This is a genomic window from Granulicella aggregans (assembly GCF_014203275.1).
Classification (GTDB): Bacteria; Acidobacteriota; Terriglobia; order Terriglobales; family Acidobacteriaceae; genus Edaphobacter.
Map to the genome: position 1 here is coordinate 286,872 of NZ_JACHIP010000006.1, position 57,671 is coordinate 344,542.

General features: G+C 58.2%; 38 protein-coding genes (2 of these 38 cut by a window edge). 26 read left to right on the forward strand and 12 right to left on the reverse strand.

The features are described 5' to 3' along the window. A protein-coding gene (locus HDF16_RS21140; protein WP_184221323.1) for an NADPH-dependent FMN reductase crosses the window boundary here: on the reverse strand, positions 1 to 292 show its 5' portion. 269 nt of this gene lie to the left of the window's left edge; only the first 292 of its 561 coding nucleotides appear in the window; the start codon lies at positions 290 to 292; the stop codon falls past the left edge of the window. Positions 293 to 598: 306 nt separating this feature from the next. Then, a complete protein-coding gene (locus tag HDF16_RS21145; RefSeq protein ID WP_184221325.1) occupies positions 599 to 3,778 on the reverse strand; it encodes a ligand-binding sensor domain-containing protein in 3,180 nt (1,059 codons plus the stop codon). A 293-nt stretch (positions 3,779 to 4,071) separates the two neighbouring features. Here HDF16_RS21145 and HDF16_RS21150 point away from each other — a divergent pair, with 293 nt between their 5' ends. Both HDF16_RS21150 and HDF16_RS21155 read left to right on the forward strand, forming a co-directional pair. After that, entirely contained in the window at positions 4,072 to 4,920 is an 849-nt protein-coding gene (locus HDF16_RS21150; RefSeq protein WP_184221327.1) for an alpha/beta hydrolase, read from the forward strand. Positions 4,921 to 4,980: 60 nt separating this feature from the next. After that, the gene (locus tag HDF16_RS21155; protein WP_184221329.1) at positions 4,981 to 5,529 is read left to right on the forward strand and encodes a carbonic anhydrase; all 549 of its coding nucleotides are present in this window, start codon (positions 4,981 to 4,983) and stop codon (positions 5,527 to 5,529) included. 862 nt (positions 5,530 to 6,391) lie between these two features. On the opposite strand, the gene HDF16_RS21160 is transcribed toward HDF16_RS21155, so the two are convergent. Then, positions 6,392 to 6,862: a DoxX family protein gene (locus tag HDF16_RS21160; protein ID WP_184221331.1), complete on the reverse strand. Its 471-nt coding sequence runs from the start codon at positions 6,860 to 6,862 to the stop codon at positions 6,392 to 6,394. Between the two features lie 222 nt (positions 6,863 to 7,084). On the opposite strand from HDF16_RS21160, the gene HDF16_RS21165 reads away from it, so the two are divergent. From HDF16_RS21165 to HDF16_RS21185, 5 genes are all read left to right on the forward strand, one after another. Continuing rightward, positions 7,085 to 8,044 (forward strand): hypothetical protein, encoded by a 960-nt coding sequence (locus tag HDF16_RS21165; RefSeq protein ID WP_184221333.1) that lies wholly within the window; start codon positions 7,085 to 7,087, stop codon positions 8,042 to 8,044. A 233-nt stretch (positions 8,045 to 8,277) separates the two neighbouring features. Continuing rightward, positions 8,278 to 8,559 carry a hypothetical protein gene (locus HDF16_RS21170; RefSeq protein WP_184221335.1) on the forward strand — a complete coding sequence of 94 codons (282 nt, stop codon included), beginning with the start codon at positions 8,278 to 8,280 and terminating at the stop codon, positions 8,557 to 8,559. 75 nt (positions 8,560 to 8,634) lie between these two features. Next, complete coding sequence (gene bufB, locus HDF16_RS21175; RefSeq protein ID WP_184221337.1) at positions 8,635 to 9,516, forward strand: MNIO family bufferin maturase; 882 nt, start codon at positions 8,635 to 8,637, stop codon at positions 9,514 to 9,516. Then, the gene (locus HDF16_RS21180) at positions 9,513 to 10,409 is read left to right on the forward strand and encodes an HvfC/BufC N-terminal domain-containing protein (RefSeq protein ID WP_184221339.1); all 897 of its coding nucleotides are present in this window, start codon (positions 9,513 to 9,515) and stop codon (positions 10,407 to 10,409) included. Before bufB ends, HDF16_RS21180 begins: the two co-directional genes overlap by 4 nt. 3 nt (positions 10,410 to 10,412) lie before the next feature. Further along, on the forward strand, positions 10,413 to 12,185 hold the full coding sequence (locus HDF16_RS21185) for a thioredoxin domain-containing protein (RefSeq protein WP_184221341.1): 1,773 nt from the start codon (positions 10,413 to 10,415) through the stop codon (positions 12,183 to 12,185). Positions 12,186 to 12,198: 13 nt separating this feature from the next. Here HDF16_RS21185 and HDF16_RS21190 read toward each other — a convergent pair whose 3' ends face one another. Further along, positions 12,199 to 14,529, reverse strand: coding sequence for a Tex family protein (locus tag HDF16_RS21190; protein ID WP_184221343.1), 2,331 nt, complete (start codon positions 14,527 to 14,529; stop codon positions 12,199 to 12,201). 169 nt (positions 14,530 to 14,698) lie between these two features. On the opposite strand from HDF16_RS21190, the gene HDF16_RS21195 reads away from it, so the two are divergent. The 3 genes from HDF16_RS21195 to HDF16_RS21205 all read left to right on the forward strand — a co-directional run bounded on the left by HDF16_RS21195 (position 14,699) and on the right by HDF16_RS21205 (position 23,087). After that, positions 14,699 to 17,674 (forward strand): sensor histidine kinase, encoded by a 2,976-nt coding sequence (locus tag HDF16_RS21195; protein ID WP_184221345.1) that lies wholly within the window; start codon positions 14,699 to 14,701, stop codon positions 17,672 to 17,674. 17 nt (positions 17,675 to 17,691) lie between these two features. Continuing rightward, the gene (locus tag HDF16_RS31610) at positions 17,692 to 18,333 is read left to right on the forward strand and encodes a response regulator transcription factor (protein WP_348641376.1); all 642 of its coding nucleotides are present in this window, start codon (positions 17,692 to 17,694) and stop codon (positions 18,331 to 18,333) included. Positions 18,334 to 18,584: 251 nt separating this feature from the next. After that, positions 18,585 to 23,087 carry an Ig-like domain repeat protein gene (locus HDF16_RS21205; RefSeq protein ID WP_184221347.1) on the forward strand — a complete coding sequence of 1,501 codons (4,503 nt, stop codon included), beginning with the start codon at positions 18,585 to 18,587 and terminating at the stop codon, positions 23,085 to 23,087. A gap of 305 nt (positions 23,088 to 23,392) precedes the next feature. On the opposite strand, the gene HDF16_RS21210 is transcribed toward HDF16_RS21205, so the two are convergent. Together HDF16_RS21210 and HDF16_RS21215 are read right to left on the reverse strand one after the other, a co-directional pair. Beyond that, the gene (locus HDF16_RS21210; RefSeq protein WP_184221349.1) at positions 23,393 to 24,577 is read right to left on the reverse strand and encodes a glycosyltransferase family 2 protein; all 1,185 of its coding nucleotides are present in this window, start codon (positions 24,575 to 24,577) and stop codon (positions 23,393 to 23,395) included. A gap of 47 nt (positions 24,578 to 24,624) precedes the next feature. Next, positions 24,625 to 26,616, reverse strand: a complete 1,992-nt coding sequence (locus HDF16_RS21215) for a glycosyltransferase family 39 protein (RefSeq protein ID WP_184221351.1) — start codon at positions 26,614 to 26,616, stop codon at positions 24,625 to 24,627. A gap of 119 nt (positions 26,617 to 26,735) precedes the next feature. Here HDF16_RS21215 and HDF16_RS21220 point away from each other — a divergent pair, with 119 nt between their 5' ends. From HDF16_RS21220 to hflX, 3 genes are all read left to right on the forward strand, one after another. Continuing rightward, entirely contained in the window at positions 26,736 to 28,325 is a 1,590-nt protein-coding gene (locus HDF16_RS21220) for a hypothetical protein (RefSeq protein ID WP_184221353.1), read from the forward strand. Between the two features lie 2 nt (positions 28,326 to 28,327). Beyond that, entirely contained in the window at positions 28,328 to 29,179 is an 852-nt protein-coding gene (locus HDF16_RS21225) for an NAD-dependent epimerase/dehydratase family protein (RefSeq protein ID WP_184221355.1), read from the forward strand. A 115-nt stretch (positions 29,180 to 29,294) separates the two neighbouring features. Continuing rightward, positions 29,295 to 30,791 carry a GTPase HflX gene (gene hflX / locus HDF16_RS21230; RefSeq protein WP_184221357.1) on the forward strand — a complete coding sequence of 499 codons (1,497 nt, stop codon included), beginning with the start codon at positions 29,295 to 29,297 and terminating at the stop codon, positions 30,789 to 30,791. Between the two features lie 18 nt (positions 30,792 to 30,809). On the opposite strand, the gene HDF16_RS21235 is transcribed toward hflX, so the two are convergent. Then, a complete protein-coding gene (locus HDF16_RS21235) occupies positions 30,810 to 33,149 on the reverse strand; it encodes a putative bifunctional diguanylate cyclase/phosphodiesterase (protein ID WP_184221359.1) in 2,340 nt (779 codons plus the stop codon). A gap of 413 nt (positions 33,150 to 33,562) precedes the next feature. On the opposite strand from HDF16_RS21235, the gene HDF16_RS21240 reads away from it, so the two are divergent. The 3 genes from HDF16_RS21240 to metH all read left to right on the forward strand — a co-directional run bounded on the left by HDF16_RS21240 (position 33,563) and on the right by metH (position 37,977). Continuing rightward, on the forward strand, positions 33,563 to 33,994 hold the full coding sequence (locus HDF16_RS21240; protein WP_246409530.1) for an MGMT family protein: 432 nt from the start codon (positions 33,563 to 33,565) through the stop codon (positions 33,992 to 33,994). 129 nt (positions 33,995 to 34,123) lie between these two features. Next, positions 34,124 to 35,236 (forward strand): homocysteine S-methyltransferase family protein, encoded by a 1,113-nt coding sequence (locus tag HDF16_RS21245; RefSeq protein ID WP_184221361.1) that lies wholly within the window; start codon positions 34,124 to 34,126, stop codon positions 35,234 to 35,236. A 2-nt stretch (positions 35,237 to 35,238) separates the two neighbouring features. Beyond that, positions 35,239 to 37,977, forward strand: a complete 2,739-nt coding sequence (gene metH, locus HDF16_RS21250) for a methionine synthase (RefSeq protein WP_348641377.1) — start codon at positions 35,239 to 35,241, stop codon at positions 37,975 to 37,977. Here the strand turns inward: metH and HDF16_RS31305 are convergent. From HDF16_RS31305 to HDF16_RS21265, 3 genes are all read right to left on the reverse strand, one after another. Then, on the reverse strand, positions 37,974 to 38,372 hold the full coding sequence (locus HDF16_RS31305; RefSeq protein ID WP_281383529.1) for a type II secretion system protein: 399 nt from the start codon (positions 38,370 to 38,372) through the stop codon (positions 37,974 to 37,976). The two genes, metH and HDF16_RS31305, sit on opposite strands and share 4 nt — an antisense overlap. 85 nt (positions 38,373 to 38,457) lie before the next feature. Continuing rightward, a complete protein-coding gene (locus HDF16_RS21260; RefSeq protein ID WP_184221365.1) occupies positions 38,458 to 39,834 on the reverse strand; it encodes an FAD-containing oxidoreductase in 1,377 nt (458 codons plus the stop codon). Continuing rightward, a complete protein-coding gene (locus tag HDF16_RS21265; protein ID WP_221312982.1) occupies positions 39,835 to 40,248 on the reverse strand; it encodes a DUF4126 domain-containing protein in 414 nt (137 codons plus the stop codon). Positions 40,249 to 40,696: 448 nt separating this feature from the next. Between HDF16_RS21265 and HDF16_RS21270 the strand changes: the two genes are divergently transcribed. The 3 genes from HDF16_RS21270 to HDF16_RS21280 all read left to right on the forward strand — a co-directional run bounded on the left by HDF16_RS21270 (position 40,697) and on the right by HDF16_RS21280 (position 47,173). Continuing rightward, positions 40,697 to 44,311: a TonB-dependent receptor gene (locus HDF16_RS21270; protein WP_184221369.1), complete on the forward strand. Its 3,615-nt coding sequence runs from the start codon at positions 40,697 to 40,699 to the stop codon at positions 44,309 to 44,311. Between the two features lie 228 nt (positions 44,312 to 44,539). Further along, entirely contained in the window at positions 44,540 to 45,709 is a 1,170-nt protein-coding gene (locus HDF16_RS21275) for a phosphoserine transaminase (protein WP_184221372.1), read from the forward strand. A 135-nt stretch (positions 45,710 to 45,844) separates the two neighbouring features. Continuing rightward, positions 45,845 to 47,173 carry a clostripain-related cysteine peptidase gene (locus HDF16_RS21280; RefSeq protein ID WP_184221374.1) on the forward strand — a complete coding sequence of 443 codons (1,329 nt, stop codon included), beginning with the start codon at positions 45,845 to 45,847 and terminating at the stop codon, positions 47,171 to 47,173. Positions 47,174 to 47,206: 33 nt separating this feature from the next. Here the strand turns inward: HDF16_RS21280 and HDF16_RS31615 are convergent, their stop codons facing one another. Both HDF16_RS31615 and HDF16_RS21290 read right to left on the reverse strand, forming a co-directional pair. Beyond that, positions 47,207 to 50,683, reverse strand: coding sequence for a CHAT domain-containing protein (locus HDF16_RS31615; RefSeq protein WP_184221376.1), 3,477 nt, complete (start codon positions 50,681 to 50,683; stop codon positions 47,207 to 47,209). Between the two features lie 231 nt (positions 50,684 to 50,914). Further along, positions 50,915 to 51,607 carry an RNA polymerase sigma factor gene (locus HDF16_RS21290; RefSeq protein WP_221312983.1) on the reverse strand — a complete coding sequence of 231 codons (693 nt, stop codon included), beginning with the start codon at positions 51,605 to 51,607 and terminating at the stop codon, positions 50,915 to 50,917. A gap of 657 nt (positions 51,608 to 52,264) precedes the next feature. Between HDF16_RS21290 and HDF16_RS21295 the strand changes: the two genes are divergently transcribed. The 7 genes from HDF16_RS21295 to HDF16_RS21325 all read left to right on the forward strand — a co-directional run. Next, complete coding sequence (locus HDF16_RS21295) at positions 52,265 to 52,720, forward strand: VOC family protein (RefSeq protein ID WP_184221380.1); 456 nt, start codon at positions 52,265 to 52,267, stop codon at positions 52,718 to 52,720. 364 nt (positions 52,721 to 53,084) lie between these two features. Then, positions 53,085 to 54,008 (forward strand): hypothetical protein, encoded by a 924-nt coding sequence (locus HDF16_RS21300; protein WP_184221382.1) that lies wholly within the window; start codon positions 53,085 to 53,087, stop codon positions 54,006 to 54,008. Further along, positions 54,008 to 54,307, forward strand: coding sequence for a c-type cytochrome (locus HDF16_RS21305; protein ID WP_221312984.1), 300 nt, complete (start codon positions 54,008 to 54,010; stop codon positions 54,305 to 54,307). Before HDF16_RS21300 ends, HDF16_RS21305 begins: the two co-directional genes overlap by 1 nt. Positions 54,308 to 54,333: 26 nt before the next feature. Then, a complete protein-coding gene (locus HDF16_RS21310; protein WP_184221384.1) occupies positions 54,334 to 54,693 on the forward strand; it encodes a cupredoxin domain-containing protein in 360 nt (119 codons plus the stop codon). 3 nt (positions 54,694 to 54,696) lie between these two features. Next, positions 54,697 to 55,188: a c-type cytochrome gene (locus HDF16_RS21315; RefSeq protein WP_246409533.1), complete on the forward strand. Its 492-nt coding sequence runs from the start codon at positions 54,697 to 54,699 to the stop codon at positions 55,186 to 55,188. 30 nt (positions 55,189 to 55,218) lie between these two features. Further along, positions 55,219 to 56,529, forward strand: coding sequence for a nucleotidyltransferase family protein (locus tag HDF16_RS21320; RefSeq protein WP_184221388.1), 1,311 nt, complete (start codon positions 55,219 to 55,221; stop codon positions 56,527 to 56,529). 14 nt (positions 56,530 to 56,543) lie between these two features. Then, positions 56,544 to 57,671, forward strand: the start of a protein-coding gene (locus HDF16_RS21325; protein WP_246409536.1) for an SLBB domain-containing protein. It continues 1,836 nt past the right edge of the window; 1,128 of the gene's 2,964 nt are visible here — the first part of the coding sequence; the start codon lies at positions 56,544 to 56,546; the stop codon falls past the right edge of the window.

The window sequence follows — 57,671 nt, forward strand, 5'->3', positions numbered from 1 at the left end:
CTAGCGCATTTTTGAGAGGGGCTGGGTAACCCCAGTTGTACTGCGGAGTAACGAAGACGAAACCGCAACAATCGGCGATCTTCTCGCTCCACGCTTTTGTATGCGGCTGGATGTAGATTCCATCAACCGGTAGCCCAGGCTCGTCATCCATAGGCAACAGCCAAGATGCCAGGTCGACCACTTCCGTTTTGAGGAGATGTTGGTCGTCTGCTCGCTCTTTGACCCACGCAGCCACCTGTGGCCCAATCCGGATCGCCCTGACACTCCCAATGATGATTGCAACAGGCCGCATCCTTAGATCTCCACATGTTGGTAACGCTTTTGGGTTCGCTTAGATTGAGACGAACGAGGGTTGCGTCATCTTCCAAATCTGAAACATTGGGAGGAGACTCGCGCCGAAGGTCGTTCATGTGTCGGCCGGACCCGCGAAGGTCGGGGCTACAAGCGCAGATATCCGGCGTCTCCGATCACACGGCCGGACGGCCAGAGCGACTTCGCGCCCTTCGTGACTTCGTGGTGTCATCGGACTGACGATAGCTGTTGGAGCCAAGAACCTCTTTGCCGATCATGCTGCGTTTTGGCATTTTGAACTCAGACCCTACCTTGCTACGATGACCCTCTCAGGGACAGTCAAGGTCACTTTTGTGCCTGTAGGCGAAGAAGCTTCTATAGAGAGTTCCGCCTCAATTCGCGCAGCTCTTTCCTTCATGCCTTGCACCCCGTAGTGGCCACTCCGTCCGTCTCTTGCAAGGGCTTCAGTTATGCCTAGACCGTTATCGCGGATGCTGAGCACCACATCGTTCGAAAAGACAAGCCTCACCTCAATACGTGTTCCATGGGAGTGAGTGCAGGCATTTCGAATTGCCTCATGAGCGATCCGATAAACCTCGTCAGTTACGGCGGCATGCAGAGGCTTAGCCTCTCCAGCTTGAGTGAATACGCCCTCTATACCGCTGCCATCTGTAGCGTCTTGCAAAAGCTTATCGATGGTCGTGCTGAGTGACCCAGCCTGATCTGGCGAGGTTCGTAAGGACTCAACTGCTACTCGGCCTTCTCTGGTGGCCTGCCCCAGCCACGCGGAGATACGCTCTACTGCCCTACGCATTTGGAGAGGATCCGAGGTATGCAGTGCGTTGTCTGCGGCCATCTTACTGCCCTGTATTGTCTGTAGCAGAGTGTCGTGCAAGTCTCGCGCGATACGCGTTCTTTCGCCTAGGCGTTCCTCCAGCTTCATCTTGAACTCGGCTTCTTGCGCTTCGAGACGATGCCGATAGGCCCAATACAGCGCTACTGCGAACAAGATGGCGATCATGGTCCTGAAAGGCCAGCTATTCCACCAAGCTGGAGCGATGATGATCTTGAGCGCGGCACCAGGCTCAATCCAGAGACCACGGCTCGCCGCAGTTTCGACTCGGAACGTATAGGTGCCCGCCGGAAGAGTTGTGTAGCTGGCTGTGCGCTTCGTGCCGCTGACTTCGTTCCAATCTCGATCTAGACCGTCTAGTTTGTATCGATACCTCAGTTTGTCGCTGTTTCGATAGTTTAGCCCTGCGAACGTGAAGGAGAAGATCGATTGAGAGTGATTCAACCTCAGTAGGGACGTGTAGTCAATAGCTTGCTCCAGGAATGTGTTTGCAGCCGGTGCGATCGACTTCCCGCTGAGTTGAAAGTCAGTAAGTCTGACGCTCGGACGGGATAAGGTCTCAGATACCGTGCGTGGTTGGAACGCGACTGCGCCGCTGAAGCCTCCAAAGAACATCTCTCCGTCGTCATGTCTTGAACAGGCACCCCAACCTGTAAGATCTTCGCCCGGCAATCCGTCGATCTGTGCATAAACTTTGAGTGTCCTCGCCGTCGGATCGAACCGGGACAGTCCTCTGTTCGTGCTCATCCATAAAGATCCCGCATCGTCGCTTTGAATGCAGCTGATTACATTTCCGGATAGGTCATCGTTCTGGGAAAAATGCTCAAAGCTTTTGCGGTCTTCTTTGAGGCGGTCCAGGCCGTTCTGGGTGCCGACCCAAACGTGCTTGGAAGCGTCGATATAAATCGTGTTTACTCGGTTGTCGCTTAATGAGGCGGCGTCTTCTGAGTGATGAGTTAAGGTCGTGAATTCTTTCGTCAAAGGATCGAAGAAGTCCAACCCTCTATTGCTACCGAGCCACAGCGCTCCGGAGCTGTCTTCAGCGATCGCATAGTAGTTTGTGCTTCCGCGCTCAGGCTTGGATGTATATGATTCAAAAGAGTGATTGTTCGCGTTAAAATGGCTGATGCCATCCCAGGTAGCCGCCCAAAGTGATCCGGAATGGTCGACTAAGATGCGTTCGACGGTGTCGCCAATGATAGCGGACGGATCAGATGGCCTATGACGGTACTGATGCCACCCTGCGGTTTGCGGATCCATACTGAACAGGCCAAAATCCGCTGTTCCAAACCAAAGAGTTCCGCTGCTGTCTTCGATAATGGATAGCACGTCCGTTCCGTCAAACCGGTGAACGCGTCGGTATGAACCAGTTTTGTGATCAATCACCTGAAGAGCGCCGGTCGTGCCGATCCAGATATCTCCGTTGCGATCTTTATAAATTGAGCTGACGAGCGAAGAGACGAGATTGTTGCTCGAGCCCGCCTGCCGGGAGAAGCTTCGGAAGGAAGAACTGTCCAGCACAAAGAAATCGGGCGAATCCTGATGGAGTCCTACCCAGAATCGGTGTCCGGTGTCCTCGAAGACTGTGTTGACTCGATTCGAAGCGAGGCTGTTTGAATCACCGATTTCGTTTTGATAGCGAGTAAAGTAAGTGGCCTTTTTATCGAGGCGAAGTAGGCCGAGTCCCGCAGTGGCGAACCACATCGCTTCCTCGTGGTCCTCCATCATGGAGAAGATCGTGCCCGCTGTTTGGCTTTTGGAGGTTCCGAGATTGGGTTGGATCGGTGTGAGTTTGCCGGAATTTCGATCCAGGAGACCGAGGCTATTTACGGGACCGTAGGTAACCCAGAAGCGTCCCTGAGAATCTTCGTGAAAAGCGGCACTCGCGTATATGACGGGAAGCGGAATGTACTTTTCTACGCGACCGCTCGCCAAGTTGAGCTTGTTCAGGCCATTCCGAGTCGCAACCCAGAAGTCGTTATGCCGGTCCAAGCCTGAGGACTGCACATCATTGCTGCTTATGCTTGAGGGATCTGAGTCCTGATGAACATAGCGATGTACCCGGTGATCAGACTTCGTGATCCCGTACAGGCCAGCCGAAGTGGAAAGCCAGATAGTTCCGCTCAAATCCTGGCTGATTTGAGCGACAGTCGGTTCTGCTACTCCGGACGGCACGGTGTTGCCAAGCCGATAATGAGTGAACCGTTCAGTGACTGGATCGTAGTTGTCGAGCGTCTGATCGCACGCAATCCAGAGGGTGCCATTTGCATCTTTGAAAAGCGCTCTTATGTAAACGCCGCCGAGGCTGTTCGGATTGCTGTTGTCGTGGACGAATACCCGATAGCTATAACCATCAAAGCGGTTGAGGCCATACTGTGTTCCGAACCAGATGAAGCCGTGATCATCCTCAACGATCTGTTCAACTCGCGTTTGCGATAGACCGGCATCGAGCGACAAATGATTGAAGCGAATGTCGGTGCCGCTGCGAAGCGGAAGCTCAATAGCAGGAATGCTAAGTGCTGGTGACGCGAGACAGCGGAATCGTGATCCAAGCACCAGCAAGATCGCCATGACGACCAGTTTCCGGTGAATTAGAACGTACAATTCATTCCCCTCACAGCTTTCGGCAGTCAAACTGAGTCAAGAACAGCGATGCGAGCACGCACGCGCCAAGAGCGGTCGGCTCTCGTTGCAGTTCCCAATGGGCAGAAGCCAAGTCTGGTATGGTCTCGCGTCAAAGTTTGGTGATGAGCCTATTGTCCCACGATGAGAGAGGGAGAGGTGGATCTGAAGAGGGCAACCCTTTCGGCCAAAATGTCGTGTGTTCGGCAAAGAAGGCTTACGTCGAGCCCCTGTAGCGTCGAAGTGTTGCGAGCTTCGGATTCCGGGGCGAACGCGATGTCGAAATTTATATTGAGGTGTTCCGCATGTCTTCAAAGACCCAAGAAACAATCAAGAACGTTGATGGGCAGGCGATTTTCTTTCGCTCGTGGCGTCCGGAACTTGGTGCCCGTGCGACGTTGATCATCATTCCCGGCTTCAACGCTCACAGCGCATACTACGAGTGGGTGGCCGAACGTTTTGTAGCCGATGGCCTGGCAGTCTATGCGATCGACTTGCAGGGTCGCGGTCAGTCTGAGGGGGAACGCTTCTTCGTTGAAACCTTCGAAGACTATGTGGGAGATGTCGAAGCGGTCAAGACGGTTGTCGACGCAAGAGATCCGGGTAATCCAGTGATTTTGCTCGGGCATAGCGCCGGCGGCGTCGTAGCCTGCCTGTATGCGCTCGACCATCCTTCACAACTGACCGGGCTGATCTCTGAAAGTTTCGCTCATGAATTGCCAGCTCCAGATTTTGTTCTGTCTGTGTTCAAAGGATTGAGTCATATCGCGCCCCACACACATCTCCTCCATCTGCCGAATGAGAAATTTTCTCGTGATCCAGCGGCCGTAGAGACGATGAATGAGGATCCCCTGATCGAGAAGGAGACCCAGCCCGTACAGACCATGGCTGCATTGGTTCGAGCGGACGAGCGCCTGAAGAAAGAATTTCCGGAGATCACGCTACCTGTTCTCATCCTTCACGGCACGGCGGACGAAAACACAAGGCCGAGCGGTAGCCAGCATTTTCACGACGCAGTGGGATCGGTTGACAAGACGCTCAAGCTCTACGAAGGCGGCTATCACGATCTCCTTAACGATCTCGACAAAGAAACCGTCCTTAGCGACATCATGTCCTGGATCGATGCTCACTTGCCGACTGTTGTAACGCCATAGGCCCGAGCATGGCTGAAACGTCTGTCGACCGATCGCTCAAGTTTGGATGGCAGGAGAAGAATGACATTCATCGAAACGTTACAGCAACGCAATGATGCTTTCGCCGCGAATGGATTCTCGGCGAATCTGAAGATCATCCCGTCCACGAAGACTCTGATCATCGGGTGTCTGGATCCACGTGTCGATCCGATGGATGTTCTGGGGCTGAAGCCCGGAGAGGCCGCCATCATTCGCAACATCGGGGGAAGGATCAACCCAGCGCTCGTTGAAACGATGATTTTGCTGCCGGTGGTGACGAAGGCGGCTGGTCAAGACATGGGCCCCGGTTGGAACCTGATCATCCTTCACCACACTGACTGTGGGATCAAGGGCTGCTACAAGTTCGCTCCCGATCTTCTTGCGAGCCACTTGGGAGTGAGCCGGGAGGAGCTCGATTTGATGGCGATCACTGATCCCCATAAGGCCGTCGCAATGGACATTGCCGCCTACCGGGCGAACACAGCGATTCCGGGCGGTTACATGGTGTCCGGTCTGGTCTACGACGTTCTAACTGGAAAGATTGAAGTTGTTGTGCAGCCGTGCCTGCTGCGGGAAGCGGTGGAATCCTAAGACATTGGGTACCCCTCTCAAATTTCGGCTTGAGCCCCCGGGGTCCGTACTCAATCAGGTTCCGCTGAGATGACGGCCGCAAAGAGTCAAATGGGCGATATCACTGACGGCAGCTATACCGACTGGCGCGATGCTCATCGTGGGTAGTCGTCTGCTACCAAATCTGCTAAATTTTAGCGGTATCGGATGACATCGAACGATATGCTCCGACACATCAGATAACGCTGATGCTCTCGTCGACATTGACGAATCCTGTTTATGCGACTCATTTAGCGGCACTTACGATAGGGAAGCATTTCGAATTCCGCCTCTCCGCCATAAAGCTTCCAGCCCCATCCCAAGAAATCCCAAAGACGTGTTCACGCCCCAGCCAATGCTGGGGTTTCGTGTCAGTAGCGTCCTACGTCGTCCTTTGGAAGCGCAGCACAGGCGGAGTATCTGTGGGTATATGCAAGTTCTAAGTTTTGAGGCCCGCGGCGCGAAGGGCATTGCGAAGCTCGCCCTCGAAACAACTGGCTAGTCCGGCCGGTGCGCCCTTAGTGCTTTGGCACGTAGGCGTCTGCTACGGGAAAAAGCCCACGAGAAGCAGGTCCACCTCAAGAGAGAAAAGATCTCGCAGGAGAAGCAGACCTATAAGATCATCGTCGGCGAGCTACCCACCCGCGGGCCTTGATCCTTACAACAAGCTCATCGACTGCGTTTCCAGTGATAACAAAATCAATGTAACGAAGCCCTGGCGGTCGCATTTAAATAGCCGGACATGGCCGAATGCGAAGAATGTCGAACAGCAAAAGTCGCTCCAGAGACTAGTCGAAGTCGAGCGCGATCGCGGGATTTTTCTGTGATAAGTCCGCGAGCATGGCTATTCTGGCAACGGCTTTGAACTGCGTCTTTCGATTAGCGCGTCAAGAGAGAAGAGACCGGCTCCGAAGATCAGCACGATCACAGAGGCGAACAAAAACGTGAATGGGTCGGCCACATAAAACTTGCCAGGGTCGGAGAAGATCGCGGTCAGGGCTTCATGGTCGGCGGTCCAATAGGCGACAAACATGTTGATCGCCATCAGAAGACCGACCAGGCGGGTGCCCAGACCAACGATGAGAAGGATGCCCCCGAAAAACTCCAGTCCAGCGACGAAGTGCGCATTGAAGCCTGGGAAAGGGATATTGAGGGAGGCGAAGAACTCGGTGATTTTAGGGATGCCGTGCAGCTTGCCCCAGCCGGTCTGGACGAGCTGCCAGCCCCAGTAGAGCCGAATGACCAGGAGAAAGGGTGACTGCAGCACCGATGCTGCCGCAGCGAAGCGTGAGTACAGATTGACCAGGGCTTTCATTCATCCTCTTTCAATTCTTTTTTTGAGCGCAGTTCGTAGACCGAAACTGACGCACTGACTTCGATTAGAGGTTGGCTTGAATAAAACGTTACACCCGAAGAATTGAAGGCGGCGAATTGCGGGAAGCAGAGGCTATTCGTCTTCTCGTACGTCAATAGCTCAGGAACGTCAGGCATCATCTAATCTTGCAAGGCTGGTCGCATCGCCAAAGGAGAAGCAGACGTGACATCCGTTTCGCGACTCCTGACCTGCGGTCTACTAGTCGCCGCAAGCGTCACAGCCTTCCCCCAACAGGAGAGAAGAACCTCCAGGGTTACGTCGTCCCAGTCGATCCACTGCGGAAAAGCACTTCTTCAGGTCGACTTCGGCGAAGGAAGTTTCGATCTGCCAACCAGCCGGATCGTTCAGCGCGTCCAGGATGTCGCCAATGCCTTGGCAAGGTTTTATGGTGTCTTCCCCGTTGCACGCACTCGGATTCTCATTCTCCCCGTTGCTGGCCGGCATGGTGTTCTGCAGGGAACAACCTGGGGCGACCGCGACGGCTTCTCCGCCTTTCTCCGCATCCGTATTGGCAGTGCGACCACAGCCGAAGAGCTGGTGGATGACTGGATCCTCACGCACGAACTGGTTCATACCGCGCTCGCTTCCCTTCCCGACGACCAAAGCTGGCTCGAAGAGGGGCTGGCGAGCTACATCGAACCATTCATCCGGATGGAGGCTGGGGAGATCACCCCGGAAACGATGTGGGCAGGCATGGTGCGAGGCATGCCGAACGGCGAGCCCGAAGGCGGCGACAAGGGAATGAACAATACTCATACCTGGGGACGGACCTATTGGGGTGGGGCGCTCTTCTGCCTGGAAGCTGACGTGCGAATCCGCCGCGCTACTGGAAATCGAATGGGGCTACCCGATGCGCTCCGAGGTATCGTCGCAGCCGGGGCCACGATCGACCGAGAGATGCCACCGGCGAAGGTTCTCGCGATCGGAGACGCGGCCACGAAGACCAGTGTTCTTGAAGAGATGTACGGTGAGTGGTCGAAGTCGCCGGTGATGGTCGACCTCCCCACCTTGTGGAACGACCTGGGAGTGCAGTTGAGCGGACGCACCGTCGTACTCAGCCCAAAGGCTCCGCTCGCGTCCGTTCGCGTGGCCATGTCCGCTTCTGGACACTTACCGGGGTGAGTTGCTCCATGTCGCTCAAGGGATGAGCCTTAGGAATTTCTTGGAGGACGTTGTAACCAATCTCCGGGTTGCTGCTCCAATGTGAAGTAACGAGCCTCGTGAAAATGTTCCGTTACTTTTTAATCCGCACAGCGAACATTTTCGTTATCTTGGTACCTGCAATTTAGCGAGTCGTTTCCGATCAACGTCCTGCGTACGATGTGCGCGGCCCAACCATAGAAAGGTTCACGTACATGAAGAACTCCACAAAGTCTCTCGCTCTGGCCGCCGCATTCGCTGGCCTCGTTGGTGGTACCGCTGTCCGTGCCCAGGTTCAGCCGACACAGCAGGCGACCTCCTCAGTACATGCCGGCGTTATGGTCGCATCGGCTGCAACCGAGCCAGCAAAGCACGCCTGTAAGGGCAAGAACGATTGCAAGGGCCAGGGCGGCGGCGATGCCAAGCACGCTGGCAAGAACAGCTGCAAGGGCAAGGGTGCTTGCGCCACCGATGGTTCCAAGCCGTCGTTCGTCTAGTCTTACCGTAACCCTGGGGCCTGAAGCCGCTTTCAGGCCCCATCACTACTTAACACCGCTTTAGACAGAGGAACGATGCCGGCCAATCGCTTTAATGGATTCACGGACTACGGCGTGGGTATCGGGCTGCGCGTCCCGCACTACGAACACATCTTTGCCGAAAAGCCAGTGGTGGACTGGTTCGAGATCATCTCGGAAAACTACATGGTCGACGGCGGCCGGGCGCTGAAGGTGCTCGACCAGATTCTTGACCAGTACCGAGTGGTGCAGCACGGCGTCTCGATGTACTTTGGTTCCGCTCAGCCGCTGAATCGCGAGCACCTGAAGCGACTGAAGACTCTGACGAAGCGCACCAAAACTCCGTGGCTCTCCGACCATCTCTGCTGGGGTAGCGTGGACGGCCGCTACACGCACGATCTACTTCCCCTTCCTTACACGTGGGAGGCTGTCGAGACGACCGCACTACGGATCCGCGAGGTGCAGGACTTCCTCGAAATTCCGGTCGCGGTAGAAAACGTCAGCAGCTACGCCGAGTTTCACGAGTCGGAGATGACGGAGTGGGAGTTTCTGAATGAGGTTGTTCATCGCGCTGACTGCGGCATCCTGCTCGACGTGAATAATATCTACGTCTCCTCGCAAAACCACAGCTTCGATCCGATGGTTTATGTCAACGCCGTCCCCGCCGAGCGCGTGGCCCAGATACACGTTGCGGGTCACTCCAAGTTTGAGAAGTACACGCTCGATACGCACGATCATCCCGTGCTCGACCCGGTGTGGAAGATGTATGCGCGCGCGATTGAGCGGGTTGGACCGACGGCGACGCTGCTGGAGTGGGACGACAGTATTCCTTCGTTCGACGAGGTCCACAATGAGGCGCTCAAAGCGAACCGGTATCTCGTTGGTGCCGAAGCGTCCGTTGCGATTGCATCGCAGGAGCTCGAAGAGGTTCACGCATGACGCTGCTGGAGCTGCAACGACGCATGTCCGACGATGTCCGTCGACCGCTCACGCCGGAGATGGCGATGCAGACAGAAGCAGCCGATGGCGCGTCGGTACATACGCTCGCAGAGACCTACATCAAGCCCAATGACCGGCTGACCTCGTTCGATCGGCTCGAGATCTACAACCGGCAGTACTGGTTCCGGGTGATCACGGCGGTGTCGGAAGATTACCCGGCGTTGAATGCGCTGCTCCGCGAGAAGAAGTTCGATGCGTTGGTGCTGGCCTATCTCAAGGAGCACGCTTCGACGTCGTGGACGCTGCGTGATCTCGGTGCGAAGCTGCCGCAATGGCTGGAGGCTCATCCGGAGTTCGGTCCGAAGAAGCACAAGTTGATGGTCGATGTGGCCCGCCTCGAGTGGGCGTATATCGAGTCTTATGATGGCACGGCGCTTCCTCCGCTTGCAGAGGAGGACTTTCGTTATCTCGCGGAGGACTCGACGCTGACGCTTCAGCCTCATCTGCAATTGCTTGCCCTGCGCTATCCCGTGGATGAACTCGTGCTGGCGGTCCACAAGGCGACGCCGGAGACCGACATCGTAAGCAACGCCGTATCCGAGCGTAAGAAGACGAGTGGCATGGCGCTGCCGGAGATGTTGCGCGCGAAGGTCTTCCTCGCTGTGCATCGGTACGACAGCTCCGTGTACTATCGCCGGATCGAGCCCGAGGCGTTCGCTCTGCTGGCGGCATTGAAGGCTCAGCAGACTTTGGGTGAAGCTATTGAGAACACGTTCTCGGGCAGCCGCCTCTCCCCCGAAGAGCAGGCGCAGAAGATTCAGGCGTGCTTCGCACACGCAGCAGAGCTTGGCTGGTTCTGTCGCGAGCAGACTGGTCCAGCCAGCATTCAATAGCCGATGAAAACTTCTCTCTCCATGGCGCGTACCGCGATCTGGGCTGTCGCTCTCTTCGCTGCGCCGCTGGCGCAGGGACAGGCGCCTAAGCCGATCGAATGGCATCCGTGGTCGGACGAAGTGTTTGCGCAAGCCGCTCGCGAGCACAAGTATGTGCTGCTCGATCTTGAAGCCGTGTGGTGTCACTGGTGCCATGTGATGGACCAGACAACCTATCGAGACGCAGCCGTTCGTAAGCTGATGGGCAAGAGCTATATCGCGGTGAAGGTCGATCAGGACTCGCGGCCGGACATCTCCAACCGGTACGAAGACTTCGGATGGCCAGCCACGGTCATCTTCAATCCGAACGGAGGCGAGATCGTGAAGCGGCAGGGCTACTTGCCTCCCATACAGATGGCGTCCATCCTGCAAGCGGTCATCGACGACCCAACGCCAGGACCCTCTGTTGAAGCCGAGAAGACGATCACCTACGCGACGAATCCGTACTTCCCGGCGGCTCTTGTCTCGAAGGTCAACCAGGAGTTTGCGAAGCAGTATGACGTTGAGGGCAAGGGCTGGGCCTTCGGGCATAAGTATCTCGACGCGGATTCGGTGGAGTACGCTAACATCCTTGCGCGCAACGGAGACAAGCTCGAGGCGCAGCGGGTTCGCGACACGCTGGTCGCGGCGAAGAAGCTGCTCGACCCGGTGTGGGGCGGAGCTTATCAGTACTCGACTGGTGGAAATTGGGATGAGCCGCACTACGAGAAGCTGCTCTACATCCAGGCACAGACCATGCGCGCCTACGCGCAATCGTATGCGCAGTGGCACTCGCAGGAGTATCTTGACGCGGCGCAGAACGTACATCGCTATGTACATACATTCTTGACCAGCCCCGAAGGTGCTTTCTATGTCAGCCAGGATGCTGACCTGGTCGAAGGCAAGCATGGCGGAACGTACTTCGCTCTTAGTGATGCGAAGCGCCGAGCGCTCGGCATACCGCGCGTGGACAAGAATTTATATGCGCGAGAGAACGGCTGGATGATCCGCTCACTCTGCGCTCTGTACGCTGCGACCGGAGATTCGAGTGTGTTGCAGGAGGCGGAGAAATCCGCTCATTGGGCGATCGATCACCGCTCGCTTCCAGGGGGTGGTTTTCGGCATGGAGAGCACGATGCGGCGGGGCCGTTTCTGGGCGACTCGCTTGCGATGGGGCAGGCCCTTCTCGCGCTCTACGAGGCGACCGCCGATCGCGATTGGTTGAAGCGTGCCGAGGGTGCGCGACGTTTCATCTCCGCGAACTTCGCGCTTGCATCAAGCCCAGGCTTTGGGACATCGAAGACATCGACAGACCATGCCTACCAGCCGCATCCGGAGCGCGACGAGAATGTGGCCGTCGCGAGGTTCGCGAACCTTCTCTATCAGTACACCGGCGACGCGGGGGACCCGGACACGTCGAAGCGAGCGATGCGCTATCTTGCAACGCCGGAGGTAGCGGTGGGGTGGCTCTCGGCGCCTGTGCTTCTTGCGGAGAGCCAGTTCACCCAGCCTGCGGTCCATATCACGGTCGTTGGGCCGAAGCAGGATGCATCGGCGAAGCTGCTCTTCGCTACTGCGTTGAAGTCGGGGCCACTTTATAAGCGGCTGGAGTGGTGGGACCGATCCGAAGGCGCGCTGCCAAGAAACGATATCGAATATCCCGCGCTGCCGAAGCCGGCTGCGTTTCTCTGCACCGCCTCCGCATGCTCTTCGCCGATCACCGATCCCCAGGTTCTTCAGAAGAAGCTAGGCCTTTGATCCCGTCCTAAGATCAGGACACCTTCCACTTTGTGGACAGCATGGCGAGCTTTTCGCTGAGGCTCACCTCAGGTGGAGGGATGGTCCGAGCAGCCTGTCTCGGAGGCGGGAAGTTCCGATTCTTCTGCGGCGAGACCGCGCCAGCCTTGGCCACCGCAGCGGTTGGCATAGTGACACGCGTGCCTCCCATCAGTGCCTTCATCGATAAAGCGATGCGCTTGGTCTTTACGTCGGCGCTGAGGACTTTGACCTTTACAATTTGTCCCGCTTTGACGGCTTCGGATGGATCTTTGATGTATCGGTTGGAGAGCTCGCTGATGTGAACCAGGCCGTCCTGGTGAACTCCGATATCGACAAATGCGCCGAACTTCGTGACGTTGGTCACAACGCCTTCGAGGATCATCTCTGGCTGAACATCAGCAAATTCGCGAACCTGCTCATTGAAGCTCGGCGCGATGAACTGTTCGCGTGGATCGCGGCCGGGCTTGCGCAACTCTTCGAGAATGTCTTTGACGGTGAAAGTGCCGGCATCGATCTGGCGAGCGTCGACTTTGGTGAGGAGCGCCGGGTTGGCGACCAGCTCGCCGATAGGAGTGCCGAGCGAGCGGGCGATCTGCTCCACCACACGGTAAGACTCAGGGTGAACGGCGGTGCCATCGAGAGGGTCTTCCCCGTTGCGGATACGCAGGAATCCAGCGGCCTGCTCGAAGGTCTTGGCCCCGATACCGGGAACTTTGTTGAGTTGCTTACGGGAGCGGAAACGTCCGTGCTCGTCGCGATAGGCAACGATGTTCAGGGCGACCCGTTCGGTCACTCCGGCAACGTAACGCAGCAGTGTCCAGGAAGAGGTATTGAGGTCGACGCCTACCCGGTTGACGCAGCTCTCGATGGCAGTCTCAAGCGATTGCTGAAGCTGACGCTGATCGACATCGTGCTGGTACTGGCCAACGCCGATCGACTTGGGATCGACCTTGACGAGCTCGGAGAGCGGGTCCTGTAGGCGGCGGGCGATGGAGATCGCCCCGCGCACGGTTAGATCGAGATCCGGAAACTCCTGTCGCGCGATGTCAGATGCGGAGTAGATGCTGGCGCCGGACTCGCTGACTGTGACCGAGAAGATGTTGTCGAGGTGATTGTCGCGGAGCGTGTCGCGAACAAAGGAGTCTGTCTCGCGCGAGGCAGTGCCGTTGCCGATGGCGATGGCGCGGACGTTGTACTTCGCGAGCATGGCGACCAAGCGCTCAGCGGCTCCGGTGGCTGCGCTCTTTGAGCTGCTGAGGTAGAGAACATCGTGCGCGAGAAACTTACCCGTCTCATCGACTACAGCGACCTTGCATCCGGTGCGGAGGCCGGGATCGATGCCCAGGACGGAGATGGGGCCAGCAGGCGCGGCGAGCAGAAGATTCTGCAGGTTGTCGCGGAAGACCTGGATCGCGTCGGCGTCGGATCGCTTCTTTAGTTCGAGGCGGATCTCGCCCTGGACGGATGGGTTGAGGAGACGCTTCCAGCAATCGTCGATCGCAAGTTCAAGCTGTGGGGTCCAATCGCCTTCAGTGCGCAGGATGCGAGAGCGAAGCTGCGCGGTGACACGAAGCGGATCGAGCTCGATGAGGAAGTAGAGGACCGACTCTTCCTCGCCGCGACGAATGGCGAGCATTCGGTGCGAAGGGATGGTTTTCACCGGCTCGCTGTACTCGTAGTACATCTTGAACTTTTCCTGCTCGTCGACGCTGTCGAGGGCTCGGCGGCTCTGGATGATGCCTTCTTCAAACATCAGGTGCCGAGTCAGCTTACGCAAATCCGCGTCTTCGCTGATGCGCTCGGCGATGATATGGCGCGCTCCCTCGAGGGCGTCGGCGACGGTGGCCACTTCCTTCTCCGGGCTGACGAATGTCGCGGCTAAGTCATGCAGGGAGAGCTCTACAGGCTGCTGGTTCCAAAGGTAATCGGCCAACGGTTCAAGCCCTTTGTCGCGAGCGATCGTTGCCTTGGTGCGGCGCTTGGGGCGATAGGGGAGGTAGAGATCTTCCAACTCGGACCGATCAAAGGTGGCTTCGATTCTGGCCTTCAGTTCGTCGGTCAGTTTGCCTTGCTCCAAGATGGAAGCGAGGACGGTCGTGCGCCGGCTGAGAAGATCGCGGAGGTAGGCAAGCTTCTCTTCGATAGCGCGAATCTGTACCTCGTCGAGATTGCCCGTCACCTCTTTGCGGTAGCGCGCAATGAAAGGAACGGTGCCGCCTTCGTCAAGAAGAGCTATGACGGCGACGAGCGAGTGCATGGAGATATTGAGTGAGGTAGTAATTTGCAGCAGAGCTTCGGTGGGGAGTGTCTTCGCGTCAATCATTCTCTTCCATCGTATCGGGATCGCGTCTGGAAAACGCGGCAGTTCGAGACTGCGATCACCGTCGCATCGGGAAGGCCACGATTCGACGATGCGATGATGGAGGTTCCTGATGATCTTTCGAAGGAAAACTCGACAGTCCGAGGTCGGCACTCAACATGAGCGGGCCTGCTTGTCTCGGTTTGGAGCTGCCTTAGCCGCTGCACTCACACTCTTTGCAATCGTTCAACCTGCCTCTTCTGGTGCCGAACTCCGAGACCTGCGGCACAAAGTCTTGACGACATGGACCACGGAGCAAGGCCTTCCGCAGGATTTTGTGACTGCGATCGCACAGACTCCGGATGGATTTCTCTGGGTGGGGACGAATGGCGGACTAGCTCGGTTCGATGGGTTGAAGTTTCGGACGTTTTTGCAGGCTCCCGCGGCACTGCGGCATCGGATTACCAATCTTGGGGTTGATGCCAGAGGGACGCTTTGGATTGGTACCTCTACGGGACTGTTTAAGTATGAGAGTCATACTTTCAGCGCCGTTCCGCTTGAGAAAAAGGCCTCGGCTATAGAGCAGATCTTATGTCGAAGCGACGAACCATTTGCGTGGGTACGGACCAAGTCAGAGCTGTATCGAGCTGGAGTTACGGGTGATGAGTTCGTCAAGGTCCCGGTGCTCCTCGAAAAAGTCAGAAGCTTTACTGTGGATGACAAAGAGGAGCAGTGGCTCGCGGATGGCGAAGCTGTTACGCAGGTGCGAGAGGGACGTGTGGTGCAGGTATATCCGATGCCTGGCGTAAACCTCGTCTACTTTGGGCCGGATAAGCGGCTCTACGCAGCGGATGGACATCACCTTTTTGTCTACGCGAATGGCGGGTTCAGGAAGACGGAGAAAGAAGGGCCGGAGGAGCTGGTGACTGTGATGGTCGATCGCTCGGGGGCCATTTGGATGGCGAGCGGTGGCCTTGAAGGGATCAGCAGATTCGCGGCTGGGAAGCTCGAGATCCTCGGTGCGCGAGATGGCCTGGCGAGCAATGACGCCCGGGAGATCTTTGAAGACAAGAGCGGAGATATCTGGGTGGGAACGATCTCCGGATTGCAGCAACTTCATGATGGGACGTTTGTGAGCTACACCGAACGCGACGGACTGCCATCAGGTCATGTGCAGTACGACGCCATCTTTGAAGACAATGCGAAAGCGATTTGGGTAGGCACGCTCGAGTCAGGCGTGGCGCAACTGACCGGGGATCGTTGGCAGAGTTACGGCATAGCGCAGGGAGTCAGGCGAGGACAGGTTCGCGGCCTGGCCGAGGACGGGGCACACCCAGTGATCGCAATCTCCGACTACGGGCTCTATTGGTATCGAAGCGGGAGGTACCGGAAGATCGGCGGCGTGCCTGAAGGCTATATCTCTTCTCCGATAACGACAGCGGATGGAAGCCTCTGGTTCAGCGTGCTGCGCAAGGGCGTGTACCGACTGCGAGAGGGTGTGCTGACCTCGTTCGGCGCAGCCCAGGGACTCGGTGACACACAGGTGTGGGCGCTGGCTGAAGATGGCCGAGGCGCGCTGTGGGCAGGCGCAAGCAACGGAGCATACCGGTGGGACGGGAACCGATGGAAGCAGGAATATGTGACCGCGAGTGCCGTAGATGGCATTGCCTTCTCGCATGACGGCGGGATCTATCTTGGGACATCGAATGGGTTGGTGTATCACAACGATGCGAAGAGCTGGGTCCTGACGCAGGAAGATGGCTTGCCGGGGGACGCTGTGTTCTCGTTAGTGGAGGACGCGCGGGGAGACCTGTGGCTGGCGACTGCACGAGGCGTGTGCCGGATATCTCGGGCGCAAGTGGATGCGATGCTGGCTGGAACGAAGCAGGTCGCGCCTGAGGTGTTTACGGAAGCAGATGGCCTGCGAAGCCGCGCGACGCTGCCCCTGGGACAAGTGACATCGCTTCGGGCGAAAGATGGCCGACTGTGGTTTGCCACCGCCGCTGGACCTGCGGTTGCAGAACCCGGTACGACGGTGAGTGAGTTGCCTCGGGCGATGCTGGACGACGTTGCAGTCGATGAGGAACACTTCGGGGCCGGGCCTTTGGTCGTGAAGCCGGGGAGACATCGGCTGACGTTTTCCTTTACCGCGCCGGTCTTCGTCGCACCGGAGCAGGTGCATTTTCGTTATCGATTGCTGGGATGGGAGAGCGACTGGGTCAATGGCGGCGATGTGCGCGAGGCCTCCTACGTGGGCATTCCGCCGGGGCAGTATCACTTCGAGGTGCAGGCGCTGAGTCGCGATGGGCAAGCGGGCCCGGTCACCTACACCGTCGGCGTGCGGCTGCAGCCATTCTTCTGGCAGACACGATGGTTTGTGCTTCTCATGATCGCGCTGCTCGTAGCTGTGGTGATTGAAGTGACGAGGAGGAGAACGCTGCGAAGGGCGGAGAGTCTGAACCTGAGATTTCAGGAACGATCGGCGGAGCGTGAACGTTTGGCGTCGCACATCCACGACACGTTTATCCAAGACCTGACGGGAACTGCGCTACAGCTTGAGTTATTGGGTCTGCAGTTGGAAGAAGACCCCGATGTGGCGCGGCGCTCGTTGAGTCATCTTGCGGCACGGATGCGGGAGATGATCGGGCGGAGTCGCGACATCGTTTCGAATCTGCACTCCATGGCAGGAACGCAGTACAGCCTGTTGGAGTTACTAAGCCATGTTGAGACAGAGTTTCGGTTGGGAGAGAGCCCGGCGTTCGTCCTGCAAAGCAAGGAAGAGCCGCGCGAGCTTCATCCATTTTTGCGTGATGAGGTTTACAGCATCTGTCGGGAAGCGGTGGCGAACGCCTTTCGTCACGCGGGGGCGAGTGTGATTGAAGTCAAAATCGTCTATCAAGCAAATAAGCTGCTGGTGCAGATCCAGGACGACGGAGTCGGCATGAGCGACGAGATGCGAGTGAAGGGACGCCCGGGGCACTTCGGGTTGCCCGGGATGCAAGCCCATGCGCAGCGCATCGACGCGGTACTCGCGGTCGAAAGCAAGGTCGGCGTGGGAACGAAGATCACTCTCGAAACTGCGCTGCGCCCTCTTGAGGCACGGTGGTGGAGCTTACCTTGGCGGCGCAACTCGCAACGCGAGCGATCGTTCGACCAGCACACGCAGTAGGGGAAATGTGATGGAGCGTGATACTTTCTGAAGCTGTGCATACGGCAACGCTCAAGGTACTTATCGTCGATGATCACCCCATGGTCCGGGAAGGGCTTGCCGGCATCTTCGCGCGGTACAACATCAGCGTCACTGGCCTCGCGTCCAATGGACAGTCGGCCATCGAGATGTTTCGGGCCGAGAGGCCGGATGTAGTGCTGCTGGACCTGCGACTCCCAGACCAGAGTGGGATCGAAGTATTGCGGGCGTTATTGGCAATAGATCCGCAGACGCGCGTGGTCATGTTGACGTCTGCCCAAGGCGATGCGTCGGTGTATGAAGCGATCAGCGCGGGAGCTTGTGGATACCTACTGAAGGGTATCGAGGGCGGAGCGCTAGCAGAGCAGCTAAGACGCGTCGCGGCAGGCGGAAAGGCGCTTCCAGCCGAGACGACCGAGAAGCTGGCGACCTACATCGGATCGCGAAAGCTGAGCGAGCGCGAGGTTGAGGTGCTCACATTGATTTCGCGTGGGAAGAGCAACAAAGAGGCCGCACAGTTGTTGTTCATCACGGAAGACACGGTAAAGATGCACGTGAAGAACATTCTGCAGAAGCTGCAGGCGAGCGATCGTACGCAGGCGGTCGTTATAGCTTTGCAACGCGGCTTCCTGAACCTGTAAAGAGCGACACCTACTCTTTCGGGTAGGTCGAAATCTACTCTTAGCAGAAATTTTTCTTTGAGCTTTGTTTGCTAGGCTCAACGCAAGCACCAATCGACAAGAGATTTTCATTTCCAGTTCATTCAAGGTTCACCTTCGAAGGCTGCGGATCCTCTGCGCCTTTTCGAGAGCTGACCCGTTGAGTGGGCGTTTCGACGCGCTCCTGGAGCGACTACTTCTTGCAACGACGACCGAGCTTTCTGGAGACCAGCATGATGAACAAGACACTTCGCGGCATGTTCCGTTTCGCAGTTGCACTTACTGGTTTGAGCGCGATGGGCGCGATAGCACAAAGCAATACGACGATTGCGCCGCAGATCACGCAGGCGATCGACCCAGCGGTCCGGCATACGTTGACGCATAGCGTTCCGGCGCGCGTGCGAGCGGCTGCCGACCAGGGAAGAGCTTCCGCGTCGCTGCCGATGAAGGACATCCTTCTGCGTTTGAAGCCGAGCGGGGCTCAGACGAAAGCGCTGACACAGTTTATGGCGGATGTGCAGAATCCGCAGTCGGCGAGCTATCACAAGTGGGTGACGCCGGCGGAGTTCGGCGCGAAGTTCGGTGTCTCCGATGCTGATGTGAAGACGGTGAGCAATTGGCTCACTACGAACGACTTCACGATCAGCGAGGTCGCGCATAGCAAGGGCTGGATCCGCTTCTCGGGAAGCTCCGCGCAGGTCGAGCGCGCATTCGGCACGGAGATTCACAGCTATACCCTGGCGGGCGCAAAGCAATATTCGAATGCGACGGAGCTCTCGATTCCAAGTGCGCTGGCCCCTGCTGTCGAAGGCCTGGTGAGTTTGAACAGCTTCACCAAAGCTCCTCAGCATACGAAATTGACGCAGTTGAATCGCGATGCAAATGGCAAGATGCTGCGGACGGATGCGAAGGTGACCGCCGCGCAGATTGCGGCAGGAGCTTCTGCCGGAACGAATGGCAAACTGCTGGTGCATCCCAACTTCACATCGCAAGGACTTCCGGAAGAGACGTTTCTTGCACCCGGTGATTTCGCAAAGATCTACAACACAACGCCGTTGATTGCTGCGGGGACAGATGGAACGGGAGTTGCGATCGCGATCGTCGGACGCTCGGACATCAGCCTGTCGGATGTCGAAGCGTTCCGCACGGTGTTCAACCTGCCTTATAACGATCCAACCTTCATCCACGCGAATGACGACCCGGGAGTGGTGGTTGGCGATGACGAAGAGGCGGTGCTCGATGTGGAATGGTCAGGCGCGGTAGCTCCAAAGGCAAAGATCAACTACGTGATTGGCGGCAGCACGTACTCGACCGATGGCGTGGACATCTCGGCTTCGTACATCGTCGATAACGTCGTTGCGCCGATCATGTCGGTAAGCTTCGGCGAATGCGAGCAGGCGATTCCGCAACCGGAACTGGACTTCTATCGTGACCTCTGGCAGCAGGCTTCAGCCGAAGGAATCTCCGTATTGATCTCCTCAGGGGATGCGGGGTCAAGCACCTGCGATGTGCCGAACGAGTATCTCGCGACGCCGTATGGGCTGGGAGTGAACGGCCTTGCGTCGACGCCCTACGACACGGCTGTCGGCGGAACCGAGTTTGCGGATGCGGACCCGAATGCCTACTGGAACCAGACCATCAATGCTGATCAGTCATCGGTGAAGGGCTACGTTCCGGAAGCGGTATGGAACGAAGCCTGCAATCCAAACATTCCGGTCACGTCGAGCAACTGCTTTTACAGCACGATCAATGAAGGGACCTATGCGACTGGAGGAGGAGCGAGCAACTGCTCGGTTCATCCGGCCGACGATACAACACGCAACCTCTTGACGGGCCTGTTTGATTGCGAGAGCGGGTACTTGAAGCCTTCGTGGCAGACCGGACCTGGCGTTCCGCAGGATGGCGCGCGTGACGTGCCGGACGTGGCGCTGGCAGCGGCAGCAGCGCATGACGGCTATATGTTCTGCTATGACGGATCGTGCCAATGGACAGCGAACAGCGACGGAAGCATCTCGCTACAATCCGCGTCGATCATCGGAGGAACATCGGCGGCGTCACCTTCGATGGCTGGCGTGATGGCACTCGTCGAACAGAAGAACGGGACGTTCCAGGGGCTTGCAAACTATCAGCTGTACAAGCTTGCGGCACAGCAGACAACAGGCTCGTGCGATTCTTCGACACAGACTGACCCAACGCAATCGAATAGCTGCGTGTTCCATGACGTGACGGCGGGCAGTAATGCGTTGAGTTGCGGATTAGGTAACACGGATTGCACGGTCGCGATCGATGGCAACTCGGACTTTGGGTATCTGACAGGCTATTCCGCTGGTGCGGGCTATGATCCTGCGAGCGGACTTGGGTCGGTGAATGCGGCGAACCTGGTCGCGGCCTGGGGATCGACGGCAACGCTTCCGACCGGAACCACGTTGACGGTTTCGAAGACCACGTTTGCACACGGAACTCCGATCGACGTGACCTCGGTGGTTAGCCCCCCGACTGGCACGGGCGTACCTTCGGGCGACATCGTACTGAAGGCTACTGGAACGAATGTGACGACGGCACCGATCGTTGCCGGGACGCTCAGTGCCGGGCAGTATGCAGCTTCGCTGACCAGCCTGCCGGGCGGGACCTATAACCTCACCTCGACATACGGTGGTGATGGAACGTACGGCAGCAGCACCTCCGCACCCGTTGCCCTGACCGTCACGCCGGAAGACAGCGTACTGACACCGGGCACCTTTGTGAAGAGCCGCTTCTTCATTCTTGGGCGGCAGCCGATCGTATCCGGAGCCACCACCGCGCTCGGAAACAACTTCTTTGTGCAGGTCGCGGTCGCAGGTAACTCGCAGGGCGGCATTCCGACTGGAACGGTGGCGCTGAGCACAGGAGCGACTGCCTTCGGCACCTATAAGCTCGATCAGACTGGCTCGATCTATATTCCGTGCGGGCCGGGAACGGACTGTGACCTGGGACTTGGCGACTATATGTTTACGGCGACGTACTCGGGCGACAGCAGCTTCAACAAGTCGACGGTGACGTTCCCCTTCAGTGTCACGAAGGGCAAGATAAAATACGCCATCGGACTTAGCTCGTCCACGCCTCCGGCAGGTTCCACGGTGATTGCAACCGTCTACTTTGACTATGATCCGGCGGCAATACCGACCGGAACCGTGACCATCACACGCGACGATACCGGGGCCGCGCTCGCAACCGGAACGATCGGCGGCGATGGCACTGCATCAATTCCTTTCATCGCGTCAGCGGGCGACTACAACGTAATCCCAACCTGGGCGGGCGATAGCAATTACTCGCCGGGAATTCTTGAGTCGTATCAGGAACTAATTACGACCGGAAATGGACTTATCTCGACGACGACGACGATGGTTACGAGTTCGACCGCCAGCGTCGGAACCAGGACCCAGTTCAACGTCACGGTAACTCCATCGAAGACCACATCGACTGCACAGATCGCTTCAGGAACGGTAACGTTGCATACATCCGACGGCGGCCAGACCGCTCCGGTGACTCTGGTTGCGGGACATGGGGTCGCCTATATCCCCTGGAACGGCGCGGGCGTCGAAAAGATCTATGCGACGTACGACGGCGATGCGAACTTCAACGGCAGCAACAGCGCGCTGGCAACGATCACGATCAGCCAGGCCACGCCTACGCTTCAGTTGTCGACGACGTCCGCCTATGTAGCGGCCGGAGGACAGATCAGCGTGACGGCTGCGGTGGTAAGCGCGTTCTCGGCCTCGCAGGCCTTGACGCCAACCGGGACCGTGCAGTTCTATGACTCAGTGGGAGGCGCGGCGGCAGTGGCAATCGGTGCGGCGCAGCCGCTGAATACGGGCAATGGGGGCAGCACGATCGCGGTGCTTGCACCCGTGTTAACGGCAGGAATGCACAGCATCACGGCGAAGTACTCCGGCGATGCGAACTGGACGGTGGCGACATCGGGAGCGGTAGCGATCGATGCAACGACACCGGACTTCAACGTAACAGCGACACCGAATTCACTGATTCTGAGTGCGGGCCAGACGACCTCAGTCTCGATCACGAGCCAGAGCATTCTGGGTTATGACGCTTCGATCACGGTAAGCTGCGGAACGCTGCCAGTTGGTGTCAGCTGCAACTCTGCGCAGATAGCATCTGGAGCCACGGGGTCGATCACGCTGAGTTCTACAGCTCCCGGAACTACAACCGCGACCGCCGCGCTTGACTCGCCGAAGGCGTTCACAACGTATGCGTCGATCTCGGTGGCGGGGCTTCTTCTGCTGATGCTGCCGAAGCGACGCAGGCCTATCCAGTTGCTCTCAACATTCCTGATTGCGGGAATCGTAGGTAGCCTGATGGGATGCGGTGGCTCTTCGGCACCCACGTCGACGAACCTGAGCCTGACCTCTTCAGCGACGAAGGTGGCATCGGGGTCGAGCGTGACGTTGCAGGCGACCGCAAGCTCAGAAAAGAAGCTGACCGGAAGCGTGACGTTCTACGCAGACGGCTCGGCGCTGGGAGAATCGGCACTCATCAACGGGGTAGCGACACTGAGCTCTACGTCCATGGCTGTAGGCACTCATGCGATTACAGCGAAGTACTCGGGCGATGACAGCAACTCTCCTAGCACGAGCGCTGACACCATCGAACAGACCATCACCGGTGCCTTTACGCTCACATTGAATGCAACCTCTGGCTCGCTGAATCACTCGACTTCGGTGCCTGCAACGCTGCAGTAAGGTACTCCCAACTCGCTCTACCTGATGGCCGCATCTGTATCTCAGATGCGGCCATCAGTGCGTTACTTCCCTGCCCCGGGCCATCGATAGGTCACAGGATGATCCACACGTATCTGTTTCTCCTCTAGATCGCAGTCGCAATCTTCCCGGGTTGGCGTTCCACCTTGTAACCAGGCGTCGACGCACACCGCCGTTCCGCCGCATCGGCGCGAACTCCCACCTCGTACGAGTCCAGGCATTGCCTATTGTCAATTGCAGAACTATCATGCACGCCGGAACAGAGGTAGACGCGGCGTGCGGTGGTGCTATCGCCGCCGAAGTCCCATCATGCTGAGAAAGAAGCTGGCGAAGCAGGTCTCCATACCGAAGACCATGCCTGTTGCCGAGGGCAGGGTGATGCGAAGCATCTGTTCCACACGGAGTGGCCCGTAGCCAGAATGCTCCCAATAGGCGACGGACCATACGGCAGCGAGCAAGCTGACTATGAAAGTCAGACCGCCGACGATGAGGCCTGTCTCGAGTTTGATAAGACGGAACCAGCGCGAGAATGATGGGTTGTTCGGAAGCAGGCCCGTGGTCACGGCAAAGACCTTCGCGCTTACCGCGAAGAAGACGGTGTGATATCCGAGTAGGAGGCAAGCGGTTGCGTAGACGAGGGTGTTGACGTCGAAACGTACCTCTCCCACCATTCGCGCATGGGGCAGCAACCAGATGGTTCCTGCGAGTCCGAGAAACGTAAGCACCAAGCCGGGATAGAGAAAGAGCCAGCGCGGGCTATACATCATCAGGAAGCGGAGATGCCTCCAGCCGTCGGGCCACGTACGCAGATGAGGCGCGCGGCTTCGGCCATCGGGCTTCAGCGTCGTCGGAACTTCAGCGATCGGTATGCCGAGCAGTGATGCCTTGACGACCATCTCGCTGGCAAACTCCATGCCTGTCGTGTGGAGGTCCATCTGCTCAAAGGCGTCCTTTGAGAAGGCACGAATGCCGCAGTGGAAGTCACGTGCAGGCGAAGGAAAGAAGACCCTTCCAATGAGACTTAGGACTGGATTCCCAAGATACTTATGGAGGAAAGGCATGGCACCGGGCTCGATACCACCACGGAAGCGGTTCCCCATTACCAGGCCCGCTCCATTTTGCAACTCAGCGAGAAAGCGCGGAGCGTGACTGAAGTTGTAACTGTCGTCCGCATCGATCATCAAAATGTAGGGAGTAGTGGCGGCTTTAATTCCCGCCATCAAGGCGGCACCATAGCCCCTTACGGGAACAGGAACGACGCGCGCGCCATTCTCGACGGCGATAGTCTGCGAGCCGTCCGTACTGCCGTTGTCGGCCACGATCACCTCGCCGGGAATGCCGTTTTCACGAAGCGCAAGCAACGACTTCTGCACACAGATAGCGAGCGTCTCTGCTTCGTTCAGACATGGCATGACGATGGTGAGCACACCGCCGGTTGTGTTGTGGGATGAAGCTTCGGAGTTTGGGGTCATTGCCTCTTCGCCTGGCAGAGTACCGAGAATGTTAGTACAGCCTGTGGCTAAAACGGCTGCGCCTTTTGCGTTACAGGAAGGTTTAAAGCAACTGCGCTCATGGCGGTGGAAACGGGGTCGCTGAAGACCAGAATATCGCCGAAGGTCTCCATGGTTTTAAATTGCTTCCGATATTGTTCTTCCTCCGGCTTGAGGGCACAGCTTAGGCAGACCACCGTGCAAGGGGCAACCCGGCCGTGGCGCTCGTAGGCGATCGTCGAATTGTGAACGCCCACGTAGCTTATGGTTCGCAGGTGTCCATCGCGGTTGAGTAGCGCCATCAAGGGGTACTCGAAGTGATTCTCGTTGGCATCGATGCCAATCGATTCGCAGGTCTTTCCGCTGGCGGCTTTGGCTGCCTGAATGAACGAGTCTGCCGAGTCCCAGTGATGGTCAAAAAAATAGGTTCGCTCCCGGGGAGAAGTAATCACGCTGTACTGGCGATCGATCAGTGGGCGGGAAGAGTTTTTGATAGACAGAGCGAGTCCGAGGAGCAATACACATGCCGCCACCGCAGATGTCCACCGAGGGGTGATGCGCACCAGAACGATGGCGGAGAATGCGGCTCCGAGGACGAAGACGGGAAGCTGGTATCTCGCGTTCCATGGCGACCATCGCAGCAGGGTTGCGTAGAGCACGAAGCTGCCGGCAATGCCGAAGGCAAAGAGAAGTGTCTCCCTGCTGAACTCCTTGCGCTTCCAGAGACAAAGAACTCCCGTTGCGATCAGCAGGATGAAGTGCAGTTGATTGCCAGCCTGGGTCTCGCTGAACGGCCTGAAGTCGATATTGAACGGGGGAAGGTAGCCCGCCTGTGAAAGAACCAGCTGCGAGGGGTCACTGGGGTCCACGCCAAGTGCATGGATAGCTGCGGAGAACGCTTTTGTCGTGAGGCCGTTGACTTTGCCGACCGGAACCGCGAGGTTCAAGGCGACATTTCGGAGAACGTTTGCAGCCGAACGGGTAAGCGTGATGTGTCGATTGCCGTACATCCTGCCTTCGTCCGGGCCGGCTCCGTCGAAGTACGGTAGACCGAGGATTGATCCGCTGAACTCGTGGTTTCGAGCCCATAGAGGTCCGCTGACCATAACGCAGACCAACGCGAGAATCGGAAGACGAAGCAGGAAGGTCTTCTGAGCCTTCGCGTTCCACATGAAGAAACAGAAGACTACGAGTGGAGGCAGGAAGGCATAGCCAGTGCCCTTGCAGAAGACCGAAAGCGAAAGTGCCGAGGCGATGGCGAGAGTCAGCGCCCAACCTTGCTGCTTTTTCCATTGCAGAAGTAGAAACACAGAGGTCGCAACCCAATAGGTGAGGGTGTAGTCGTTCTTCGTTCCTGAAGCACCGAGAATGCCCGTCTCGATCGTGCCGCTGATGACCGCAGCCAGGATTTGAGCTCTCCTGTCTCCTCCGAGTTCGCGCGCGATCAGCGAAACCGCCAGCATGCAGCCGACATAAGCAAACCATTGCACCATGTTGGCAAGCCGGTCCGATCCAAAGAGGAGTTGCAGGTGCAGGATCGCGTATTCGGAGAAGGGAGGCATCGACAACTGCTGATGGTCTATGGTGGGATACAACTGGACACCGCGATTGCTGATCCACTCCACCACACGGGGCATGTGGTACTCCATCGCGTCCCAGGTGTTCGGCGCACTGAGCAAAGCGGTCAGGCCAACTAGTCCGGCGATCAGGGTGAGCGAGGCCAGCATCCAGCGCTCGGATTTATCGAGATCATGCCAGAGATTCAAGGATACAAGAGGCGCAGACGGGTTTGCGCGCGGACCTCGGGAGAACAGGAATCCGGTTACCGCGAAGACGACCCAGATCAGGGCAATCCACATCCTTGTCAGGGCATGGAAGACGCTAAGCGCCTCGGTTGAAAAGGCGATGAAGATGGAGATGGGAATGCTTGAGTAGACTAATGCCTGTCGAAGTCCTGAACCACGGCGCATAAAACCTAACGCGAGAAACACGCATGCAAGAACAACAAGGATAGCGGACACACTTCCTCCGGCGCTGCAAGCTTCAAAATGACAGTGATTAATGTACGGATGAGCATAGCATGGGCCTATTGGCGGAGGCTCTTCAGCTAGAGCTACCGGTATGATCTAGAATCACTGGCATGCAACCTCTGCATCTGGTCGTCGGCTCTGGGCCGACAGGCGTTTCCTGCGCGATGGCGCTCCTTGCCCGTGGGTGCCGGGTTGAGATGATCGATGCCGGAGTTGATCTGGAGCAGGCAGCTGCGGAGAAGGTGAGCGGGCTTCAGGCCATAGCTCCAGTGTCCTGGACCGATGAAAAGACTTCCTTCCTGAGAGCGAAGATGGATGCTGGTGTCGATGGCATCCCGCTGAAGCTGGCCTATGGCTCGGACTACCCCTACCGGCTTTCGCATGGGGCGACTGCAGTCGAATGTCACGGCGCAGATAGTAAGCCATCCTGCGCGAAGGGCGGCCTGAGCAATGTCTGGGGATCGGCGGTGATGCCCTATCGCCAGGCTGATATGGACGACTGGCCAGCGGTCACTCGTGACTTATCGGAACACTATCGAGCGGTGACAAAGTTCATGCCGGTTGCAGCGTCTTATGACAATTTGGCGCAAGAGTTTCCAACATATACAGACTATGAGCGGCCGATGCCTGCAAGTCCGCAGGCGGCGGCGCTGGCGACTGACTGGGGTAGACGGTCGGACAAGCTCAAGGCGGCCGGGGTCACCTTCGGGAGATCGCGGCTCGCGGTCAATACGACAGGCATCGAAAAGCCCGGACCTTGCGTGAAGTGCGGTCTGTGCATGTATGGGTGTCCCTATCGTCTTATCTGGTCCAGCGCTGACGCGGTCGATCAGCTTCGGAACCACCCGGGATTTGCCTATCGTCCGGGTCTGACCGTGACTGCAGTAAGCGAGACTGCCAGCGAGGTTCAGGTAAAGGCGCAGACGGAGGCCGGCGAGTGCGTATCGATCTCTGGGGCGCGGGTGTATCTTGCCGCCGGGGTGATGGCGACGACGGCGATCCTGCTGCGCTCGCTCGACCGATACGACCAGCCGGTGCAGATGAAGGACTCTCAGTATTTCCTTTTACCCATGCTGAGAAAGCGCGGGATCAGCCGATTCAATCGGAAGGATCTGCACACGTTGGCCCAGCTGTTTGTCGAGATCATGGACATCGGGGTCAGTCCCTATACGATCCATCTACAGGGCTACACCTACAACGAACTCTTCGAGCAGCCCGTCGCCAAGATGCTAGGCCCGCTTAGGGCGGTATTTCCCAGTGACGCGTTTTTCTCGCGTCTCTTCCTCTTCCAGGGATATCTGCATTCCCGACACTCCCAGACCGTCAGCCTGGCACTGCAAAAGTCAGCCGATGGCGAAACGCTGCGCGTGACCGGGGAGGACTCTCCGGAGGTGAAGGCGATCCTGCGGAAGGTTGTCCGCAAACTTGTGGGCCTGCATGGTCCGCTTGGCGCGGTACCCCTGGCGCCGCTGATGCGACCGGGATTTCCGGGACGCGGATTCCACAGTGGTGGCGTATTTCCGATGAGCGACAATCCCTCGCAGAACGAGAGCGATATCTACGGGCGTCCGGCGGGTCTCCGCCGCATCCATGCAGTGGACTCGACGGTGATGTCGAGTATTGCCGCGACCACGGTCACTTTTACTGCCATGGCAAACGCACATCGCATTGGAACCCTGGCACCGGGACTGGAGAACTAAGCATGGCCTGTGCGGTTACGGGAGCGTCGGGATATGTAGGCTCGCGGCTCGCTTCGGCGATCCAACGTGACATGGAAGTCATTCCTCTCTCGCGCCGGGATGCCGCCGGCTCAATTCACTGGGAGATGGAGCATCCCATAGACATCTCCGGGGAACTGCGCAGTCGCGGCGTCAAATTCTTGGTGCATGTCGCGTGGGATTTTTCCCATCCGAACCCCAAAGAGAATGACCACGTCAACGTGGAGGGATCCCGCCAGCTCTTCGACTGTGCGGACCGGGCGGGGATCGAACGGATCATCTTCGTCTCATCGATCAGCGCGTTTGCCGGTGCCCGGTCGGCTTACGGTCGAAGTAAGCTGCGCGTGGAGCAGATGGTGCTGGAGAGGCCGGGTGGGGTCGTCATTCGGCCAGGTCTGGTATGGGGAGCGGGTCCCGGCGGCATGTTTGGCGCTCTCACGAAACAAGTTGATTCGGGGTCGGTCATCCCAATGATCGGGTCCGGCAGATATCCGCAGTATCTGGTGCATGAGGAAGACCTGGGCGACGCGATCAGAAGATCGGTCGCGGGGCAGCTACATGCAGGCGCGCCTATAACGGTGGCGCACGAGGTGCCGTGGCAGCTCCGGGATTTGATCAAAGACATTGCAAGAAAACAGGGAAAGCAAGTCACGCTGTTGCCCGTTCCGTGGCCAGCGGTGTATGCCGGCTTGAAGACTGCGGAGTTGCTTGGCGCAAAGCTAAACTTTCGCAGTGATAGCGTGCTCAGTCTCGTCTTCCAGGACTCCTCGCCGGATTTCACACTGGCGAACCAGTTCGGACTGGCAAGACGGAGCTATCCTGGCACCCCCGCCTAGCTCCGCGGTGAAACGAAGCTTTCATTGACGTACGATGCGCTGCGCATATAGGCTGTCGCCGTTCGGTATCATGAAGGCAGTTGCAGCTAGGGCGTGGCCCTGAATTGAGAAGAATTTGACGAGTAAGAAAGCCTCACCCGAGGCCGTAGAAGAGACGGTGCAGTCGCGACGCGGTCGCGGGAAGACCGTCCGTCGCAGTCTAGTCGAAGCCAGTGAAGCGCAGGACGCGGCGCTCCTTGCCCGCGAGCTGCGAACCTCGCAGACTCAGCAGGAGCTTGCTGTGCTGGTCGTGGTCGAATTCACGGGCGAACTCCGCAAGCGCAAGCAGATCACAACGGCCGCTCGACTTGCGCGGACCGCTGCAGCGGTAGTTGCCGGAGATGAAGAGCTATCAGAACCCGAAGGGTCGACGGTCGATCTCGACGCCAGCCGCTCGGAGTTTGAGGAGCTGGCGCGCTCCGCCGGGGCGACGATCGCCGCTACAATCGTGCAGCGCCGCCAGAAGCCCGATCCCTCCAGCCTGGTTGGCCAGGGCAAGCTCGACGAGATTGTTGAGGTCGTGACCTCGACCAACGCCTCGCTGGTTCTCTTCGACCACGACTTGTCGCCATCACAGCTTCGCAACATCGAAGCGCGACTGCCGTGCCACGTCATCGACCGCTCGCAGCTTATCCTCGACATCTTCGCCCGGCACGCCAAGACCAGCGAGGGTCAGCTGCAGGTTGAGCTTGCCCAGCTCGAGTACCAGCTACCTCGCTTGGCCGGACGCGGCCGCGCCATGTCGCAGCTTGGCGGCGGCATCGGTACCCGCGGCCCGGGTGAGACGCAGCTCGAGACAGACCGCCGAAAGATCAACCTGCGCCTCGACCACATCAAGAGCCAGCTCGAAGCAGTACGCCGAATTCGCCACCAGCAACGGCAGCGCCGCGAATCGGTTCCCGTTCCGGTAGTCGCCCTGGTTGGCTATACCAACGCCGGCAAGAGCACGTTGTTCAACGCGCTTACCGAGGCTGGCGTGCTGGAATCGTCGCGCATGTTCGCCACGCTCGACCCCAAGCTGCGACAGCTTCAGCTCCCTTCGCGCCGCAAGATTCTGCTCTCGGACACGGTCGGGTTCATCCGCAACCTGCCGCACACGCTGGTCACAAGCTTCCGGGCGACACTTGAAGAGGTAGAGCGCGCCGAGATTCTTCTTCACGTCCAGGACGCCTCGAGCCCCATGCGCGACGAGCAGAAGTTACAGGTGGAGAAAGTCCTCGTCGATCTGGGAGTTTCAACCAAACCAGTAATTCAGGTGTTGAACAAGGTCGATCTGGTTGCACCGCAGGAGCTCTCCCATCTGTCGAACGATCGCGACTCAGTTCTTGTCTCTTCGTTGCGTAAGACCGGCCTGGACGAACTGCTAACTGCGATTGATGCTGCGCTCGTCGTCGACCCACTGGTCGAATCAACCTTCCGCCTGCCCCAGTCCGAAGGAGCAATCATCGCCTCGCTCGAGGGCGGAGCCATCATCGAGGAAAAGCGCTTCGAGGGGAATCTGGTCTACCTGCGAGCCCGCGGACCGGCATCGCTGCTTGGCCGGTATCGGCGCTTTCGTGACCGCTCCGCCTGAACTGAGGCTCACTGCCTGTCAAGACGCCGCGCTTATCTCCGATCCCAGGTAGCTGTCTTCGGGTGAGGATGGCGATGAACGCATTGTCACAATCTTCCTTTGGGACTGGAGCAGCGTTGTGGCCGCTTCCGGCGAGAGTGGCCTAGATAGGAGATAGCCCTGGGCGAGTTCGCAACCGAATTGGCGGAGGCACTCCATCTCCTCTGGCCGCTCAATTCCCTCTGCCACCGTATGCTTCTTTAGACCGCGAGCGAGCGAGACGAGGGTGCGAACAACATCCGCACGGCTCGGGTCTTCATCGAGATGACGCACGAAGCTCTGGTCGATCTTCACCACGTCGAAGGGATAGTTGAGCAGGTAGCTCAGCGACGAGTATCCCGTTCCAAAGTCATCCAGGCAGATCTGCATGCCAAGCTTCCGTGCCTCCGCAAGCACCTCTTCCACATGCGAGTAGCCACTGATCAGGACGGACTCGGTGATCTCCAGCTTCAGGAATTTTGCCTCCAGCCCGGTCTCGAAGAGGGTGTGTACGATCTGTTCAAGAATCTTTGGGCTGGCGAACTGGTGCGCCGAAACGTTTACATTCATCGTCCAGTTTGCTCCGAACCGCTGATTCCACTCGCGGCACTGCCTGCAGGCCTTGAACATGATCTGATTTCCGAGATCGATGATCATCCCGGTGTCTTCGGCGACCGGGATAAAGTCCGCCGGGGAGACAAATCCTCGCTCCGGATGATGCCACCGAGCGAGAGCTTCGAAGCCTTCAATCTCTCCCGTCTCCACCGAAAAGATTGGCTGATAGTGAACGCCGATCTGGTCCTCCGCGAGGGCCCTGCGAAGGTCCGTCTCGATCCCAAGCCGAAACTGCGGCCCCCGCAGCATCTCCGGTTCGAAGACCTGGGCCCGATCCTTGCCGGACTTTTTGGCGTGGTGCATGGCGAAGTGCGCTTCCTGCAGCATGGCCGAGGCATTGGTGTCGGGCGTGCTCATCGCGAACCCGATACTGGCTGAGAGGTATAGGAGTCGCCCCTCAAGATGGAGCGGGCTTCGCATCAATGCGAGAATTCTCTCCGCGAAGGCCTCCGCCTCCTTCGCGCTTGTCGCGCTCAGCAGAATAACAAACTCATCTCCGCCGTAACGAGCAACGAGATCCTGCTTGCGGATACTGGCCGAGAGGAGATCAGCAACCCGTTGCAGCAGAAGATCGCCGAAGATATGACCCAGGCAGTCGTTCAGGGTCTTGAATCGGTCCAGTCCGACGAAGAGGACCGCTGTCATTCCAGACGCCGTCGAAGGCCGTGACAGCCGCTGAGTGATCTCTGTGTCCAGCAACGTACGGTTCGCCACGGAGGTAAGCGGATCGCGCAGTACGGAGCGCTTCAACTGCGAATGAACAGACTGAAGTTGCCACTCCCTGGCGCTGGTTCGAGCCGCGAACAGGAGAAACGCCACTGCCAGTGCGATGGCGCCGGGTATCGGGCGATGGTAGGCAAGGATAGCCGCACCTGCCATGGACATAACGGCGAGCCCAAGCGCAGTCGCTCCCTGGATGTAGCCCGCCTGCGCTAGCCGCGCCGCCCAGAACGTCTCATCTTCCACCCTCCCCGAAAGGTCCGTGCAAAGAGAGATCACAGAGAAGAACGTGAATGGAAGGCTCCAGCAAAGTTCGGCTACCGAACCGATCGCAAAGCCATGGGTCGTCAGAAAATAGTAGAGAACGCACAAGACGAGATAAACCATCATGTAGATGGTGAGATTGCGGAAGAACGCACGGTCGCGCCCAGGCTCCGCGATGCAATATCGAAGGATCAGGACGAGTAACAGCGCAATGCCTTGAACGTCGTCCGAGTTCGCCTGCGAGATGATTCCCGGTGCCGGAAAGAAAAGGGCGAAGAGAATGCAGAAGAAGACGAAGGCCTGCGCTGCGTCGAGCCATCCTGCCGGATCTCTTCGCGAGGACCGGGGCGTATAGGAGGTTACAAGCAAGATAGGGAACGCATAGATCAGCCATAGCAGGTCGCTGAAGGTCGACTCGGTAACTCCAGGCTGCCGCGCCGCAAATGCGAAATAGATCTCGGCGCCTGCCCAGATGAAGAAGGCGATACCTAGTTCAAGCCACAGATGGCGGCTCTGCCGGTCTTGGCGCACCTTGTAGAAACAGACCGCGGTACTCATCGAGGCTGCGAGGAACTCCGTCAAGTCCGACGGGAAGGCCGGATGCGGCGCGAAGATATGGATTCCGAGTTGGACTGCCTGAACCGCGAGCGCCGCGAAGAGCAGAACTCGCGCGGAGCGGCCGGTCGGCAGGCGCAGAACGGGGGTCGCTATCGCTGAAAGCTCGGCTGCCTCTGGTTCCATGATGTGACGCACCTGGTTTCGCCTTGTTCGGATGCGGTATCGAACTCCCGTCTGAAATTGTGGTGATGCACTGCATTCGGTCCAGTTCGCCTGGATCAAAACAACCAATTTACTGCGTGGGGCGGAGTGGCTTCAGCATTCCCTGGAATTGCTTACTGCGAGAGGAACGCGAAAAGGACCCCTTTCAACTGTTTCACTGCGGAATATATCGTCGAGATGGATGGCATTAGTGAGAGTAGGGTGACCGAGACGCTCTGAAAATCCCCGTAAAGTGCAATGATGGGGAGACGAATGTAACAAATACGCGCTTAAATCGAGACTTCGCGATCCGAAGGGCGCAACCCGGAAGGAATTCGTCTCGTTCCATCCTCCGCAATGTCTTCGAGTCGATCGCTATGGATTTGGAGAGGTTCATGAAAGAGAAGGAACGGGGCAAGCCGGCCAAGGGCTCGCGCATTCTGGTTACGACGATTCACATGCGCGGAGAGAGACCGCGACGCACCCTTTACCGGGAAGGCGCTCCTGCCGAAGGGGACCGCGACCGCGCGTTTCGCAGGGTCATCCTCTCCATTCCGCCCGGCAAAGTCAGCACCTACGGCAAAGTAGCGGCCGCCGCCGGCTACCCTCTTTACCACCGGGCAGTTGCACGACTATTGCGCATCGACCCTCCCGATCTTCTTCCCTGGCATCGTGTTCTGGGCGCGGGCGGCGAGATCAAGTTGCCGGGAACAGCGGCGAAAGAGCAGAAAGCCAGGCTACGACTCGAAGGTGTCCAATTCCGAGGCAATCGGGTCGACATGGACGTCCACGAACATGCCCTGCGGGTATGGGAGATTCCTGACTGAGGCCGGCCGAAGTGCCCACCCGAGGTACGGCTACTCTTCGTTAGCGCCTCTCCTTCGATATGATGGAGAGATGGCCTTTTGGGATCGGTACCCGTTGGAAACGACGGGTCGCCCTGAGGAGGAGGAAGAATGAACAGAGTCCAGCAGCATCCTCTTCAGAAGGTGCTTGAAGAACGAATCGCCATTATCGATGGCGCGATGGGCACGACGATTCGCACCTACGGCATGGCCGAAGCCGACATTCGCGGAGAGCGCTTCCGCGACTCGACCAAGGACATGCTGAACAACGGCGACCTCTTTTCGCTCACCCAGCCGGGGATGATCTGCGATATCCACCGCCGTTTTCTCGAGGCGGGCGCGGACATCATTGAGACCAACACCTTTGGCGCGACGAGCATTACCCAGAGCGAGTTCTTCGTCGATGACCCCCGTGAGCACGGTGGACGCAAGAATCCCGAGTTTTACCAGAAGATCATTGACGATCCCATGCTGAGCGCCTTGGCTTATGAGATCAATGAGACCTCCGCCCGGCAGTGCCGGGAGTGGGCGGACCGTGTCGGCAACGCGACGGGACGCCAGCGGTTCGTTGCAGGCGCGATTGGACCGCTCACCGTCTCGCTCTCGAACTCTCCCGATGCCGATGATGCCGGTTTCCGTGTCGTGACCTTCGATCAGGTAAAAATCGCCTACATGGAGCAGGTGCGGGCCCTGATCGCGGGAGGCTCGGATCTTCTGCTGGTCGAGACGATCTTCGATTCCCTGAACGCCAAGGCGGCACTTGTAGCGATTCGCGATGTCTTCGACGCGGACGGCAAAGAGTTGCCGGTGATGATCTCGGCGGCAGTGGGCCGGGGCGGCGAGACGCTCATATCGGCGCAGACGACAGAGGCGTTCTGGAATGCGGTGAAGCATGTTAAGCCGCTCTCCGTCGGCCTGAACTGCTCGCTTGGACCTGACCTGATGTATCCCTTCCTGAGCGAACTCTCCGCGAAGGCGGGTGTGGCGATCTCCTGCTATCCGAATGCAGGTCTGCCAAATCCGCTCTCGGAGACGGGCTTCGATCTCGGGCCGCCCGACATGGCGAGGTACCTGGGCGAGTTCGCGCAGGCTGGCTTGATCAATATCGCCGGTGGATGCTGTGGCAACACGCCAGACCATATTGCGGCCATCGCAAATGCGCTGGTTGATAAAGAACCGCGCCGCTTGAAAGCTGCCGCGTTCGATCGCGAGCGTGCGGCGTGAGCGTGGGTGATAGTGCAGTCGACACCATAGAGTTCAAGCCGCTTCGCCTCTCAGGCTCGCAGCCGTTCACGCAACAGCAGGGCGTGTACATCATGCTGGGTGAGCGCACTAACGTCGCGGGATCGCCGAAGTTCGCCAAGCTCATCAAAGAGGGCAATTACGAAGAGGCCGTCAACGTCGCGCGCCAGCAGGTGGAGAACGGCGCCAACGTCATCGACATCTGCATGGACGAGGGCATGATCGACGGCGTCGCCGCGATGACGCGTTACCTGCAGCTGCTGGCCAGCGAGCCCGAAGTCGCAAAGGTACCCTTCATGGTGGACTCCTCAAAGTGGGAGGTCATCGAAGCGGGTCTGAAGTGCCTGCAGGGCAAGGGAATCGTGAACTCCATATCGCTGAAGGAAGGCGAGGAGAAGTTCCGCAAGAACGCCGCCATGGTGTCGAAGTATGGTGCCGCGGTCGTCGTGATGGCGTTCGACGAGCAAGGCCAAGCCGCCACCTACGACGAGAAGATCCGCATCTGCGAGCGCGCCTATAACATCCTCGTCGACGAGGTCGGATTTCCGCCCGAAGACATCATCTTCGATCCGAACATCCTGACCGTCGCGACCGGCATGGAGGAGCACAACAACTATGCGGTCGACTTTATCAACGCCACGCGTTGGATCAAAGAGAACCTGCCCCATGCCAAGGTGAGTGGCGGCGTCTCGAACATCTCGTTCAGCTTTCGCGGCAACAATAAGGTCCGCGAGGCGATGCACTCGGCCTTCCTCTACCACGCGATCGCGGCCGGCATGGATATGGGCATCGTCAACGCCGGCATGCTCGAAGTCTATGAAGAGATCGAGCCGAAGCTGAAGGTACTGGTCGAAGATGTGTTGCTGAACCGCAGGCCCGACGCAACCGAACGGCTGGTGGAGTACGGCGAGACGCTGCGCGGCGCAAGCAGCGGTGCGTCAACGGAGAAGAAGACGGAAGAGTGGCGGAGCGGCTCGGTCGAGGAGCGTCTGTCACATGCCCTGGTGCGCGGCATCGATTCCTACATCGAGATCGACGCAGAGGAAGCACGCGTGAAGCTGGGGCGTCCTCTGCTGGTGATCGAAGGTCCACTGATGGCGGGCATGAGCGTGGTCGGCGATCTCTTCGGATCGGGCAAGATGTTCCTGCCCCAAGTCGTCAAGTCGGCACGCGTTATGAAAAAGGCTGTGGCGCATCTCACGCCTTTTATGGAGGCTGAGAAGGAAGCGATGATCGCCTCCGGCCAGGAGGTAAAGGCGCAGGGCAAGATTCTTCTCGCGACTGTGAAGGGCGACGTCCACGACATTGGCAAAAACATTGTCGGCGTCGTGCTGGCGTGCAATAACTACGAGGTCATCGACATGGGCGTGATGGTCTCGTCGGAGAAGATTCTGGCGCGCGCGAAGGAAGAGAAGGTCGACCTGATCGGGCTAAGCGGCCTGATCACGCCGTCGCTCGACGAGATGGTGCATGTCGCCAGCGAGATGGAGCGCCAGGGGTTCAAGCTGCCGCTGTTAATTGGCGGCGCCACAACAAGTCGCGCACACACAGCCGTGAAGATCGCGCCGCACTACAGTGAGCCGGTCGTCCATGTGCTCGACGCAAGCCGTGCCGTGCCAGTCACGACAAGCCTGTTGAGCGAGGGCGGAAAGGCAGCGTTTGTCGAGCAGCACCGCGCGGACTACGAGGCGTTGCGAAGGAACCATGCCGCGCCGAAGCTGAAGGCCATCTCGCTTGCTACTGCACGCGCAAGACGGTCGCCGATCGAGTGGTGCGCCGACGACCTTCCCGTGCCCGCCTTCACCGGCGTCCGCGTTCTCGAATCGGTTCCGCTGAAGACGCTGCGCGAGTATATCGACTGGTCCCCGTTCTTTCACACCTGGGGTATGAAGGGGATCTATCCGCGCATCCTCGACGATGAGCGCACGGGAGTAGAGGCGCGCAAGATCTTCACCGATGCCAACGTACTGTTGGACAAGATCATCGACAAGAAGCTGCTGACGGCGCGCGGAGTCTTCGGCCTATTCCCTGCGAACGCTGTGGGCGACGATGTAGAGCTATACGCGAATGAGACTGGTGACGAGGTGATCTCGAAGTTTCACTTCCTGCGCCAGCAGGTGAATCGTGAGGGCAGCGAGCCCTGCCGTTCGCTCGCTGACTTCATCGCGCCGAAGGAGACTGGGCTTACCGATTCCATCGGAGCCTTTGCCGTAACGACGGGCATCGGCCTGAAGGCATTGGTAGATGGCTTCCGCGCCGGGAACGACGACTACAACGCAATCATGGCAGAGGCCATCGCCGACCGGCTCGCCGAAGCTTTTGCGGAGTGGCTGCACAAGCAGGTGCGCGACGCATGGGGCTATGGACTGACGGAAGATCTCAAGCCGTCGCAGATGGTCGAAGAGACTTATCGCGGCATTCGACCCGCGCCCGGATATCCCGGCTGCCCAGATCATACGGAAAAAGGCACGATCTGGGAGTTGCTGGACGTAGAAGCGAACACAGGAATCCGCATCACCGAATCGTTCGCCATGTGGCCCGGGTCCAGCGTCAGCGGCCTTTACTTTGGCCATCCGAAGTCACGCTACTTCAGCCTGGGCAAGATCGACAAGGACCAGGTGCTCGACTACGCCGAGCGCAAGAGATTTACTGTCGCTGAGGTTGAGAGATGGCTGGGGCAGAATCTCAACTATGACCCTGTAACCAGATCATCCGCTGCCTAGCAATCGATCTTCAAAGTCTGATCGATGGTGCAGGTCTTCACACCGGTCTTGCCCGGCGTAATCGGAGTCGATTGTGCCAAAAAAGCTTCTTGCGTCGCGGACCGGATGGTGAACACATGGCCATCCGCTTCACCGCCTGAGAGCTGTTCGGGCAGTGTGGTCAGTGCGGTTAGAGAACTTGTGTAAGAGCCCGTTGTGCTGTGATAGGCGATCTCGGCCTTGCCGATGAGCATCAGGTCGTTGGACGCGGCGTTGTCCGCAGCAGCGGCCCTGACCTTCTGGACCGCCGGAAGAAGCAATGCGATCAGCACAGCGATGATCGCAATCACTACCAGCAGCTCGATCAACGTAAAGCCCTTGCTTGCCTTCGACCTCATCTTGTCTGCGATACGCATGCGCTCCTCCTTCAACTCATGGAATAGTGACCTATCAGGAAATTCGTTTCGACCATGTGCCCGTCGCAGACGTGTTCGCTGCCTGCTAGGTCAGGGGCTTCAGCTCCTGGAGCATGGTGGGAATCAACTCCGAGACGGTCGGATGTATGTGCACAGAGCGTGCAATCAGATCGATCGGCTGTTTCGAGTACATGCAGGTCAGCAGGCAATGAATTGCCTCATCTCCGCCAACACCGAGGATCGTTGCGCCGAGAATCTGACGTGTCTCTGCGTCAACCAGTACCTTCATGAACCCCTGCGACTCGCCCTTTTCGACAGCGCGACCCACGCGCGTCATAGGTCGCTTGCCGATCAAAGCCGCGCGACCAGCCTTTCGGACTTCGGCCTCAGTCATACCGATGTGCGCCATCGGCGGATCGATGTAGAGAGCATAAACCGGGAAACGATCCTTCGTTGATCGTGTGCCGTAGTCGAGAAGGTTGTCGGCGACGATCTCGTAGTCGTTCCATGAGGTGTGAGTAAAGGCCCCTCGACCGTTGACGTCACCCATCGCGAAGATCCCGTCGACGTTAGTGCGAAGATGTTCGTCGGTGACGATGTAGCCGTGCTCATCCACCACGATCCCTGCGGCAGCAAGGTTCAGATCATCGGTGTTCGGCTTCCGTCCGATGGCTAGCAGGATGTGGCTGCCTTCGATCTCCAGAGCGCCATGACTGCAGTCCAGTCCGACACCCACATTTCCGGCAGATCCTGTTAGCTTGAGACACTTTGCTTCCAGACGAATCTGGATGCCCTCCGCCTCGAGGATCTCTCGTATTCCAGCAGAAACGTCTTCGTCTTCATGCGGCAGCAGCCGGGCGCTTCTTTCGACGACGGTCACCTCGCTTCCGAACCGGCGAAACATCTGAGCGAACTCCAAACCGATATAGCTGCCGCCAATGACGACCAGGTGATCGGGAAGTTCGTCGAGGTCCAGTATGGTGCTGCTTGTGAGATACGGGACGGAATCCGCACCGTCGATCGAGGTGACAGGGCGTGCGCCGACATTCAGAAAGATCTGCTTAGCTTCCAGTACCTGATCGCCGACACTAACACTCGCCGCGGACTCAAAGCCCGCATGTCCGTGGTAGACGGTGCAGTTGTCGAGGCCCGCCATCCATTTCTCCAGACCCGCGCGCGAGTTGGCGACGATCTGATTCTTGCGCTCGATCACCTTCTGCAAGTTCACACTGACCTCGGCCGCCGCAATGACTCCAAACTCACCGGCACGCCGTGCGACGTGCGCTGTGTGTGCGGATGCAACCATAGCCTTCGTAGGTGTGCATCCCACGTTCACGCAGGTGCCACCAAGCAGCTTCCTCTCGACAAGAGCTACCTTCTTTCCGGCAGCGGAGAGACGGGCAGTCAAAGCCGGCCCAGCCTGGCCTGCGCCGATGACGATTGCGTCATAGGTGATGGGCATTTAGAACCTCACAGCAATGATCGCAAGAATGATCGCGATTGAATCTTCAATCAGCGCTGCTATAAGGGGATTTCCAGTGACCTCTGAAAGATGGCTGCGGAGAAATGAGCCCCCATAGATCCCGGCGACTGCGCCCACCAAGCCGGCAACGATGCCGAGAATGAGCTGTCCGCTGCCGATCCCAATCGTGGCACCGGCAAGTCCTCCCGTCACCAATCTTGTGACGAACTGCGGTGGGACTTTGCGGCTTGGAGTCTTCGGGAGCTTATCGTTCACCAGTTCGCCGATCGCGAAGAGGGTGAAGATGTAAGGCGTGATGTGCGCACCCATGAAAGCCAGGGGTGTGCCCGCGACTTTCACCATCCCCAGGTAGGCAGCCCAACTCACTGCGGCGGGAGCGGTCATCGCGCGCATGCCCGCGACGACTCCTATTAGAAGCGCAAATAGCAAAACCACAGCTTGCTCCCTCGATCTTCTGGAAAGATCAACTCACCTTGAGTTTGTTCTGTTAGTGAGATAACCGTAAACCTCCAGTTGAATCGGGGCAACTTGCTGGCCCGAAGCAGCAATCGGGCAACACGATTAAATGGCTTGATAATCGGCGAATTCACGGTACGATAACGTCGAACCCCTAATCTCAGAACATCCGAAAACTTGCCGAACGGGCCCTGCTGTCGCTACAAAGCGGGTTTGCAATCAAGCTGGTCGATGAGCCGCATACCAGTTGCGAATTTTACGGAAGATCTATTCCAACGATTGAAATCAGCGCTTTTGGAGAGTAGCTCCTCCTTCGATCGGCCTGCATGAAGGCGCTTCCGTCTCGTGCATCAACCCAAATCAACCTTTTTTGGAGGTACGTGTCTTGTCCATCTCACATCTAAAATTCTCCGGGAGTTGGCTCAAAAGATCGTTCGCGTCCATCGCGTTCGTTCTTCTTGCGCTGCCCACTTGCCACAGTGTGCTCGCTCAATCGATTCAAGGCAGCATCATCGGCACAGTGAAGGACACCGCTGGAGCGGTCGTGCCCGGCGCGAGCGTCGTGCTCACCAGCCTTGACCAGGGCACCGTCCGTACCACTACATCGAACGACTCCGGCGACTTCCAGTTCGGAGACTCGAAAGCCGGGAAGTACAGCATCGAAGTGACTCTCGCTGGATTCGAGAAGTGGTCGACCTCAGGGCTCGTTCTGTCCGCCCGCCAGCAGCTCCGCGTAGACCCGTCGCTGGCTGTCGGCAACGTGCAGCAGGAAGTCACGGTCTCCGCCGAAGCGATCGGAGCGATCAACACAGACAATGCGACCGTCAGCGCGGTCTACTCTGCGATCGAAGCTTCGAATCTTCCCGTCAACACGCGCGCCAGCGCGACCGGGACCAGCGCCTACAACATCATCGGAACCCTGCCCGGCGTTCAGGCTGATCACAAGCAATTTTCACTGCAGGGCGGTCTTCCTTTTCAGGCTGATGTAACTGTCGATGGCATCACCGTGAAGAGCGCTGGCGGCGGCGATACTCCGATCGCGGACGCATTTCCATCGACCGAGGCGATCTCTGAAATCCGCACCGATGGCGCGCAGAACAACGCCGAGTTCGGTTCCCCCGGTGAAGTGACCATCACCACCAAGGGCGGCAGCAACACCATCCATGGTTCAGCATTCTGGTACCACCAGAACGCGGCCTTCAATGCGATCAACTACACCTACAACACCACGACGACCAAGCCCAAGCTCGTCGCCAACACCTATGGTGGCAGCTTCAGCGGCCCGGTCGTCATTCCACACCTTTACAACGGGCACAACAAGACGTTCATCTTCGGCGACTACGAAGGCTGGCGTCATCCCGCACAAGAGACTGACTTCTACAAAGTGCCCAGCACGCTGATGAAACAGGGCGACTTCTCCAAGTACACGTCAGCCGGATTCACCGGCCTGAAGAACCCGTTCACCGGCGGAAGCTACGGGACCAAGCTGCCTTCAGTCAACGCCGCCGCGGCCAAGCTGCTCTCGTTCTACCCCGACCCCAATATTGGCGACCCTAGCGCCTATAGCGACGACGACACATCGAACTACCAGGTCAACAAGGATATCAGCGCTCACTCTGACCAGTTCGACATCCGTGGCGATCAGTACATTGGAGCGAATCAGAAGTTCCTTCTGTGGGGACGCTACAGCTATAAGAACTACCCCCAAAACTCGGCCGTGACTCTCGGAGTTCCTTCCGCACAAAACACCAACATCAACCACGTGCTGAAAATCAGCGCTAACTACACCATCACCCCTAAGATCATCAACGAGTTCAGCTTCGGCTTTGTCCGGTCAAACAGCGGCAAGAGCAATAGCTTCGACGGCAAGGCATTTACAGAGGGACTTGGCCTGAACGGTCTGCAGAACCTCTTCTATAACGGTATTCCGGAACTCGACTTCCACAACATAACTAACCTCGACGCAGACCGTCTCAGCTCGGTCGGCAGCTCCAAGACGTACGTCTACACGGACTCACTCAGCTGGAACAAGGGTCACCACGACCTCCGCTTCGGCTTTGAGATCCGCACGCTGGAGTCGGTCTCCGCGCTCGGCTTCAATGGCTCCGATAACTACGGCACCTTCCAGTACAACACCCAGGCCAGCGCCGGCCTCTTCACCGGCGTCGACTTCGCGGACTTCCTCTCAGGACTTCCCTACCAGACGTTCTACGACGTCGTAAGCCAGGACAACGACGGTAAATCCAATCACTACGACTTCTTCGCGCAGGACCAGTGGAAGCTTACCAACCGACTCACTCTGAGCTACGGCCTGCGGTACGAACTGCATCCCGGCTACTACGATGTTCATGGTGACATTGGAAACTTCGACCCGACAGTGGCTGGATCCGGCGCCTCTATCTATCCCGATGGGCATGCTGATCTGTTGAACAACGATTTCCTCCTGAGCGCGAATGCCTGCAGCCCCTATGGCAGCAAGAGCGGCGGAGCAACGATCAACGGCGCGCCCTGCATGCCTGTACTCGCTGCAAGCCAGTCAGGCTATCCTTCGGGCCTGAAGAAATACCCGCACCTCCGCTTCATGCCGCGCTTTGGCTTTGCCTACAAGCCGTTCGACAACGACAGAACCTCTATCCGCGGCGGTTACGGTATCTACAACAACAACCTGCTAGGATCCAGCTTCTACTCGCTTACCGGAACGCTGCAGGCAGGCACCACGCAGTACACCAACACGCTGACCAACGGAACTCCTGGCTACCAGTGGCCGAACATCTTTGCTGGCGCGGGTAATGGCGGCGGTGCGACCAACTACGGTCAGGACTACTTCGGTACCGCAAACAGCATCGACTGGAAGGACCCTTACACCCACCAGTGGTCGCTCAGTGTGGACCACTCCATCGGCTCGGGCTACGCGGCGCGCGTCTCGTACATCGGTTCAGAGACGATTCACCTCGTCTTTGCACCGGATGAGAACACGCTTCCATTTTCAACCACTCTCTCCGCCAACAACGCGCCGTTGAGTGCTCGCCGCTTCCCAAACTGGGGCCGCATCAACACTCGCGACACCAGCGCAACCGCCAGCTATCACTCGCTCCAGGCCGAACTGTCGCACCGCTTCCAGCGTGGCTTCCAGTTCGACTCCTCCTACACCTATGCCAAGGCCCTTGCAGATAACGAAGGTCCTGGAAACAACATCGGATTTGCGGGTGAGAACGGTGGAAGCCGCGCCACCTCGATCCTCGACAAGCGCGCTGATTATGGCGATGTCTTCGGCACCCGCCGCAATCGCTGGAATACGACAATGGTCTATGAGCTTCCCTTCGGCCGCGGCAAGCAGTTCGGCTCCAACATCTCCCGTGTCGCGGACCTCGCGTTCGGCGGATGGCGGATCTCGAACATCTTCCTCTGGCAGTCGGGGGCGTTCGAGACGCCTTACTACGGAAGCGGACAGGGCGACCCGTCCGGCACCGGAGCAGGCCTCAACGGCACGCAGACCGGTTTCGATGGCGGCCATCGCAGCCAATATCCTGACCGCGTAGCGGGCGTTTCCATCAATCCCAGCAACCGTAGCCGCAACGGCTGGGTCAACACCGCTGCATTCACCTGCCCGGGCATGGCCGGGTATGTCGTCAATACTGGCGAGGCCTGCACCACGGGTCTCGGCGATGTGACGAACTCCGATGGAACGGTAACCCACTACGGAGCTCCAATTGGCCGCTTTGGCAACGCACGCCAGGGATCGATCATTGGCCCCGGAACCGTGAACCTCTCTTCCGGCATCAGCAAGGTCTTCGCGATCACCGAGCGCGTGAACCTGCGGGCTGAGGGAACCTTCACCAACGTCCTCAACCACACAAACTTGGGCGATCCGAACCTAGACATCAGTTCGAAGACCTTCGGACGCATCAATGGAGTCATCGGATCGAGCAGCAGCGGAACCCCGGGATCAGATCCTGCGGGAGCACGAAGTGGCCAGGTCTCGATGCGGTTGGACTTCTAACCCGGCTGCCACAACAGCAATGAAAAGTGAGGGGAGGCCATAGGCCCCCCCTCACTTTTTGCATCCACCGACGGCTACTTCACGACTATCTGCGAGGCCACGCCGTAAAATGGTTGCTGTGGCGATCAAGTCCAGCCATAGACCAAGTCACGTGCCTGTCGCGCGTGAGGCACACTCTCGCAAGACATCGGCAGCGCAACCATCTGCCCATCACCGGAAGGAAGACCATTGTCCGAACTGCCAAACAAGCCTGCAAATAAGCCAGCCAACCCCCACTTCTCCTCCGGCCCATGCGCCAAGCGGCCCGGCTGGAGCTCGGCCTCGCTGGCCGATGCGCTGGTCGGAAGATCGCACCGTTCGAAGCCCGGAAAGCAGAAGCTCCAGGAAGTCATCGAGCTGAGCCGCGAGATCCTCGGCATTCCGGCCGACTACCGCGTCGGAATCGTTCCAGGGTCGGATACGGGTGCCGTCGAGCTGGCACTTTGGACGATGCTGGGAGCGCGCGGCGTCGACGTTCTTGCCTGGGAGAGCTTCGGGAAGGAGTGGGTCACAGACATCACGAAGCAGCTCAAGCTGACCGACCTGAACCTTTACGAGGCCGACTACGGAGATCTTCCGGACCTGACGAAGATCGACTCGGCGCGTGACGTCGTCTTCACCTGGAACGGAACTACCTCAGGCGTCCGCGTGCCGCACAGCGACTGGATCTCCGACACGCGTGAAGGCCTTACGATCTGCGACGCGACGTCGGCGGCGTTTGCCATGGATCTTCCGTGGAAGAAGCTCGATGTGACAACGTGGTCGTGGCAGAAGGTGTTGGGTGGCGAAGGCGCACACGGCATGATCGTACTGAGTCCGCGTGCGGTGGAACGGCTTGAGACATTCAACTCCGGCCGCCCGTTGCCGAAGATCTTCCGCCTGGTCAAGAGCGGAAAGATCATCGAAGGCATCTTCCAGGGCGAGACGATTAACACGCCTTCGATGCTGGCGGTAGAAGATGCGCTTGACGGCTTGCGATGGGCGAAGTCTATCGGTGGCCTACCGGAGCTCATTCGACGCTCTGAGAGCAATCTCAAGGCAATCGTCGACTGGAAGGGTCAAAGCACCTGGGTCGACTTTCTGGCAACGCAGCCGGAGACTCGGTCCTGCACTTCGATCTGCTTGAGGATCGTTCATTCGGAGTTTGTAGCCTGGGAGCCAGCGAAGCAAGCATCATTCCTGAAGTCCGCGATCGGGTTGCTGGAACAGGAAGGCGTTGCCTTCGATATCGCCTCGTATCGCGATGCGCCGCAGGGCCTGCGTATCTGGGGTGGAGCGACGGTGGAGACAAGCGATATCGAGGCCCTGCTTGCATGGCTTGACTTCGCCTTCGAAGAGATAAAAGCCAAACTAGCCTAGTCCTTTGACCAGCAAAGGAAAGCCCGCAGACACAGGTTGGAGGTGTCGGCGGGCTTTCCTGTTGCAGGCTCTGATGAACGCCGACGATCGCCTACATGCAAAAGAGATTTCTTCCATGCAGCCGTTTAGTTGGGCATGAGCGAGCCCTGGAAGATCCTGATGTACATCGCGGCGGATAACAGCTTGTTCGACCACGCGTTGGTCAGCCTTCGTCAGACAATCGAGGCGAGTCGGCTTGGCACCTCGGAGATCCTGGTTCAATTCGACGGTCCCGATCAGGACTCCGCAGCTCGCTTCCGTGTCGCTGGAGGCCGCAAGGCGGTCGAGTGGGAGGCACCTGCAGGTTACACAGCTGATCGCGCGAAGCGACTCGAACACTTCCTCGACTGGGCGGCCGAAGACGATAAAAAGAGTGCCGGCAAGAGTCCCATCTTTCTCGTTCTGTGGGGGCATGGAGCCGGCCTCGACCACGTCTATGTGTACGCGACGGCCTCAGCGCCGACCGACGCTCTGCCTCCCAAGGCGGGGGTGAAGGACTTCTTTGACGCGGGTGACGCCAACATCTACGTCAAGGACATCGCTCTGGCTCGAGTCTTCAGGGACTTCACGAAGAAGATCGGTCGAAAGATCGATGTTCTTGGACTTGACGCATGCCTGATGGGACTCGCAGAAATTGCTCACGAGGTCCGCGAATCGGTGGAGATCATGGTCTCGTCGGATGAAGATATTCCCGACGCAAGCTTCCCCTATCGCGAGATTGTCGGCGCAATGGAGACCAATTCCAGCCTGGACGGTAAGACGCTTGCGCAGCTCATCGTAGACAAGTACGTCGCCACCTACAACCCGGCCAAAGACACAACCGCGGTCTCGCTGAGTGCACTGGAATTGTCGACCTGCGACGCATTCGCGGCCGAGTTCAAGAGCCTGGTGAAGGCCTTACTCGCGGGGCTAACAGAAGAGACTTCAGAGAATCGTATCGTTCGTGCCCGTGAGTTTTCGAGAACTCAATCCGAGCCCACGTACATTGATCTCTTCGTCTTCCTCACCGAGCTGACGGAGTCATTCGACAGATCCTCAGATATCTATCGGCACGCGGGGAACTCGCTGCACCATCTGTATATTCTGCATCACCGTGCTGCTCCCAAAGACGAGATGATCAACAGCCACGGGCTCGCGATCTACTTCCCCAAAAACCTTGATCCTGAGCAGGTTGCCGCGGCGTCGCCAACTATATTTCCGGTCCAGCCGGCCGCAAGCGAAACATTGCCAGCGCCCCAGGGCGGCGGCGTGAAGACGCCTCCGCACATTCCGGACAAGAGCGTGCTTCTGCCCGGAGGGGCCACGCTGCCCATCAAGAGCTACCAGATCCTGTGGAGCGAATACATCAAGCTGGAGTTCAACCGGACGACGGGCTGGTCGACGCTGGTTCGCTTCTTCCTTCCTGAGATCCCCAAGGGTCTGTAGTCGCCGGAGCAGGAGGCTATACAGCTGAGGCGCCTAGCTTCCGAACGATGTAAATGCGGCCCAATAGTAAGGGTGCGCGGTACTGGGGTTGGAGCGAATTGCGCGTTCGGAGGCTGCCAGGGCAGCAGGTGCATGTTCACCCTGCAGCAGCCGAGTATAGAAGTTCCCCATTGTTTCGGCGCTTGCACGGGAGTCCACTCGCCATTTGCTGGCAATGACCCGAGGCACTCCGGAACGAAGGAAGATCCGGACGAGGCTGCCGGGATCTACCATCCCCTGATCCGCCATCGCTGTCTCGCACCCTGAGAGCACAGCGAGTTGAAGATTGTGAAGGTCCTGCGAAGAGAGATCACGCTGCCCGGATAAGATTGAGGGCTGCATCTCGCCAGGTCCGGATGCCAGCAGCAGCCCCGGCTCAGGGCCACGCATCACGGCATGGCCGGCGAAGTGAAACACCTGTACGCGAGGCAGCAACTTCACGACGCCTGCAAGGGTAGCGCGACTGCCCTGCAGCAGAAAGTGTTGATCGAATCGTGCGGCGACATCATCGGCCTCGCGGTCCGCATCGGGCAGACGCTGTAGTCGATTGACCCGAACCAGTTCGCCGGGCGACGGATCGCCGATGGAAAGGGCGACCGACTTTTGCGTAATCCGCCCATCAGGACGCGCTATCTGGGAATAGAGGAGGCCGATAGACTCGGAGATCGCGAAGCGGTCTCCCAGATAACTCCCACCCGGGCCTTCGAGCGCGGCAAACGGGATGCCACGGAGCGGAACGTCAGGTTCAATAGTCAGAGCGCCCGACTGCGGCAGACGATCAGCAACCGGAGCGATCAGCCATGCGTAGAGTTGGTTGGCATCGCGATGAAGTGCTTTCAGGTCGGAGTTAGGATCGGCGCACAGGCGGGCGAATCGGGTCGAGGTGGCCTGCAGTTGCGGTGCTCCCACGTTGACCTGAACGCGATGGACGCCGCTGCGGTCCAGTTCCCAGATGACGAGTTCGGAAGGGAAAGATGCCCACACAAGTATCGGCGAAGTGGGTGCGGCGTCGGCGAGACGCTTCGCCAGGACCACCTCCCCCGCTGCTGGAATCGCCTCCTGCTCCAGTGGGTCATACGCGAGGGTCCGGGTTGCATGCGGAGTCACCCGAAGTGGTTCCGCCTGATACCACTCCAAGAACGCAAGCGAGCGGGCTTCGGCCTCGGGGCGGGTGCTGTAGATCTCGAGCAACAGCCGGTAGGTCTGCGCCTTATCGAGCTGCCAGGTAAGAAACTCAGTCTCTGAAGACAGCGAGTTCTTGCCCTTCTCGATCAAGCGGATTGCCTGCAAAAGCTGTTCTTCCGCCAGGTCGGGTTTGCCAGAACGGAGATAGAGTTCGCCGAGCGTCTCGTGGTAGAGCGTCTCCGTCGACTGGTCGCCGACCGCTGGAAGTGTGTTTCGCACATCTTCCAGGCGCTTTCGCGCTTTTTCAAGCCAGCCTTGCCGAAGTTCAAACGAGGCTCGTTCAATCTCAAGCGTCGCGTGTGCCACCTGCGAGTCTTTGCCTAGAGCGGCAAACATCTCCGCCGCCCTTCCGAACTCTACGTCGGCCAGCCTTGCATCTCCAGCGGCCAGCGCTGCCTGAGCTACGCTAGCGTGCCCGGATGCCTTCACGACACGGTCCCGGCCCTCGGAGTTCTTCAGGAGAGCTTCCTGATCAACGACCTCGGCAAAGTTCCAGAGATGCTCGGTCTTGGCCGCGAAGCCCATATCCGCGAAGAACTCTCCTGCGCAAAATGCAGGATATTCAGAGTTCCAGTAGTCGTGCAGGCCCGCGCGCATACGATTCCAGGAGTCCGACTCCGCCACCGCGCGAGAGGAGACACCGTCGAGAAATAATCTCCCGACCAGCTCAAGTACGGGGTAGCCTGCAGCCTGGGCCGAGGCCTCGCCGTGCCGGGCAAACCGCTCTGCGGCTGCGGGATTCCCTCGTAACGACGAGCATGTTGAAAGCTCGTAGAAGATGCGTGTTTCGACCCACGGATAGCGATGCGTTCGAATGGATCGAAGGCCCTCCATAGCAGCTGGAAGGCACTGATCTCCCATCTGCGAGTGGTCTAAGGCGCGGGCAAGCTGAAACGCGGCGGCCGCGCTTCCTGCATCACTTTTTTCCTTAAGAAAGTCATCGAGAGATCGCCGGGCATGGAGGACGCCTTGCGCGAGATCGCCCTCCTCATTCAGTCGAACCGTAACGGAGAGTTCGCGAACTCCCTCCGCCCAGCGAGGAGTATGAGGCGACGCCAGAAGATCAGAGAGCCAGACATCTCCATGCTTCTGGCTCAGTTCGTCAGAAAGAGCAAGCAGGGCACCATCGTTCTCCTGCTCTTCGTGACCATGCTGGTAATTGGACGAGGAGACGGCAGGGAGCCAATGCTCCAACGCGAGATTCATGTAGGCTTCGTCCCGCGTACCGGGCCAGTCTGTCTCTCCTCTGCGGCCGGTATGTGCTCTCAGAGCTTGGGACAGTTGCGGAAGGTCTTCCGCCGGGACGGCATCGGATCGGCCCGATCTCTTCATCAGGAGCAGCAGGGCGTCGTTCTGCCGCCTCCCTTCCGCGAGCCATGCCGGGTCGCGCTCCACCTGCAGAAAGTGCTTCCAATCGTCCGCGGAGCGATCGTAGAGGTACGCACGTTGTTCGCTAACGGCACGGTTATAGAGAACCACCGGGTTGTCAGGAGACTTCGTCAGCACCCGGCTTTGATATTCGATGGCGAGGGCATAGTCGTGCTCGTCGCCGTTGTTCTGCTCCGCCCGAAGGAAGTACGCTGTGCTCAGGTCGAGCAAAGCAGCGGCAGATTCCGGTTCGGTTTCGAGCGCCCGCTGCGCGATCTCGATAGCGTGTTCGAAGTTGCCATCGAGCAGATCTGCCTGTGCCTCAGCGTCGAGCAAGGCAACGTCACTGGGCCGCTCGCGCAGTCCATCCGCGATGGCCGACTCTGCGCGGAGCAGCGATCCGGGACGTTCAAGATTCGAAGTGTCGCCTCCGCGCCTGGCTCGGGTCGGAGCATAGTCTGCGCCAGGGATGCGAAGTTCGATCGTCCGGTTCTCGGAGTATGCCTGTGCGATCAGCGAGCCGGGGGAAGGCTTCTGCCAATAGTGCCGGGTTGCCACAAGGCCCACCCCGAAGAGGACAACTGCGGCTGCCGGCAGAGCGAACTTGAGTTCCGGTCTCGCGCCGAACCAGGATTGGCTCGTCCATCCGGCGTGTCCGGCTGGCGGCAGCGAAGACACCCGGAGACTATCCGCGATCATGCTCTGGCCTGCCAGTGTACTGCTCGGCAATGACCGGAGCATCTCCTCCTCCTCCGGTGTGAGTTCGTCGGCGAAGTCTTCAACTGCGGCTTTCAGGAGAGGTCCGCAGTGCGAACAACGAGCCGCGTGCTCGAGGACAGTGGCTGCATCCGCAGGATTCAGCGATCCCGCCGCTACCGCCGTCCAATCGGTACCGGCAGGACAAGAGGGGGTGGGCACCGACTGCCCTCCTTCCCCCAACCCCTGGAGCAGCTCCCGAGCTTCTTCAAACATATGCACCCTTTGCAGACACTCCTTGCAGGTCTCGAGATGATCTTCCGTCCCGCTTCGCGGAGACTCCAAAGATCGCGAAGGATCTGGCAGGCAGGATTCCGATGCCGACACCAGGGCTACAATTTCCGCGTCATCGAGATGTTGATCCGATGGCCTCTTCACGAGCACTTCTCCTGTCTAGTACGACTCCGCGCGTCCGAATCCTTTTGCAGTGGAACCTGACGGGCTCCCCGGCTGGCCCTTTCTGGCGGTCATTCGGACTCGAACCTCGCGCGTAAGCCGGAAGATGGCACTCTCCACACCCTTTGTTGTAAGTCCCACAACAGGTAGCGCGGCGATCGCGGTGGCGGTCATGCCCTGCTGGTAGTGGAGCCAGAAGATGAGCCGGTCGCGCGCCTGGGCTGTGCCTTCGGTACACTCGGCCAGGCAGTCGTCGATTTCGCGCATCAACACGGCAGCACGGATCGACTCTGTCCCGCCCGAACTCTCACTTCTGGCTTCCGGTTCAACGTGATCGGAGAACTGACCTACCTCGCCATTGCCGCGCTTCTGGGTCCTCTGGGACTTGATGTAGTCATGAGTCACATTTGTGGCCACGGTCTTGACATACCCGTTGACGGCGTCCGGATGATCGATAGCGAAGCGCAACAGCTTCCTGCATCGGTCGTGGCAGAGTTTTAGATACGTCTCTTGGACGAGGTCCTCAACGATATCGGGCGCGGAGATCCCCCACCGGCGCAGGGTGCGAAGAACGGAAAGACTGATTGGGCGTTGAAATTGAAGGACCAAAGCCTGCCAGGGCATGGCATGGTCGGATTCGGCACACGCCTTGATAAGCTCCGTCGTCTTCATCTCCTTGTATGGAATCAACGGGGCCCTCGGGATGGTCAGTTTACATGATAACGATGAATTTTCAGAAGGTCGCCCCGGGGGGGAAAGGGAAACCTTCCGTTCTCGCGTCTCTTCGAAGATAGACATAAAGTTCGACTGAGGATCGCGGCGAAACGTCTTCACCCTGCCTATTCCGTGCCAGGGTAGAGGCTAGAAGCCAAAAATCGCCTACAGCCGACAGAACGGGAAGACCATGCGCGAACGAACAAGTCGAATCTTCACGCGCCTCTCTCAAGGCAGCACACCGTTTTTTCTTCCACAGAAGAGGAGAACCAGGAAAGGTCGGCAAGCCTCGGGCATCGTGGACAACTGTGTCCTTTCTGCGCCTCTCCTGGAGTGGCCGGCAGACGATCCCAACCGCCCATTCGGCGTGACGGCAATCTGCTTCGATCACCACGAACTGAGGGAACGCGGAAGGCCTGCCGCGGAGCGACTTGCGAACCTGCGGCATCTGATCGAAATGGTTTTGACAAGCAAACGGCGCCGCATCAAGGCGCGAAGCAAGATGAGATCCTGAAGGAATCTTCTACCGGTTGCAATCGCCGGGGATGCAGTGAGTCCCAGATCCATTGGATCTCGGAAACCGTGGCCTGATCGACTTGTCGAATATGGCTTTCGGTTTGCTATGATGCCGCCATGAATAACCTCGCGCCATTCCTATGGTTCAATGACAACGCAGAAGAAGCCGCCGAGTTTTACCTGAGCGTCTTCCCGCACGCGCGCAAGCTCAGTGAGGTGCGCTCCAAGGGTGTCGGACCGTGGCCCGCAGGCAAGATTGCCACGATCAGCATCGAGCTTGAAGGACAGGAGATGGTCTTCCTCAATGGAGGTCCAGCGCAACAACTCACCGCCGCATTTTCGTTCTTCATCCGTTGTGATTCCCAGGCAGAGATTGACAGCTATTGGGACAAGTTGATCGAAGGCGGAAAACCAATGGCCTGCGGCTGGCTCACGGATCGCTTTGGTCTCTGCTGGCAGGTGGTGCCACGCAACATCGGCGAGTTGATCAGTCACCCCAAAGCCATGCAGGCCATGATGAGCATGATCAAGATGGACCTGCTCAGGCTTGAAGCTGCCGCGCGAGAGAGCTGAAAGCTCGATCTGGCATAGCAGCGTAAGTCTTTAGCTCCATAGAATATTTCCGGCCGCGCGACTTCGCGCTTGCGCTGAATTTGAACGCTTCGTCTTGCGTCCAAGGACCTCCTTCTGGACTTACAAAGCAAAGACGAAAGCGTGACACACTGCTGACACATCCAGTTGGCGACGTCGTTAGCGTAAGGGCTGTAGTCACGCGCCGCCTATGCCCATACCCTTCAGACAGTCACAGTGCAGAAACAAAGACAGACGACGCCTTCAACTTATCGCCGCGATACTGTCTCTATTCGCTTTTGCGACCGGACCCCATTCTTCGCAGGCTAAAGCTCAAAACGTTCCCATCATCAGTGGGTCGGTCGGGATGCTCAGCGAGACCAATGCTGGCGTCAACTTCTTTCAGCCAGTCGTCGCTCCGGTCTTCGCCGCCCCGCTAGGCCCTCACCTACTGGCCGAAGGACGCTTCAACTTCGACGGCTTCTTTATCCAGAACAACCGCACCGGCCCATACCATGGGCAACTCTTCAAATCGACGCAGATCCTGCAGTTCGACTACATCGTCAACTCCCGGTTGACCATCGTGGCTGGACAATCACTCACCCCCTTCAACACCTACAACGAACGTCTCTCACAGCTATGGCAGCAAAACTTTCAGGATGCCCCGCTTATCTCCGCGGTCGGCACCAGGGATACCGGCACATCCTTCGGCATGCAAGCCCGCGGAAATGCAGCCGGAAATGAGCACGTTCAGCTGAACTATGTCGGGTGGTTCTCCAAGCGACAAGATCGATTCTCATTGAACGGAACGCGAGCCATCGGAGACCGCCTTGAAGTCTTCTTTCCTAACAAGAGAATCGAGATAGGAACTTCGTTCACGCGACGGCTGCAGGACACCCGTTATAACTCCGTTGGCGTTCACTTCTACTGGCTTCCTTTGAGTTCGCCGTTCCAGGTAAGAGCGGAATACGCGCACGATCCGCATTCGCAAGGCTACTGGATAGAGAACTCTTACCGCCTCTCACAATGGCGCGGCCCTGACAGCTTGATCGGTCGCGTGGAACCTCTCTTTCGTCTCCAGCAGACCTTTCGAAATAGCCCATCATCGACCGATGGCCTTCCAGGCGTCGACACCACTCTCGCGGACTTTGGCCTCGATTATCACTTTCCTCACGATATTCGGTTCAACTCCAGCTATTCGAGAAAATTCGCAGCAAATGGCAACGGGAATATCTGGGGACTTTCACTCAATTATCGCTTTCTATTTCCCGCATGGCCTGGGAGGAAGTAATGAAGAAGTTAATCTATCCGATCCTTCTTGGCTTATTCGGCATCTCCTGTGCTCTCGCTTCGTCTGCAAGCCAGACAGCGAAGTCGTCCGCCCCTAACTCCGCGCCTCCTTCTACCCAGAAAAGCGCATCCCCTGATGATCAGGGCGAACGCGCATTCAGGGCCAACTGCTCGCGCTGCCACTATGCTCCCGACACATTGAACCCGCGCATCACCGGAACCGTGATCCGCCACATGAGGGTGCGCGCCAATCTCAGCGCGGCCGACGAGCGCGCCATCCTTCACTACCTCAATCCATAAACCTTCGCAGTTCTCAGGAGAGATCAATGCTGTTAAAACGCATATCAGGCTATGTACTCCTTGCCCTCATACTTTGCGGGATCGTCCCGCGTCGTGCAGCCGCGCAGGCAGGCAAGAAGATCGAGATTGTCGCCAAACGTTATGACTTCACCCCTGGCGACATCACGGTCAAGAAGGGTGAACCCGTCACCATCGTTCTCACCAGCAAGGACGTCGATCACGGCTTGAAGTTCAAGGACTTCAATGTGTCGGTAAGTGCTAAGAAGGGCGAGACGAAGGAAGTTACCTTCACTCCGGACAAGACGGGAACCTTCGTTGGTCAGTGTTCCGTCTTCTGCGGTTCCGGTCACGGGTCGATGAAGCTAAGTCTCCACGTCACCGACTAATCTATGCGCCGACCAAATCCAACTCGCCCGGCGATGAGGCTGCACCTGCTGCTCGCAGTCACCGCGCTCCTAGGTGGATGCAAGGTGAGCCCAGCCGGGAAGGTAGAGAGCGGAACCGTGAACTTCATCAAGCACCACATCACGGTGGGGAATAAGAAGCTCAAGAACCCTTTCGAATCGAATTCCGATAATCTGGCGACCGGTAAAGAGGCCTTCGGTCATTACTGCGTCGCCTGCCATGGAATCGATGGTCAAAACACCGGCGTGCCCTTCGCGGAGAAGATGTCGCCTCCCCTGCCACTACTCACTTCATCGGGCGTTCAGAGCTATACCGATGGACAACTCAAATGGATCATCGACAACGGAATCGCGCCTTCGGGAATGCCCGCTTCCAAAGGGACTCTAAGCGAAGACGAGATCTGGACGATCGTTGTCTACCTCCGGCATCTCCCGCCAGCGGGAAGTGTTGGAGAGCCCGAGATGTATAGCCATTGAATTTCGCGCCGCGGAGAAAGGAGGAGAACGATGAAGTGGAGCCAGCAAGCAGATCAAGACGTTGTGCAAGTCGTAGTCATGGCGTTCAGGAATGATGTCGAATACTTGCGCGATGCGCTCATGCATATCTCTACAAAGAAGTGGGAACGAAGCTTCTACTGGCTCGACGCAAGCGGGATGGCTCTCTATCTTCTGCGCCGTCTTGAAGAACTCGGGGTTGCCGATCTCCTTCCGCCACGGGTCCGTGCACGTCTCGTTCAGAATCTCGCCGACAACGCCGAACGCTCCGTATCCATGCTCCATGAATTCAAGCTACTGAATCGCGCCTTTCAGGACGCGGGGGTCGAATACTGCAATCTCAAGGGGTTTACGCTCTCTCCAAATTCCTGCCCACATCCCTCGCTGCGAACTCAACTCGACTTCGACTTCCTTTTAAACGGCGCCGACTTGAAGCGTTGCTGCGAAGTCCTCTCGACCTTTGGCTATGCTCTTCACGCTTCGACGGACACGGTGTTCGAGTTCAAGACCTATAGCGACCAGTTAGCCGACATCTCCAATCTCTATAAACCTCGTGAGCAGCGATCCGTCGAACTACACTTTCCCTGCGCCGACGGGTCAGACCACCAACCGCGTCGCGACCCGCGGCTTCAAAATCTGCACTCGATGAACTTCGAAGGATTTGAAATTCCCACGCTCTCATCCGCAGATCAACTTATCGGTCAAGCGACCCATATCCTCTCGCATCTATGCGGACCTTCCACTCGCCTGGCATGGCTCCTGGAATTTCGAAATCACCTGACCTTCCACTCAAGTGATCGAGCCTTCCTTGATGAGGTACTACGGCGACTAGATCGTGACGGAAGGGCGGAGATCGCGATGGGAGCTGTCTGCCTGCTCACAAGAATCCTCTTCGACTGCCCGATTCCGGCGGCCTTCGAATGCGGCCCAGTCCAAAACCTGCCGCCCCCCATCAAGCTTTGGATCAATCGCTATGGAAGCAGCTCGGTACTCGCTGACTTCCCCGGAACCAAGCTTCATTTGCTGCTGCGCGAGCAGCTTGAATCGGACACCCGCACATGGGAGAGAGAGAGAAGCAGGGCTCTTCTGCCCCTCAGCCGTCCCCCGCGCATCTTTCCCGTGAAGTCCGATGCGAGCCTCGGGAAGCGCATAAAGAGCGAGTTCTACCAGCTTCGCTACGAGGCCTTCCGTCTTCGCTTCCATATCTTCCAAGGCCTTGCCTATCTCGCCGAGTCTCGCCGCTGGCGCCGGCTTCTAAAGGAACACGCCGCGCTGCCCGCGACTTCCGCGAGTCTCCGCTCTGAGACGGTGCCAACACGATGAATTTTGCTAGCTCCATGAGTTCTTTGCACCGGGCGATTCTCATCGCGGTGTCTCTCACTTCGATCAATCTGGTCTTCGCGCAGCAACAACAACAGCAGCAGCAAAGCCCGGGCGATCTACAGCAAGGGGAGATCCCCGCCACGAATTCCGGTATATCGAGCTCACAGACCGGAAGACCCCCAGCGACGCGACGCGACTCTTTGAGCGCCGTACAGATCGACTCGATCCTGCAGCAGCATCCCGACTTGATCGTAGAACTGAAGTCATTGCTTGCAGACCAACTGCAGCAGACCGGCATCAACGCGCTCGCAGACTCGATTACCGACGAACAGCTATACGATCAGATCGCCCTCAGCGCGAGTCTTCGCAGCACCATCACCGATTGGCTGCGTGCTCGCGGCTACGTCGTCCAATCTGATCTTCAGCGCTCCGCATCGGATCAGGATGTGCACGATCCACGCAGTTTGGACGAGCTGCGGGGAGGGGATGATCTGCCTCGGATGGCAACCGATCCCGACCTCGATCAGCTCTCTCCGCAGCTAAGCAACATAGCACCTCCACAACACAGCCCGGAGGACTCCTCTTCTCTTCTTCCAATCGGCAGAAGAGAGTCCGACCGTCAGGCCCAGTTAGAGAGTCAAAATCCGCAGACCACTAGGAAGAGCTCTGTATCATCAGATTCGCAGCGCCCGGATCAGAAGGACACGCCAGCTCCCGAGCTCATCCACCGACCTACGCCGTACAACCTGCTCTCGCTGCGCGATCTATATACGCAGATCCCGCAGGACACGACCAAGCTGAAGCGTTTCGGCTCGGAGGTCTTCCTTCGCCGGGACGGCGGCCAACTCTCGCAATCGGAGAGCGCCACCACTCATCAAGCTCCTCTCGATGTCCCGATCGGCCCGGACTACATACTCGGCTCCGGAGACAGCATCGTCATCAATCTCTCGGGCGGAGTATCGCAGACTCTGAACCGCACCATCGATCGCGAAGGCAAGATCGCTTTGCCCGAAGCCGGATCGCTGGTAGTTGCAGGACTTTCGCTCGACCGCGCCCAGGTGGTCATCGAAGCAGCTTTGAAGCAGCAGTTCCGCACCGCGCACGCTGATGTGACGATCGCGCGGTTACGCACCGTTCGAGTC

Bases quoted from the DNA above. Each gene is read 5' to 3' on its own strand.
- HDF16_RS21305 (WP_221312984.1), top strand. From the start codon at position 54,008: ATGAAGAAGTTAATCTATCCGATCCTTCTTGGCTTATTCGGCATCTCC.
- HDF16_RS21155 (WP_184221329.1), top strand. From the start codon at position 4,981: ATGACATTCATCGAAACGTTACAGCAACGCAATGATGCTTTCGCCGCG.
- HDF16_RS21295 (WP_184221380.1), top strand. From the start codon at position 52,265: ATGAATAACCTCGCGCCATTCCTATGGTTCAATGACAACGCAGAAGAA.
- HDF16_RS21185 (WP_184221341.1), top strand. From the start codon at position 10,413: ATGAAAACTTCTCTCTCCATGGCGCGTACCGCGATCTGGGCTGTCGCT.
- HDF16_RS21320 (WP_184221388.1), top strand. From the start codon at position 55,219: ATGAAGTGGAGCCAGCAAGCAGATCAAGACGTTGTGCAAGTCGTAGTC.
- HDF16_RS21315 (WP_246409533.1), top strand. From the start codon at position 54,697: ATGCGCCGACCAAATCCAACTCGCCCGGCGATGAGGCTGCACCTGCTG.
- HDF16_RS21190 (WP_184221343.1), bottom strand. From the start codon at position 14,529: ATGATTGACGCGAAGACACTCCCCACCGAAGCTCTGCTGCAAATTACT.
- HDF16_RS21245 (WP_184221361.1), top strand. From the start codon at position 34,124: ATGAACAGAGTCCAGCAGCATCCTCTTCAGAAGGTGCTTGAAGAACGA.
- HDF16_RS21265 (WP_221312982.1), bottom strand. From the start codon at position 40,248: ATGCGCGCGATGACCGCTCCCGCCGCAGTGAGTTGGGCTGCCTACCTG.
- HDF16_RS21205 (WP_184221347.1), top strand. From the start codon at position 18,585: ATGATGAACAAGACACTTCGCGGCATGTTCCGTTTCGCAGTTGCACTT.
- HDF16_RS21160 (WP_184221331.1), bottom strand. From the start codon at position 6,862: ATGAAAGCCCTGGTCAATCTGTACTCACGCTTCGCTGCGGCAGCATCG.
- HDF16_RS21210 (WP_184221349.1), bottom strand. From the start codon at position 24,577: ATGACCCCAAACTCCGAAGCTTCATCCCACAACACAACCGGCGGTGTG.
- HDF16_RS21310 (WP_184221384.1), top strand. From the start codon at position 54,334: ATGCTGTTAAAACGCATATCAGGCTATGTACTCCTTGCCCTCATACTT.
- HDF16_RS21180 (WP_184221339.1), top strand. From the start codon at position 9,513: ATGACGCTGCTGGAGCTGCAACGACGCATGTCCGACGATGTCCGTCGA.
- HDF16_RS21260 (WP_184221365.1), bottom strand. From the start codon at position 39,834: ATGCCCATCACCTATGACGCAATCGTCATCGGCGCAGGCCAGGCTGGG.
- HDF16_RS21220 (WP_184221353.1), top strand. From the start codon at position 26,736: ATGCAACCTCTGCATCTGGTCGTCGGCTCTGGGCCGACAGGCGTTTCC.
- HDF16_RS21280 (WP_184221374.1), top strand. From the start codon at position 45,845: ATGAGCGAGCCCTGGAAGATCCTGATGTACATCGCGGCGGATAACAGC.
- HDF16_RS21300 (WP_184221382.1), top strand. From the start codon at position 53,085: ATGCTCAGCGAGACCAATGCTGGCGTCAACTTCTTTCAGCCAGTCGTC.
- HDF16_RS21235 (WP_184221359.1), bottom strand. From the start codon at position 33,149: ATGGAACCAGAGGCAGCCGAGCTTTCAGCGATAGCGACCCCCGTTCTG.
- HDF16_RS31305 (WP_281383529.1), bottom strand. From the start codon at position 38,372: ATGCGTATCGCAGACAAGATGAGGTCGAAGGCAAGCAAGGGCTTTACG.
- HDF16_RS21225 (WP_184221355.1), top strand. From the start codon at position 28,328: ATGGCCTGTGCGGTTACGGGAGCGTCGGGATATGTAGGCTCGCGGCTC.
- HDF16_RS21170 (WP_184221335.1), top strand. From the start codon at position 8,278: ATGAAGAACTCCACAAAGTCTCTCGCTCTGGCCGCCGCATTCGCTGGC.
- HDF16_RS21240 (WP_246409530.1), top strand. From the start codon at position 33,563: ATGAAAGAGAAGGAACGGGGCAAGCCGGCCAAGGGCTCGCGCATTCTG.
- bufB (WP_184221337.1), top strand. From the start codon at position 8,635: ATGCCGGCCAATCGCTTTAATGGATTCACGGACTACGGCGTGGGTATC.
- HDF16_RS21150 (WP_184221327.1), top strand. From the start codon at position 4,072: ATGTCTTCAAAGACCCAAGAAACAATCAAGAACGTTGATGGGCAGGCG.